The 54357-nt window shown below is 58.2% G+C and carries 58 protein-coding genes (2 of these 58 running past the window's edge); 25 read left to right on the top strand and 33 right to left on the bottom strand.

The window, feature by feature from the left end:
* A protein-coding gene (locus ACR0JB_RS19925) for a protein tyrosine phosphatase family protein (RefSeq protein ID WP_170362573.1) crosses the window boundary here: on the top strand, window positions 1-88 show its 3' end. The gene continues 344 nt to the left of window position 1, outside the view; the window shows 88 of its 432 coding nt (coding positions 345-432); its start codon lies beyond the left edge, outside the window; it ends in the stop codon at window positions 86-88.
* 1 nt (window position 89) lies between these two features.
* On the opposite strand, the gene ACR0JB_RS19920 is transcribed toward ACR0JB_RS19925, so the two are convergent.
* From ACR0JB_RS19920 to ACR0JB_RS19900, 5 genes are all read right to left on the bottom strand, one after another.
* Window positions 90-1196: a FliM/FliN family flagellar motor C-terminal domain-containing protein gene (locus ACR0JB_RS19920; RefSeq protein WP_170398801.1), complete on the bottom strand. Its 1107-nt coding sequence runs from the start codon at window positions 1194-1196 to the stop codon at window positions 90-92.
* A 77-nt stretch (window positions 1197-1273) separates the two neighbouring features.
* Window positions 1274-3952, bottom strand: a complete 2679-nt coding sequence (locus tag ACR0JB_RS19915) for an ATP-binding protein (RefSeq protein ID WP_480790224.1) — start codon at window positions 3950-3952, stop codon at window positions 1274-1276.
* Entirely contained in the window at window positions 3952-4254 is a 303-nt protein-coding gene (locus ACR0JB_RS19910; protein ID WP_480790223.1) for a hypothetical protein, read from the bottom strand. The genes ACR0JB_RS19915 and ACR0JB_RS19910 overlap by 1 nt, the downstream gene beginning before the upstream one ends.
* Window positions 4251-4631, bottom strand: a complete 381-nt coding sequence (locus ACR0JB_RS19905) for a response regulator transcription factor (RefSeq protein WP_170379195.1) — start codon at window positions 4629-4631, stop codon at window positions 4251-4253. The genes ACR0JB_RS19910 and ACR0JB_RS19905 overlap by 4 nt, the downstream gene beginning before the upstream one ends.
* Window positions 4632-4706: 75 nt before the next feature.
* Entirely contained in the window at window positions 4707-6002 is a 1296-nt protein-coding gene (locus ACR0JB_RS19900; protein ID WP_170379193.1) for a helix-turn-helix transcriptional regulator, read from the bottom strand.
* A 206-nt stretch (window positions 6003-6208) separates the two neighbouring features.
* On the opposite strand from ACR0JB_RS19900, the gene ACR0JB_RS19895 reads away from it, so the two are divergent.
* From ACR0JB_RS19895 to aat, 4 genes are all read left to right on the top strand, one after another.
* Window positions 6209-6745 carry a LuxR C-terminal-related transcriptional regulator gene (locus tag ACR0JB_RS19895; protein ID WP_170351335.1) on the top strand — a complete coding sequence of 179 codons (537 nt, stop codon included), beginning with the start codon at window positions 6209-6211 and terminating at the stop codon, window positions 6743-6745.
* Between the two features lie 151 nt (window positions 6746-6896).
* Entirely contained in the window at window positions 6897-7400 is a 504-nt protein-coding gene (accB, locus tag ACR0JB_RS19890; RefSeq protein WP_170398810.1) for an acetyl-CoA carboxylase biotin carboxyl carrier protein, read from the top strand.
* A 9-nt stretch (window positions 7401-7409) separates the two neighbouring features.
* A complete protein-coding gene (gene accC, locus ACR0JB_RS19885) occupies window positions 7410-8759 on the top strand; it encodes an acetyl-CoA carboxylase biotin carboxylase subunit (RefSeq protein ID WP_170351337.1) in 1350 nt (449 codons plus the stop codon).
* Window positions 8760-8807: 48 nt separating this feature from the next.
* A complete protein-coding gene (gene aat, locus ACR0JB_RS19880; protein WP_170398813.1) occupies window positions 8808-9440 on the top strand; it encodes a leucyl/phenylalanyl-tRNA--protein transferase in 633 nt (210 codons plus the stop codon).
* Here the strand turns inward: aat and ACR0JB_RS19875 are convergent.
* The 6 genes from ACR0JB_RS19875 to ACR0JB_RS19850 form a co-directional block, all read right to left on the bottom strand.
* Window positions 9395-9763, bottom strand: coding sequence for a DUF2155 domain-containing protein (locus ACR0JB_RS19875; protein WP_170398816.1), 369 nt, complete (start codon window positions 9761-9763; stop codon window positions 9395-9397). The genes aat and ACR0JB_RS19875 overlap by 46 nt on opposite strands.
* Complete coding sequence (mlaD, locus tag ACR0JB_RS19870; RefSeq protein ID WP_170351340.1) at window positions 9760-10212, bottom strand: outer membrane lipid asymmetry maintenance protein MlaD; 453 nt, start codon at window positions 10210-10212, stop codon at window positions 9760-9762. Before mlaD ends, ACR0JB_RS19875 begins: the two co-directional genes overlap by 4 nt.
* 12 nt (window positions 10213-10224) lie before the next feature.
* A complete protein-coding gene (locus ACR0JB_RS19865) occupies window positions 10225-10608 on the bottom strand; it encodes an NADH:ubiquinone oxidoreductase subunit NDUFA12 (RefSeq protein ID WP_170362565.1) in 384 nt (127 codons plus the stop codon).
* A 79-nt stretch (window positions 10609-10687) separates the two neighbouring features.
* A complete protein-coding gene (locus tag ACR0JB_RS19860; protein ID WP_170398819.1) occupies window positions 10688-11050 on the bottom strand; it encodes a RidA family protein in 363 nt (120 codons plus the stop codon).
* 62 nt (window positions 11051-11112) lie between these two features.
* Window positions 11113-12378, bottom strand: coding sequence for an ATP-dependent Clp protease ATP-binding subunit ClpX (gene clpX, locus ACR0JB_RS19855; RefSeq protein WP_170351343.1), 1266 nt, complete (start codon window positions 12376-12378; stop codon window positions 11113-11115).
* 134 nt (window positions 12379-12512) lie between these two features.
* Window positions 12513-13145, bottom strand: a complete 633-nt coding sequence (locus tag ACR0JB_RS19850; RefSeq protein ID WP_058282412.1) for an ATP-dependent Clp protease proteolytic subunit — start codon at window positions 13143-13145, stop codon at window positions 12513-12515.
* 310 nt (window positions 13146-13455) lie between these two features.
* Between ACR0JB_RS19850 and ACR0JB_RS19845 the strand changes: the two genes are divergently transcribed.
* Window positions 13456-13797 carry an ArsR/SmtB family transcription factor gene (locus ACR0JB_RS19845; protein ID WP_170351344.1) on the top strand — a complete coding sequence of 114 codons (342 nt, stop codon included), beginning with the start codon at window positions 13456-13458 and terminating at the stop codon, window positions 13795-13797.
* 12 nt (window positions 13798-13809) lie between these two features.
* Here ACR0JB_RS19845 and ACR0JB_RS19840 read toward each other — a convergent pair whose 3' ends face one another.
* Complete coding sequence (locus ACR0JB_RS19840) at window positions 13810-14862, bottom strand: zinc ABC transporter substrate-binding protein (protein ID WP_480790222.1); 1053 nt, start codon at window positions 14860-14862, stop codon at window positions 13810-13812.
* A gap of 95 nt (window positions 14863-14957) precedes the next feature.
* Between ACR0JB_RS19840 and ACR0JB_RS19835 the strand changes: the two genes are divergently transcribed.
* The 4 genes from ACR0JB_RS19835 to ACR0JB_RS19820 all read left to right on the top strand — a co-directional run bounded on the left by ACR0JB_RS19835 (window position 14958) and on the right by ACR0JB_RS19820 (window position 17190).
* Entirely contained in the window at window positions 14958-15437 is a 480-nt protein-coding gene (locus ACR0JB_RS19835) for a Fur family transcriptional regulator (protein ID WP_170362560.1), read from the top strand.
* Complete coding sequence (locus tag ACR0JB_RS19830; RefSeq protein WP_367648212.1) at window positions 15434-16183, top strand: ATP-binding cassette domain-containing protein; 750 nt, start codon at window positions 15434-15436, stop codon at window positions 16181-16183. Before ACR0JB_RS19835 ends, ACR0JB_RS19830 begins: the two co-directional genes overlap by 4 nt.
* Window positions 16183-16977, top strand: a complete 795-nt coding sequence (locus tag ACR0JB_RS19825) for a metal ABC transporter permease (protein WP_170398827.1) — start codon at window positions 16183-16185, stop codon at window positions 16975-16977. The genes ACR0JB_RS19830 and ACR0JB_RS19825 overlap by 1 nt, the downstream gene beginning before the upstream one ends.
* A gap of 75 nt (window positions 16978-17052) precedes the next feature.
* On the top strand, window positions 17053-17190 hold the full coding sequence (locus ACR0JB_RS19820; protein WP_082643663.1) for an entericidin A/B family lipoprotein: 138 nt from the start codon (window positions 17053-17055) through the stop codon (window positions 17188-17190).
* Between the two features lie 1110 nt (window positions 17191-18300).
* On the opposite strand, the gene ACR0JB_RS19815 is transcribed toward ACR0JB_RS19820, so the two are convergent.
* The 7 genes from ACR0JB_RS19815 to lepA form a co-directional block, all read right to left on the bottom strand.
* Complete coding sequence (locus tag ACR0JB_RS19815; protein WP_170351349.1) at window positions 18301-18750, bottom strand: hypothetical protein; 450 nt, start codon at window positions 18748-18750, stop codon at window positions 18301-18303.
* Between the two features lie 177 nt (window positions 18751-18927).
* Window positions 18928-19413: a hypothetical protein gene (locus ACR0JB_RS19810; protein ID WP_170398830.1), complete on the bottom strand. Its 486-nt coding sequence runs from the start codon at window positions 19411-19413 to the stop codon at window positions 18928-18930.
* A 131-nt stretch (window positions 19414-19544) separates the two neighbouring features.
* The gene (locus ACR0JB_RS19805; RefSeq protein ID WP_170351351.1) at window positions 19545-19724 is read right to left on the bottom strand and encodes a CTP synthetase; all 180 of its coding nucleotides are present in this window, start codon (window positions 19722-19724) and stop codon (window positions 19545-19547) included.
* Window positions 19725-19823: 99 nt separating this feature from the next.
* Window positions 19824-20144, bottom strand: a complete 321-nt coding sequence (locus ACR0JB_RS19800) for a hypothetical protein (protein ID WP_480790221.1) — start codon at window positions 20142-20144, stop codon at window positions 19824-19826.
* Between the two features lie 159 nt (window positions 20145-20303).
* Entirely contained in the window at window positions 20304-20546 is a 243-nt protein-coding gene (locus tag ACR0JB_RS19795) for a hypothetical protein (protein ID WP_480790220.1), read from the bottom strand.
* A gap of 252 nt (window positions 20547-20798) precedes the next feature.
* Window positions 20799-21581, bottom strand: coding sequence for a hypothetical protein (locus ACR0JB_RS19790; protein WP_480790219.1), 783 nt, complete (start codon window positions 21579-21581; stop codon window positions 20799-20801).
* 72 nt (window positions 21582-21653) lie between these two features.
* Window positions 21654-23453 (bottom strand): translation elongation factor 4, encoded by a 1800-nt coding sequence (gene lepA / locus ACR0JB_RS19785; protein ID WP_170578356.1) that lies wholly within the window; start codon window positions 23451-23453, stop codon window positions 21654-21656.
* A gap of 163 nt (window positions 23454-23616) precedes the next feature.
* Between lepA and ACR0JB_RS19780 the strand changes: the two genes are divergently transcribed.
* The 3 genes from ACR0JB_RS19780 to ACR0JB_RS19770 all read left to right on the top strand — a co-directional run bounded on the left by ACR0JB_RS19780 (window position 23617) and on the right by ACR0JB_RS19770 (window position 26033).
* Window positions 23617-24723, top strand: a complete 1107-nt coding sequence (locus ACR0JB_RS19780; RefSeq protein WP_170398840.1) for a Hint domain-containing protein — start codon at window positions 23617-23619, stop codon at window positions 24721-24723.
* On the top strand, window positions 24720-25025 hold the full coding sequence (locus ACR0JB_RS19775; protein WP_170351356.1) for a hypothetical protein: 306 nt from the start codon (window positions 24720-24722) through the stop codon (window positions 25023-25025). The genes ACR0JB_RS19780 and ACR0JB_RS19775 overlap by 4 nt, the downstream gene beginning before the upstream one ends.
* A gap of 66 nt (window positions 25026-25091) precedes the next feature.
* Window positions 25092-26033, top strand: coding sequence for a LysR family transcriptional regulator (locus ACR0JB_RS19770; protein WP_170398843.1), 942 nt, complete (start codon window positions 25092-25094; stop codon window positions 26031-26033).
* Here the strand turns inward: ACR0JB_RS19770 and ACR0JB_RS19765 are convergent.
* Entirely contained in the window at window positions 26030-26473 is a 444-nt protein-coding gene (locus tag ACR0JB_RS19765; RefSeq protein ID WP_170398974.1) for a low molecular weight protein-tyrosine-phosphatase, read from the bottom strand. The genes ACR0JB_RS19770 and ACR0JB_RS19765 overlap by 4 nt on opposite strands.
* A gap of 28 nt (window positions 26474-26501) precedes the next feature.
* On the opposite strand from ACR0JB_RS19765, the gene ACR0JB_RS19760 reads away from it, so the two are divergent.
* Both ACR0JB_RS19760 and ACR0JB_RS19755 read left to right on the top strand, forming a co-directional pair.
* On the top strand, window positions 26502-27197 hold the full coding sequence (locus tag ACR0JB_RS19760; RefSeq protein ID WP_170362591.1) for an NAD-dependent deacylase: 696 nt from the start codon (window positions 26502-26504) through the stop codon (window positions 27195-27197).
* 60 nt (window positions 27198-27257) lie between these two features.
* A complete protein-coding gene (locus tag ACR0JB_RS19755) occupies window positions 27258-27866 on the top strand; it encodes an HdeD family acid-resistance protein (protein ID WP_170351359.1) in 609 nt (202 codons plus the stop codon).
* Between the two features lie 87 nt (window positions 27867-27953).
* Here ACR0JB_RS19755 and ACR0JB_RS19750 read toward each other — a convergent pair whose 3' ends face one another.
* The 5 genes from ACR0JB_RS19750 to meaB all read right to left on the bottom strand — a co-directional run bounded on the left by ACR0JB_RS19750 (window position 27954) and on the right by meaB (window position 31902).
* The gene (locus tag ACR0JB_RS19750; RefSeq protein ID WP_170398845.1) at window positions 27954-28427 is read right to left on the bottom strand and encodes a copper chaperone PCu(A)C; all 474 of its coding nucleotides are present in this window, start codon (window positions 28425-28427) and stop codon (window positions 27954-27956) included.
* A 41-nt stretch (window positions 28428-28468) separates the two neighbouring features.
* The gene (locus ACR0JB_RS19745) at window positions 28469-28819 is read right to left on the bottom strand and encodes a hypothetical protein (protein WP_170398846.1); all 351 of its coding nucleotides are present in this window, start codon (window positions 28817-28819) and stop codon (window positions 28469-28471) included.
* Window positions 28820-29220: 401 nt separating this feature from the next.
* Window positions 29221-29508, bottom strand: a complete 288-nt coding sequence (rpmB, locus tag ACR0JB_RS19740; protein WP_170362546.1) for a 50S ribosomal protein L28 — start codon at window positions 29506-29508, stop codon at window positions 29221-29223.
* Window positions 29509-29654: 146 nt separating this feature from the next.
* Window positions 29655-30824 carry a Hint domain-containing protein gene (locus ACR0JB_RS19735; protein WP_480790218.1) on the bottom strand — a complete coding sequence of 390 codons (1170 nt, stop codon included), beginning with the start codon at window positions 30822-30824 and terminating at the stop codon, window positions 29655-29657.
* A gap of 100 nt (window positions 30825-30924) precedes the next feature.
* Entirely contained in the window at window positions 30925-31902 is a 978-nt protein-coding gene (gene meaB, locus ACR0JB_RS19730) for a methylmalonyl Co-A mutase-associated GTPase MeaB (protein ID WP_170507560.1), read from the bottom strand.
* 205 nt (window positions 31903-32107) lie between these two features.
* Here meaB and hrpB point away from each other — a divergent pair, with 205 nt between their 5' ends.
* The 3 genes from hrpB to ACR0JB_RS19715 all read left to right on the top strand — a co-directional run bounded on the left by hrpB (window position 32108) and on the right by ACR0JB_RS19715 (window position 36693).
* Window positions 32108-34549, top strand: coding sequence for an ATP-dependent helicase HrpB (hrpB, locus tag ACR0JB_RS19725; protein ID WP_480790217.1), 2442 nt, complete (start codon window positions 32108-32110; stop codon window positions 34547-34549).
* A gap of 112 nt (window positions 34550-34661) precedes the next feature.
* Entirely contained in the window at window positions 34662-35120 is a 459-nt protein-coding gene (locus tag ACR0JB_RS19720; protein ID WP_480790216.1) for an NUDIX hydrolase, read from the top strand.
* A 94-nt stretch (window positions 35121-35214) separates the two neighbouring features.
* Window positions 35215-36693 carry an inorganic phosphate transporter gene (locus ACR0JB_RS19715; protein ID WP_170351365.1) on the top strand — a complete coding sequence of 493 codons (1479 nt, stop codon included), beginning with the start codon at window positions 35215-35217 and terminating at the stop codon, window positions 36691-36693.
* Between the two features lie 6 nt (window positions 36694-36699).
* Here ACR0JB_RS19715 and ACR0JB_RS19710 read toward each other — a convergent pair whose 3' ends face one another.
* From ACR0JB_RS19710 to ACR0JB_RS19700, 3 genes are all read right to left on the bottom strand, one after another.
* Window positions 36700-37674, bottom strand: coding sequence for a 2-dehydropantoate 2-reductase (locus tag ACR0JB_RS19710; RefSeq protein WP_480790215.1), 975 nt, complete (start codon window positions 37672-37674; stop codon window positions 36700-36702).
* A 65-nt stretch (window positions 37675-37739) separates the two neighbouring features.
* Window positions 37740-38702: a pirin family protein gene (locus ACR0JB_RS19705; protein WP_170425433.1), complete on the bottom strand. Its 963-nt coding sequence runs from the start codon at window positions 38700-38702 to the stop codon at window positions 37740-37742.
* A gap of 125 nt (window positions 38703-38827) precedes the next feature.
* Window positions 38828-39670, bottom strand: coding sequence for a phytanoyl-CoA dioxygenase family protein (locus ACR0JB_RS19700; RefSeq protein ID WP_170398856.1), 843 nt, complete (start codon window positions 39668-39670; stop codon window positions 38828-38830).
* Window positions 39671-39856: 186 nt separating this feature from the next.
* Here ACR0JB_RS19700 and ACR0JB_RS19695 point away from each other — a divergent pair, with 186 nt between their 5' ends.
* Both ACR0JB_RS19695 and ACR0JB_RS19690 read left to right on the top strand, forming a co-directional pair.
* A complete protein-coding gene (locus ACR0JB_RS19695; RefSeq protein ID WP_170398858.1) occupies window positions 39857-40345 on the top strand; it encodes a peptidase associated/transthyretin-like domain-containing protein in 489 nt (162 codons plus the stop codon).
* A gap of 8 nt (window positions 40346-40353) precedes the next feature.
* On the top strand, window positions 40354-40950 hold the full coding sequence (locus tag ACR0JB_RS19690) for a ferric reductase-like transmembrane domain-containing protein (protein ID WP_480790236.1): 597 nt from the start codon (window positions 40354-40356) through the stop codon (window positions 40948-40950).
* Here ACR0JB_RS19690 and argF read toward each other — a convergent pair.
* Together argF and ACR0JB_RS19680 are read right to left on the bottom strand one after the other, a co-directional pair.
* Complete coding sequence (gene argF / locus ACR0JB_RS19685) at window positions 40947-41873, bottom strand: ornithine carbamoyltransferase (RefSeq protein ID WP_170398860.1); 927 nt, start codon at window positions 41871-41873, stop codon at window positions 40947-40949. The genes ACR0JB_RS19690 and argF overlap by 4 nt on opposite strands.
* A 75-nt stretch (window positions 41874-41948) precedes the next feature.
* Entirely contained in the window at window positions 41949-43136 is a 1188-nt protein-coding gene (locus ACR0JB_RS19680; protein ID WP_480790214.1) for an acetylornithine transaminase, read from the bottom strand.
* Between the two features lie 292 nt (window positions 43137-43428).
* Here ACR0JB_RS19680 and ACR0JB_RS19675 point away from each other — a divergent pair, with 292 nt between their 5' ends.
* A complete protein-coding gene (locus tag ACR0JB_RS19675; RefSeq protein ID WP_170398867.1) occupies window positions 43429-44310 on the top strand; it encodes a DMT family transporter in 882 nt (293 codons plus the stop codon).
* 42 nt (window positions 44311-44352) lie between these two features.
* On the opposite strand, the gene ACR0JB_RS19670 is transcribed toward ACR0JB_RS19675, so the two are convergent.
* Window positions 44353-45156 carry an ABC transporter permease gene (locus ACR0JB_RS19670; protein WP_480790235.1) on the bottom strand — a complete coding sequence of 268 codons (804 nt, stop codon included), beginning with the start codon at window positions 45154-45156 and terminating at the stop codon, window positions 44353-44355.
* 126 nt (window positions 45157-45282) lie between these two features.
* Between ACR0JB_RS19670 and ACR0JB_RS19665 the strand changes: the two genes are divergently transcribed.
* Together ACR0JB_RS19665 and ACR0JB_RS19660 are read left to right on the top strand one after the other, a co-directional pair.
* The gene (locus ACR0JB_RS19665) at window positions 45283-45858 is read left to right on the top strand and encodes a GcrA family cell cycle regulator (protein WP_170351487.1); all 576 of its coding nucleotides are present in this window, start codon (window positions 45283-45285) and stop codon (window positions 45856-45858) included.
* A 5-nt stretch (window positions 45859-45863) separates the two neighbouring features.
* Window positions 45864-46508, top strand: a complete 645-nt coding sequence (locus ACR0JB_RS19660) for an NUDIX hydrolase (RefSeq protein WP_217354400.1) — start codon at window positions 45864-45866, stop codon at window positions 46506-46508.
* 1 nt (window position 46509) lies between these two features.
* Here the strand turns inward: ACR0JB_RS19660 and ACR0JB_RS19655 are convergent, their stop codons facing one another.
* Together ACR0JB_RS19655 and ACR0JB_RS19650 are read right to left on the bottom strand one after the other, a co-directional pair.
* Complete coding sequence (locus tag ACR0JB_RS19655; RefSeq protein ID WP_480790213.1) at window positions 46510-47586, bottom strand: DUF2235 domain-containing protein; 1077 nt, start codon at window positions 47584-47586, stop codon at window positions 46510-46512.
* Window positions 47564-49855, bottom strand: coding sequence for a xanthine dehydrogenase family protein molybdopterin-binding subunit (locus ACR0JB_RS19650; RefSeq protein ID WP_170398874.1), 2292 nt, complete (start codon window positions 49853-49855; stop codon window positions 47564-47566). Before ACR0JB_RS19650 ends, ACR0JB_RS19655 begins: the two co-directional genes overlap by 23 nt.
* A gap of 141 nt (window positions 49856-49996) precedes the next feature.
* On the opposite strand from ACR0JB_RS19650, the gene ACR0JB_RS19645 reads away from it, so the two are divergent.
* Window positions 49997-53158, top strand: coding sequence for a valine--tRNA ligase (locus tag ACR0JB_RS19645; protein ID WP_170398877.1), 3162 nt, complete (start codon window positions 49997-49999; stop codon window positions 53156-53158).
* Between the two features lie 136 nt (window positions 53159-53294).
* A protein-coding gene (locus tag ACR0JB_RS19640) for a benzoate/H(+) symporter BenE family transporter (protein WP_170398880.1) crosses the window boundary here: on the top strand, window positions 53295-54357 show its 5' portion. 101 nt of this gene lie beyond the right edge of the window; 1063 of the gene's 1164 nt are visible here — the first part of the coding sequence; its start codon is at window positions 53295-53297; the stop codon falls past the right edge of the window.

Here is a 54357-nt window from a genome sequence, read left to right as displayed (position 1 = left end):
CGACATCCTGAACGCGACCACCAAAGCGGGTTACACGCTGGACAACCTGCGCCCGATCCTTGAGCAGATCCGCGGCGACACTGAGTAAACTAGCTAGAATTATTGGGATCAGTTGTGGGCGTCGACAACCCGGCCAGCTGCGAAATTTCGGCAACCATTTGATCTGAGTCGGCGAAATTCAGGTTCGTTTCCAAATCCTCCGGTGCGATTGAACCGAACGGGACAGGCATCTGCGACATCTCTGGTTGTGCGGGCATGTCCGGTTCCTGATGTGATGCCACAGGCGACCGGGCCTCCAGAAACTCCTCGGCTTCAGATTGGGTCAACGCCGTAAGCGGTGCGCATTCGTTCAGGCGCACGGCGCGCATCCCGCCACATTGCCCCAAGCGACCAACGGCAGCGCGCGCGCGGTCGATCGTCAAGACCTGCGCCCGATCCAGCCGTGATCCCGTCAACGGCAGCACATCCCCAACGGCAAGGTCAGACAGCGACGCCAGCGGCAAGGTCATTCGGCAGATCACCGCGTTTAACTCTGCCCGCAAAACACCCGAAGCCTGTTCAAGGTTTGGACCTGTGTCCTCTTGCCTGACCTCCCCCTCCTGCTCTGCCAGATGATCGGGCAGGAAGACAGAAATCTGGCCCTGCCGCAGGCCACCGCCCAGTTCCACGGTAAGGTCAAACACCCGATACGTATCTTCAACCATCGCCAGCGACAATGTGCGCAAATCTGCCAGCCGCGTCGAAAATTCATACCCCAACAAACTGGATTGATCCAAAGGCGCATCCACCAGTTCCACAGACCGTGCCAAGACCTGCTCGACCAACGGGGCAACCATCGCACCATCCGTGTGCGTGAAGGCACGTGGCGCAGGATCACCTGCCATTACCTCACCAATCGTTTGCACTTGAACGATGGCTGAAACTGCGCCCAGATCCATGCAGACAGCGGCAGAGATTCCATCGCTGTTCATAAACTGCAGCATCAACCAATCTTCCCCAACCGGCCCCGCCAGCATGTCCGGCGTACGGTTGGATTGTTTGGCCCCTATGACAACAAGCGGGAGTTGCAAATTGTCCCCGGCCGCGCGGGCAAAAGCCAGCCGCAGCGCCCGCAAGATCGAGCGTGGCTTATCGCCCTGCTCTTCCCGTCCCGCTGAAAGCTTGCGCGCCAATGCTGCGCTGACCGTTTGCGACATTCCCGAATCCGCTGTGTTTTTCCGCGTCTGACACCCTGTCTAAACCGGTGCTGGTTACGAATGTCTTTACAAGCACATCACTGCGCAGCCTGCCGATAGGCCAGTGGCAACCGAACACGGAAGGCCGCCCCGCCCTGACCGGGCAGATAGGTGATTTCACCGCCCAGGCGCTGCATAATCTCGCGGCAGATCGCCAAACCCAATCCGGCACCCCCCGCCTTGTCGACGCCAACACGGGCGAATTTTTCGAACACCATCGAGCGCGCCTCGGGCGGGATGCCACTGCCGTTATCCGCAAAATCAATCACAACTTGCCCACCAACATCATGGGCCGAGATTGTCAGTTCGGGCTCGTCGGCATCGCAATATTTCTGAGCATTGGAAATCAAATTGATGAACACCTGCCCCAGCCGATCCAGATCGGTTAACAGCGGGATACGCTCGGACGCTTTCGCGCGTTTGACGGTCAGTGTTTGCCCGGTTCCGGCCAATGCACTGGACACCGCCCGATCCAGAACCGAGCGAAGCGTATCCCCGCCCACGTTCAGGCTGACCTGTCCGCTTTCCAGTACGCTAAGATCAAGTAGGTCATCCAACAATCGCGTCAGGCGCAAAGCTTCGTCATGAATGATCGCGGCATAGCGCGTCTGTTCTTCGGGGCTCAGCCCGTCGGTGTCACGCATGATCTCGGAAAACGCGCGGATCGAGGTCATGGGTGTGCGCAACTCATGGCTGACCTGGCTAAGGAAACTATCCTTCTGTTCCGAGATTTGCGTGAGCTTGGTGTTTGCCTCGCGCAATTGCCGCGCGGTGCGGGACAGCTCGGCGGATTTGACCTCCAGTTGGCTGGAATATTCCAGCAACTGAGCGGATTCGTCGGCCACCGCCAACAGGTCTTCGACCGAAACGGATGATCCCCCGACGATCTGGCCAATCATCGCATGCGCTGTGGCCGCACCGACAGAGCCGCTGAGTTCCCGTTCCAGACGTTCCAGAAAGGCGGGCGTGGGTTCCGGCAGGCTAGAGCGACCACCCTGCTGTTCTGCCTCGGCGTGAAAGAAGTCTTGCGCCGGGCCCGCCCCCAATATCCGCTGGGTCATGATCATCAAGTCTTCGCTCTGAGCCACCGATCCCGTCCAGCCGCGCGGCGCGACCGAATGGTCGAAAACGTTAACGAATTGCGCCCCTTGCAGGCGTTCCAACGGGCTGGGAACGCTTAGCAAAGATGCAACACAGAACGCCACCGTATTCAGGGACAGTGACCACATTACGGTGTGTACCATCGGGTCCATACCATCGATCCCAAACAGGGCCTGCGGGCGCAGCCAACCCCACCCGAAGGGCCCGTTTTGAACGACCGTTTCGGGTATCAACGCCCCACTCATCCCCGGCAACAGCAGTGTGTATATCCAAAGCAGGAAACCTACCGTCAGTCCCACCAGCGCGCCGGTCCGCGTAGCACCGCGCCAGAACAGACCGCCGACTAGTGCGGGCAGGATTTGAGAAATCCCGGCAAAGGCCACCAATCCGATTGACGCCAAAGCCGCGCCGCCACCGGACAGGCGGTAGTAAAAGAAACCCAGCGCCATGATGACAGCGATCGACACCCGACGCGCCATCAGAACGACATTCCGAACGTCCCCCGAAACCGAGCCGGACCCTTCCTGTGTGCTCAGCCAGATTGGCATGACCAAATGGTTTGACACCATGGTCGACAACGCCATTGCGGTAACGATGACCATCGATGTGGCCGAAGAGAAGCCGCCGATAAAGGACAACATCGCCAACCAATCATTGCCCTGAGACAAGGGTACAGTCAGGACAAACAGATCGGGATTTGACCCTTCGGGCATCAGATCCAGACCAACGACCGCGATCGGCACCACAAAAAGGCTCATCAACAGCAGATACAGCGGAAAGGCCCAGGCAGCGGTCCTCAGGTGCCCTTCATCCGCGTTTTCAACTACCATCACCTGAAACATACGCGGCAGGCAGATAAAAGCCGCAGCGGAGAGGAAAATAAACGTGGTCCAGCGCCCCGCATCCACATTCCACTGACCGATCTCAGAGGCGTCGATCCGGTCCATCATCGGCCCCACGCCCCCCGCAACGCCCCAGACCACAAAGGCGCCAACCGCCAAAAGCGCGAACAGCTTGACCACGGATTCCAATGCGATGGCCGTCACTACTCCGTGGTGCCGTTCATTGGCGTCCAGGTTCCGGGTCCCAAACAGGATCGCAAAGATGGCCAACCCTGCAGCAACCCAGAAAACACTGGCACCTTCGCGATACAGCCCCGAGGGGTCAGCCTCGGCAAAGATAGAAAACGACAGGGTAATGGATTGCAGTTGCAACGCGATGTAGGGGGTTCCGCCTAGCACAGCCAGAATGGTCACACAGATCGCCAGCGTATTGGATTTGCCATAGCGTGAAGAAATCAGGTCAGCGATCGAGGTCACTCGCTGACTGCGCCCGACCCGCACCAGTTTGCGCAGTCCCCACCACCAGCCGACCATCACCAGCGTTGGCCCCAGGTAAATGGTTACAAACTCTAACCCCGACCGCGCGGCGTTGCCCACGGCGCCATAAAACGTCCAGGCCGTACAATAGATCGACAGCGACAGTGTGTAGATCAGCGGAGATCGCAACCAAGCCCCACGCCCAGCCGCCGCCATCCGATCCGCGGCAAAAGCAACCCCGAACAGCAGAACAACATAGGCAAGGCAGACCAGAATAAGGACGTTCAGCGTTGCCATCAATCCGTCTCGGGCTCGGAATCGTCCGGAATGGCCATACGCCGGGCAGCAAAGCCAAACACTAGGCTGGCAATAATCAGGCCCGCCCAGCAGGCAAAGATGTAAAAAATCGCTGAGGACAGAGGCACCCCTTCCGGCGCGCCCGGCTCATCTGGCCACAGCAACGGAATGGCCAGCAGCGCCGCCCCTAAAAACGGCAACAGGCGCGCGGCGTCTGACAGCCTGCGTCGGCGATAACTCTGTCGCTCAAGAAACAGCGAAGGCCGAACCCCCGAGGGCGGCCGGTCTTCGCCAGTGCTCATGACTGTGTCGCCTGCGCATGCAGGTCGCGCACTGCCGTCAGCATCTCGGTATTGGAAAACGGCTTGGTCATGAAGCGGCTGACACCGGCGTTTTCGGCCATTTCGCGATCTCGGGACTGGCCGCGGGCTGTCAGCATCAAAACCGGAAGGCCCTGCATATCCTCAAGCTCACGCAAGTCGCGTAGAATCTCCATCCCACTTTTGCCCGGCAACATCACGTCCAGAATGACCAGATCCGGGCTTGCCCCCTGAATGACCTGCAACGCGTCCGCACCTTCGGCATGGGTTTCCACCTGCCAACCCTCACGCGTCAGTAGAAACCGAATGGCCTCGGCGATGTTGGGCTCATCCTCAATTAACAGAACCTTACGGCTCATTATCTGTCCTCCCCGTGACGGGCTACAAACTGGCAGACCCGTCTCCGACAGCTTACGCGCAGTGTCAGGAAACTGTCAAAAACCTTCGCTCAGAATTGACGGTTCGCGCCGCGACTTGCAGTCGCTGTGCGGGCAGACCCTGCAACTGGGCCCGACCCGGGCCACGGCCTGTTCGTCATGCGCCACGTCTTCGACCGAGCGTACCAGCATCACCGAGCGATAAACTGGCCCCTCGTCGTACCCGGAAACGGATTGCGGCCAGGCATAGGCATAACAGTCGAAGACAGCGGCCGTCCGACCAAGTTGTACAATGCGTTGCCGAATGGGCACCAAGGGCCGGTTCAGGGCCTGAAACAACGGCCACAGGGGGCAGGCTTCGCCAAAACGCGGCATAGCAAAGCCGGGGACGGATTTGTTGAACAGAATGCTGCCGGATGCGTCACACACCACCAGACCCGTCGGGCGGCCCAGATACCCGTCCGGCAGGGCCGCCAACCGACGCAGCACCGTCGCTAGATCCACCGAAAACCGGGACGCCAATTGCAGTGGGTTCAACGCAGATTCTGCCAAAGCCGCTTGCACATCCTCTAGCGGCATGGCCCGGGCATCTGCAGCATAGATGTCAAGAAAGTCTCGTGTCAGGGATTTGGCTGTCGCCGAATCCAGATCGCTCAGATCAATTTCAGCGCCGGGCCCACCCTGTTCGATCTGCGGGAAATGATGCCCGTTGGCGTCGAAAAACGCCTCGACATCCTCCAGCGGAACGCCCCGATGATCCCCGGCGGAATCGCTTTCATCAAGGTAAGCCACAAGCGATTTCGAGCTATCCGCCAAGCGTTCCGCATCCTGATGCAGGTTGCTGTGGAACCGGTCCCGCCATTCGGGTTCGATTTCCTGCGTGTCTGCCAGAATAGCCGCGGTTGAACGAATCGCAGCAGCGGTTGACAGGACCTCGTGCATGGACGCCGCCAGATGGGGATCATGGGTCAACCTGTCGGATAACGTTTCGACTGTGCGCTCCAACGACACCACACGCCGGTGCATCTGGGCCAGTACACCCGCCCATCCAGGGAACCGGCCCGCGAATTCTTCTAAACCGTCCAGTTCAGCCTGTTGACCAACGGCATCAGCCGCCGCCTCGCGTAGCGCGGCAATCAATGTGGCTTCGATCCCCTGTGTCAGCACCGAAGGTTCCACCGCCAGCACCGTCGCTATATTGACCAGCAACTTGCCACCGATCCGGCGGCGGTTGTGTTCGATAAGATTAAGGTAAGATGCCGATATCCCGACCCGCCGCGCCAGCTCAGCCTGGCGCATCCCGGCGATCTGACGCCTTTCCCGAATGCGACTGCCTGTCAGCGTATCGCGCATACCGTTACCCCTATCTTACACGGACTTAATTAGCCATTTCCCAACGATGTTTTCAAAACTTGTTTTTCTTTTCTATTAGTTATGCACAAATTTTCATAGCCACTTTACAAATTTAACACATCTGCACGACGCATCGTTCGCCAGCCGTGATCAGAATCTGCGTACTGCCCCTTCTCATTTCACCCAATTCCCGGCACGATAGCTGGATGAGCGATCCCGCCTTTGAATATGCGCCAATCGGGTTAGTCGAATTGGAAAACCGGATTATTCGGCGCTGCAACCTGCAGTTCGCCCGCACCTTTGGCGGCGAGGTTGCGGATTATCGGAACATGCCTCTGTTGCATCTGTACCCCTCGGTCGCCGATTGGGAGCGCATAGGTGCACGCAGCCTGCAGGTGATGCGCGACACCGGGTATTACACGGATGAGCGGGTCATGCGGAGGCGCAACAGCGATCTGTTCTGGTGCCGTGCCCGCGGGCGCTCGTTAACACCGGACGATCCGTTCCGACATGGCATCTGGAGCTTTTCCGATATCTCGGAAGAACGCCCCCTGGTCGAACTGACTGTTCGCGAGCGTGAGGTTGCCATCATGTCTTGCCGTGGCCTGTCCGCAAAGGAAATCGGGGTTGAATTGGGCCTTAGTTATCGGACGATCGAAGCCTATCGCGCACGCCTGCTTGAGAAATTCGGGGCACGCAAACTACCCGAATTGGTGGCGAAACTTTCAGGAATGCCACTGTAGCCCCTTTCCCCCCGGGAAAACTTGGGTAAAACCCTTATCTGTCAGGCCGAGACTGCGCTTTTCATGGCCGGACGCTTGGCTTATAACGCTGCGTAATTAGACCAAAGCCCGCAGGAACAGACGGGCCAAAGGGGAACCGTCGAGGACACTCATGACAGACACCAAACACGAAGCGGATGTGGCATTCATCAAGGCACTGGCCGAATTGCTGCGCGAAAACGATCTGACCGAATTGCAGGTCAAACGCGAATATGGCGAGGAAGACAGCCTGAACGTGCGCGTCAGCCGCATGAACCAGGTCGCCGCTGCTCCGGTTCAGGTTGCCGTTCCTGCCGCAGCCCCGGCCGCGCCCGTTGCTGCCCCTGCCGCCGCGCCTGCAGCAAACGAAGCCCCCGCCGCACAGGAAGATCCGGCCAGCCACCCCGGCGCTGTAACCTCGCCCATGGTCGGCACCGTGTATATGCAAGCTGAACCGGGCGCACCTGCGTTCATTTCGGTCGGCGCGTCGGTATCCGAAGGCGACACGCTGCTGATCGTCGAAGCGATGAAAACCATGAACCATATCCACGCGCCCAAAGCAGGCACCATCAAGCGTATTCTGGTTGGTGATGGTGACGCTGTGGAATTTGGCACCCCTCTGGTCATCGTTGAGTAAGGCGGGCCCATGTTCGATAAAATCCTGATTGCCAACCGAGGCGAGATCGCCCTGCGCGTCATCCGCGCCGCGCGCGAGATGGGGATTAAAACGGTTGCCGTGCATTCAACCGCCGACAGCGACGCGATGCATGTACGCATGGCGGACGAATCGGTATGTATCGGTCCTCCGCCCAGCCCGCAGAGCTATCTTTCGATGCCCGCGATCATCTCGGCCTGTGAAATCACCGGCGCTCAGGCGATCCACCCCGGTTACGGCTTCCTGTCCGAGAATGCCGAGTTCGTGCAGATCGTCGAAGATCACGGCATCACCTTTATTGGCCCCACCGCGGAACATATCCGCATCATGGGCGACAAGATCACCGCCAAAGACACGATGAAACAACTGGGTGTGCCCTGCGTTCCCGGTTCGGATGGTGGTGTGCCTGACCTGGCAACCGCTAAAAAGATCGGCGAAGATTTCGGCTATCCCGTTATCATCAAAGCCACCGCAGGTGGCGGTGGGCGCGGCATGAAGGTCGCGATGAACGCCGATGAGATGGAAAGCGCATTCATGACCGCACGGGCCGAGGGCAAAGCCGCCTTTGGCAATGACGAGGTCTATATTGAGAAATACCTGACCACGCCGCGCCACATCGAAATTCAGGTGTTTGGCGACGGCAAAGGCAAAGCGGTTCATCTGGGCGAACGCGACTGTTCGCTGCAGCGTCGCCACCAGAAGGTGTTTGAAGAGGCCCCTGGCCCCTGCATCACGCCAGAGGAACGCGCCAAGATCGGCAAGGTCTGTGCCGACGCCGTGGCCAAAATCAACTATATCGGCGCGGGTACCATCGAGTTCCTGTACGAAAACGGTGAGTTCTATTTCATCGAGATGAACACCCGTCTTCAGGTCGAACACCCGGTAACCGAAGGGATCTTTGGCGTCGACCTGGTGCGGGAACAGATTCTCGTGGCTGCCGGTGAAGACATGTCGTTCGGTCAGGACGATCTGGAAATCAATGGCCACGCCATCGAAGTTCGGATCAATGCTGAAAAACTGCCCAACTTCTCACCCTGCCCGGGCAAGATCACGGCCTATCATGCGCCCGGCGGATTGGGCGTGCGGATGGATTCAGCGCTTTATGATGGTTACTCAATCCCGCCCTATTACGACTCACTGATTGCCAAACTGATCGTACAGGGCCGCGACCGGGCCGAGGCGCTGGCGCGTCTGGAACGCGCATTGGGCGAACTGATCGTGGACGGCATTGATACCACTGTGCCGCTGTTTCACGACCTCCTACAGGAACCCGATATTCACAGCGGCACCTACAACATCCACTGGTTGGAACGCTGGCTTGCTGAGAATATGCCTGACTAACCTACTGGGGGCGAAGGGCTGCAATCCTTCGCCCTTCGAGCACTCCGCATGAGCCTTTCCCCGGAACTCTTACTACACGGCTATTCCATCGGTATTTTTCCGATGGCTGAAAACCGCGACGCACCAGAATTGTTCTGGGTTGATCCCAAGTTCCGCGGAGTCTTTCCCTTGGATGGATTCCACGTCTCGCGCAGTCTGACACGCCGCATCCGAAATTGCGGGTTCTCTGTCACCATAGATCAGGATTTTACCGGGGTGGTCGACGGCTGCGCAGATCGCGCCGACACCTGGATCAATACCGAACTTCGCGAACTGTACATACAAGTTCATCAGTCAGGCTATGCGCATTCTCTGGAAGTTTGGGAAAAGGATCAATTGGTTGGCGGTGTTTACGGCGTTACATTGGGGGCTGCATTCTTTGGGGAAAGCATGTTTTCACGCCGAACAGATGCGTCAAAAATCGCGCTGGCCTATCTGGTGGACCGACTGCGCCAAACCGGGTTTCGGCTGTTTGATACGCAGTTTCTGACAACTCATCTGGCGTCCTTGGGTGCAATCGAAATTCCGCGCTCGCAATACCGTCAGGAATTGGACGAGGCATTGAACGCCAACGCAGATTTTATCACGCCTTTGGTTCAGTCGCCCGAGGGTGTAATACAGCGGATCACCCAGACGTCATAGCGTGCATGATCCAGCGCGTTCAGGGCTGGAGACGTTGCAATCATCCAGCCGTCAAACAATTGATCCGACTTACCTTTTTCCCAGATCGTCAGATAGGCGAACGCATCACCTGTCGGGTTTTCGACAGGATAGCGGCAATCCCCCAATGCAACATCCAGACCGAATACCTCTCCGGTCTGACCGTTTTGCATTTCGACATCGACGGTTTGGCCGCTGACTTTGTCCAGGCCCCGCAGGATTGCTCCGGGGGCGGATTGAACCTTTTCCTGAGCTGATGCGCCAGAGGCGACCAGCAGCGCAGTGATCACGGCGAAACGCCTCATTCGCCGCTATCCCCGGCCACGAATTTGACCAGTAGTGAGATCAGGCTCACCGCGCCTTGGGTATCTTCGACCTGATCGCCCGGCTCGAAATAGAAAGGCGAACCACCGGGCATCACCTCAACGAAATTGCCGCCCAGCAGCCCTTCGGAAGAGATCACGATGGCGCTGTCATCAGGCACCAGAATACCGTCCCGGATAGTGAATGTCGTGTCCGCACGATAGGTGTCTGCGTTTAGGGTAACACCGGTTACCGTGCCGATCTTGACCCCGGCCAGACGTACATCCGTGCCGACACCGACACCTTCCAGCGACCGGAAGGAAGCCCCCAGTTGATACCCTTCACCGCCTTGCGACAGACCGGTGGATTGGCTTGCATAGACGCCAAAGGCAACGGCACAGGCCAAAACGGCCCCGCCGACAAGAACTTCGGTCACATTGTAAGTAGACATTGCTCGCCTCGTTTATTCCGGGCTCCAGGCCTCGTAATCTTTGCGCTCGATCGGATCTTGCCGACGCAGAGATCCCGCGGGTGCATAAGCCAGTGCGGTACCCGTCAGGTTTTCTTGATGGGGCTTTTCCCAGGATTTGTGCTGTAACGGTTTGTCGGTTGGCGGCTCGTCCCAGGTACGGTGCAGCCAACCGTGCCAATCCGGATCGATCCGGCTTGCCTCGGCTTCGCCGTTGAAAATCACCCAGCGCTTACTGTCATCGGCGTTTTGGTAGAACACGTTGCCTTCGTTGTCCTCACCGACCTTGACGCCCTTGCGCGCGGTATAAATCTGCGTGTTCAGAGTGGCCCCGTTCCACCAGGTTACGGCCCGCAATAGCGTGTTCAGGATTCCCATCGGCTGCCTCCGGCATTTCTGTCCCCGCAGATATGGACCAAAGGCACGCCAAGGTCCAGTGTCACAAAGGCTGCACTCACTATTCCGGCAAATAAGCCGTTACTTCGATTTCGATCCGGAATTTCGGATCAATCAAACCGCATTCGATCATGGATGTGGCCGGAGGGTTTTCTCCGAAATACTCTCGCAAAATCGGCCAGCAGGGTTCAAATTCGGCACGGTCCGGCAGCATGTATGTTACGCGAACAACATCAGCAAAGCTGGCCCCAGCCTCGCTCAGGGCTTTTTCGATTGTCACCAGTGCTGCACGACATTGTTGGGACACATCATCGCCCTGCCCGACCGTCCCAGCCACATGAACCCAGCCACCGGCTACCACCGCACGGCAGTAGCCTATTTTGGCTTCGAATTCTCCGCCCGAGGAGATACGTTTGATCGTCATGATGCCTCCAAAAGAAAACGGCGCGGTCCATGCCGCGCCGTGTTTGCTAATTCGTTTTGAACTTAACCGGCCGAGGCCGATTCCGCCGCGTCCGCGTAGATAATCAGCGGCTGCTTATCGGACGACACAGCCTCTTCGTTGACCACAACCTCGGTCACGTTTTTCATGCCGGGCAGTTCGAACATCGTATCCAGCAGGATGTCCTCGAGGATCGAGCGCAGCCCGCGCGCGCCAGTCTTACGTTCGATGGCTTTCTTGGCAATCGCCTTCAGCGCGTCGTCGGTAAACGCCAGCTCGGCATCTTCCAGTTCGAACAGGCGCTGATATTGTTTGACCAGAGCGTTCTTGGGCTTGGTCAGAATGGTAACCAGCGCGTCCTCATCCAGATCTTCCAGCGTTGCCAAAACCGGCAGACGACCGACAAATTCCGGGATCAGACCGAATTTCAGCAGATCTTCCGGCTCCAGATCTTTGAAAATTTCGCCCACACCGCGTTCATCATTGTCACGTACGTCAGCACCAAAGCCCATGGCCGAGCCCTTGCCACGTTGCGCGATGATCTTGTCCAGACCCGCAAACGCACCACCGCAAATGAACAGGATATTCGTCGTGTCCACCTGCAGGAATTCCTGCTGCGGATGTTTACGACCACCTTGCGGCGGAACACTGGCCACGGTGCCTTCCATCAGTTTCAGCAGCGCCTGCTGAACGCCTTCGCCCGACACATCGCGCGTGATCGAGGGGTTTTCGGACTTGCGTGTGATCTTGTCGACTTCATCGATATATACGATGCCGCGCTGCGCGCGTTCGACATTGTATTCGCTGGCTTGCAGCAGTTTGAGAATGATATTCTCGACATCCTCACCGACGTAACCGGCTTCGGTCAGCGTGGTGGCATCTGCCATGGTGAACGGTACGTCCAGAATCCGAGCCAATGTCTGTGCCAGCAAGGTTTTACCGCAACCGGTTGGGCCGATCAGAAGGATGTTGGATTTCGCCAACTCAATATCGCCACCCGCCTTTTGGGCGTGGTTCAGACGCTTGTAGTGGTTGTGAACCGCAACCGACAGAACCCGTTTGGCCGTCGCCTGACCGATCACATAGTCGTCCAGAACCTCGCAGATATCTTTCGGTGTCGGAACCCCGTCCGAGGACTTCAGACCGCTGGCCTTGGTTTCCTCGCGGATGATGTCCATGCACAGTTCGACGCATTCATCGCAGATAAACACGGTCGGTCCGGCAATCAGCTTGCGCACCTCATGCTGGCTCTTGCCGCAGAAGCTACAGTAGAGCGTGTTCTTGCCGTCACCGCCTGAATTCGTCGCCATGTTCTACCTTTCGGGCTTCGTCCCTGCGGCCCATCCTGAACCGCGCTTGCCACCTGTTGGTGCAGCTTAGGCCAGCACCGAGACGGCTACAATCTCAAAATGCGCCCCCGCACCACCGGCCCGGGGGCTTAAACTCAGGCCTCGTCGCCGTCCATTTTGGCGCGGTTTTCAACAATTTCGTCGATGTGACCCCAATCTTTCGCCTCTTCCGGGCTCATGAAATTGTCACGATCAAGTGCTTTTTCAACTGCCTTTTTGGTCTGGCCCGTATGACGCACGTATATGTCATAAAGGCGATCCTTCAGTTTCTGTGTCTCGGCTGCGTGAATCATGATGTCGCTGGCCTGACCCTGATACCCGCCGCTGGGTTGGTGGACCATGATGCGGCTGTTGGGCAGCGAGAACCGCATGCCTTTTTCACCCCCAGCCAGCAAAACCGACCCCATCGAGGCCGCCTGACCGATTACCAATGTCGAACATTTCGGCTTGATATACTGCATTGTATCGTAAATCGACAAACCCGAGGTCACCACTCCACCTGGCGAGTTGATGTAGATCGAGATCTCTTTGCTGGGGTTTTCCGCCTCAAGATGCAGCAGCTGCGCCACGACAAGATGGCTCATCCCGTCATGGATCGGGCCGTTGATGAAGATGATCCGCTCTTTCAATAGGCGCGAGAAAATATCGTAGGCCCGTTCGCCCCGGCTGGTCTGTTCGACCACCATTGGGACGAGCGTATTCATATAGGTATCAACTGGATCGAACATTCTGAACCTGCCTGCTTTGCTATGGATCGGGACATTACCCGAAGAAACGTTACCCAAGTCTTAGTGTCGCCATCGGGGGGCTGCAAGGGGGACCGGATACTTCACCCCCTATCGCCGTGTTTTAAGGCCCAATCCCGCTGTCGCCAAAGTTATCGCGGTGATGTCCATCAAATCTCATCGCTGTCACATCACATCATTTTGATCCGTGCATATGGAAATACATGATCAAAATATGTAACCAAACATAACGCGTATCGGATCCGCTCAAAACAACATCCACCCCGCTTACGCGTAGAAAAGGAAACAAACGATGGCCCTTCCCCAGCTTTCGCAAAATATGCCTCCCGAGTCGTTTGACAAGATGGTTAACAACGCGACGCGCGCGTCGAATTTCCTGAAAGCCATCAGCCATGAGGGTCGCCTGATGATCCTGTGCCACCTGGTGTCTGGCGAAAAATCCGTGACCGAATTGGAAGAATTGTTATCGGCGCGTCAGGCTGCCGTGTCCCAGCAATTGTCGCGCCTGCGCCTTGAGGGGCTGGTGACGCCCCGCCGCGAGGGCAAGGCGATCTATTACCGTCTGGCGGATGACCGCCCGCGCCGCATGCTGGAACTTGTCTACGACATGTTCTGTGGCGAGGAAAAAGGCTGAACCTTCAGCCTTTTACGATCCGTTGGCACAGGCCTGATAACCGTCGACCAATGCGCGCAGCAAATCCGTATATTGATCTGCGCCAGGGTTAAGGGCCACGCCGATCGGATCCAGATGATAGATTGCGGCGCCCGTTCCCTCAATCGCAGTTTTCACCAAACGAGTGTCGTATTGCGGTTCCGCAAAGGCGCAGACGATCTGATCTTCGGTGACTTTTTCCTGCAGGGCGGCCAGACGCGCGGGTCCCGGCGCCGAGGCGTCGCCCAAGCTGACGGATCCAGAGGTTTCCAAGCCAAAGCGCTTTTCGAAATACTGATAGGCATCATGGAATGTGATGAAGCTGCGTGCCTGCATACCGCTTAAGTCAGCAGCTATTTCATCTTGCAAGCCAGCCAGTTCGGCATCGGCGGCCTGTGCATTGTCTCGATACTGTTGCGCGTTTTCCGGATCAGCGGTCGCCAGAGATTCCGCGATTACCTGAATCCAAACCCGCGCATTTTCAGGGTCCAACCAGGCATGCGGATCAATTCCGTCATGGTCATGACCGTGATCGTCGTGGCCTGCGTGCCCTTCTTCGTGGTCGTCGTGGCCTTCATGTTTGTCTTCGGCATGATCGTCATGACCATCATGATCGTCGTGGTCGTCATGATCAGAATGGTCGTCATGCTTGGCGTGGTCATCGTGATCATCATGATGATCCTCTTCATGACCCTCTTCGGTAACATCGCGAAAATCGTACAGAACTGTTCCATCAGTATCCAGCAAAGTCACAAGCTGCGCATCCTCGGACAATGCACTCAGTGGCTTGACCATCCAGGGAGTCAGTTCTTCGCCGACCCAGAACACCACATCCGCCGATTGCAATGCACGCGCCTGAGAAGGCCGCATCGCGTTACTGTGCGGTGAAGCACCCGGCGGGATGATCAGATCTGGCGATCCTACCCTATCCATGACGCGTGCCACCAAGGAATGAACCGGAGCAATATCAGTGGCGACCTTTGGGGCTTCGGCTGCAGCTTGACCTGCCAAACCGGCACCAATTACAAAGAGGGAAAAACGGATCATACGCACTCCAAGATGATATGTTATCACATACTTCGAGCGCTTGATAAGCTTGGTGTTATAACATATCAAGCAGAAAATACCCGGAGCGCATCACCATGAGCACAGTTGGCTTCAGACAACACGACCACACGCATTGCGTTCACACAGCCCTGGCTCAGGCCGACGCAAAGTGCAAAGCGCAGCGCCTGCAATTCACACCGGTCAGGCGCCGCGTACTTGAGATTCTGCTGGAAAAACATCGGGCAATGGGTGCCTACGACATCCTCAGCGTCCTGTCCGCCGAGGGGATGGGTTCGCAACCGCCCGTGGCTTATCGCGCACTGGATTTTCTGGTGCAGAACGGGTTTGTCCACCGGATCGAACAACTGAACGCCTATACCGCCTGCGCCCACCCGACCCATGACCATATTCCGGCCTTCCTGATCTGCCGATCCTGCAAAGCTGTAGCCGAAACTGAAACCGAGTTGACGCAGGGGCGTTTGGGCGCTGCGGCCAGCACCTCGGGGTTTCGGATCGAGCGGGTTGTGGTCGAAGCCGAAGGTCTGTGCCCCGAATGCATTGGGGATCAACCGTGACAAAAACGCTGATCTCTCTGAAGGACGTGTCCATTCGCGTGGATGGCCGAACCATTCTTGAACATGTGAACGCCTCGGTTTCCGAAGGCGAGATCGTCACGATTGTCGGACCAAACGGATCGGGTAAATCGACCCTTCTGCGCGCGATGATTGGTGCGGTCTCTCCTGCCCAAGGCACAGTGCAACGCGCGTCAGGCCTGCGAATCGGTTATGTGCCCCAGAAACTGGCGCTTGATGCGGCCCTGCCGATGACAGTCCAGCGGTTTCTAGGTCTTCCCAAGCGCATCTCGGCCCGCGACGCCGTCAATGCATTAGACATTGCCGGGGTCCCCGACCTTCGCAGCAGACAGATGACGAAACTGTCCGGCGGCCAGTTTCAACGCGTTCTTCTGGCGCGTGCTTTGCTGGAAAATCCGCAACTGCTGCTATTGGACGAGGCGACACAAGGGCTTGATCAACCCGGTGCGGCTGCGTTCTACCAACGGATTGAGCAGGTTCGCCGCGATTTGGGCTGCGCGGTCGTGATGGTCAGCCACGACCTGCATGTGGTCATGGCGGCCTCGGACCGAGTGCTGTGTCTGAACGGACATATATGCTGTGAAGGTTCGCCCAACACTGTCGCTGACGCACCTGAATACCGGGCATTGTTCGGCAGCGGCACCAAGGGGACCATGGCTTTGTATCAACATAAGCACAGCCATTCCCACCATCACGATCACCATCACGCACAGGACAATACCAACTGATGCTGGACGATTTTATGGTACGCGCCGCCCTTGCAGGGGTTGGCGTTGCAATTGCGGCGGCCCCTCTGGGTTGTTTCGTGGTTTGGCGTCGCATGGCTTATCTGGGCGAGGCGACTGCGCATGCCTCGGTTTTGGGGGTTGCGCTGGCGCTTGCGTTTTCGCTGCCCTTCCTGCCAGCTATTGTCGCTGCCGCTTTGGCCATGGGTCTGACCGTGACGCTGCTGCGTGGTAAGGGTTTTGCCATGGACACGTTGCTGGGCGTCATCGCGCATACTGCGCTGGCAGCCGGATTGGTCACCGTAGCCTTGTTGGCGGATGTCCGACTGGATCTGAACGCCTTTTTGTTCGGCGACATCCTAGCCGTTACCAAAACCGATTTGACGACAATCTGGGTTGGCGGCACATTGATCCTTGCCCTAATGATCTGGAGGTGGTCGGCCTTGTTGGTGGCCACGCTCAACCCGGACCTGGCCTACGCCTCAGATATCGACCCAAAGCGCGAAGAAATGTGGCTGACCGTTGCCATGGCTCTGGTCGTGGCCGTTGCAATCAAGGTGGTTGGCGTTCTTTTGATCGCAGCCTTGCTGGTAATCCCTGCAGCGGGTGCGCGGTCTTTGGTCAGAACACCCGAAGCCATGGCGTTCTACGCCGCGATCATAGGCTCTGTGGCCGCATTGGGCGGGCTGTGGGGCGCGTATCTGGCCGACACGCCAGCCGGGCCCAGCATCGTTTGTGCGGCGGCTTTGATCTTTGTTGCAACCGCGCTGTTTGGTCCGTTGATCCGCAAGGAATAATACGGGACCCAAAGCTCTGGTTCCGTTCGGGAAAAACTGCTACGCAACACATAACTGACACAAATGGAGACACCGATGACCCGTGCAATTCTGATTGGCCTGGCCCTGTTCACCCTCACCGCTTGTGAAACCGCAAAGGGCGCAGGCAAAGACATCGAGAAAGCAGGCGACGCGATTCAAGGCGCGGCCACGGACGTGCAGGAAAACCTTTAAACCACTCCATTTATTGCTGGGTCGAGGCAGGAACCGCAACATATAGTTGATACCGGCCACGATCCACAGTAAACTGCGGATCACAGGTGCATAGACGCGGTATTGCATTTCTGACAACACGACGGGGTTCTTGTGTACACACAAGAACCCCGTTCCCTTTTTTTAAGGGGATAGAGTGGCAGTCTGTTTCAAGCCAATGTCCGGCAAAAGGAAAAGGCGTCAGGTGCGCAGACGCGGTCCATGCATGCATCCTTGCGGATACTCCTGACGCCTTGCCGGGTCGACACGTCCGAGGAACGTCCCGAGCCAGTTGCCCCGGCCCCCTAAAGGGCCAAAGCCGCTGCGTCGTACCTGCTGGCACCACACAGCACGCGCCGACCTTCTGAGAGGGTAATCGCCTGATCCAAATTCGAAACCTAGATCAGCCATTTGCCCACCGGTAAATCATTGCAACGAAAAACAAATCCTAAAATCCGCTCTCATCGCTCTGACCCCCTGGCCTTTGCGCCCCGCTCAGGTTCCGAAGAACCGTTGCAGTAATCAGACTGTTACATTCGGACTTGTCTCGAACAAGAAAATAGCACTGCAGCATGAAAATTAGACGGGGATAAGATGTTGATATGTGCCGGGAAGCTTATGTGGATAACTCTGGAAACTTCAAAGTGCCACTGGCTTGGCGGTGGAAAAATAAAATCATCCGACAATAACGCAATTTTGCAGTCTTTCTGCGAGTGCAAAGGCTATTAATCGGTCAAATTGGTAAAAACCGTGAGATTCTCCAATCCCCAGAGGCAAGTTTCCAAGAATCGATCCCACTTTTCGCAGCGGACATAATGTGAGTTTTGGGTCGAGCGCCATTGCCCACTTTCTGCAATACCGCGCTGAAGGATCGCGAAGCCCGGCTGGCCTGTACCGAGGAACGCCGCTTTTGGGCATAGACCAATCCGAGCCCTGTCGCAGGTGGCACCATCACCGCCCGACCCGCCCCCTCACCGAGGGGATCATAGTTCCGCTTTTTGAGAAGCGCTCCGACCCGATCAGGATTACCTATTACGTGCTGCAACAAACCGCAGCCAGTACCCCCTACAGACCGATCGGACCGGAAACGCTTCAGTTCACCTGACGTTCCAGAACGGTGCTGTAAGTCGTTCCGTTACGCAGGCTACGGAAATCCGCATAGATCTTTCCATCTTCGTACCGGGCGTCGATCAACGCGTTTGCGCCGATGATCATGGGCGAGGTTTCGATGATCCCGATACTTCCCGAACCGTCCAGGCTGATGGTGCCAGTGGCCTCATTTTCGTTCCACTCGGCATCGCCTTCACGACGCCATTTGCTGGGACCCCAGAACACGTTGTCTTCCTGAATCTGGACATCCAGCATCCATTCAGCCTGATTGAACCTGGGCTCATCGCCGCGTTGATAATGGCTTGGTGAAACGGTTGTGTACGAGCCCAACCAAGTACCGCGCAGATCCGGCGCGGTATCAGCCAGCGCGGCCGTACCAAGGGTGAGGGTCGTGGCCAGAGCGGCTGCTCCGGCAGTCATGTATCTGGTCATTGGCTCTCTCCTTCTGTCGGGCCGATGCTGGCCTGCTCAACAGATTGGAAGGGCGCGATCCAGTTACAACTTACCTGAGGGAAACTTCATGAATGGTTCATGGACCCCTTAGACATCCACAGCGAACGGGGGCACGTCAAACCCCGCGCCCCTGTCGCAAGCCTTTGTGAAGATTGATTATTCGATTGTGATACTACCTGTGATCGTATTCACGAACTTCTTGGTGTCAGGATCAGTCAGCGACGAAAAACTCCCGCTTCCGGTGGCGCTGGCCCAACTGCCCGAACCGCCCGAGACGGTCCAGTCACCCGTCAAAGCCCCATCCGCACCAAGGCCCGTGGCCGTCCAGGTCATCACCGCCTTATCGCCCGAGGTGGTATCGAACACACAATTCCCGGTGCCCGAGACCACAGCTCCGTTGACCAGCAGCGCACCGAAGCACGAACCCGTTGCCCCCTCCAGCGGGTGCCCGGCGGTGACTTCGAAACTGTTATAGTCGGTCTGCGTTTTGACCACGGCGTTCCCGTCCGAGATGCCATAGACCTGGTTCGCGTTCGTCCCCATGCCCTTGGCTGCGGCGTCATAGGTCTCGGCCTGAGCCAAACCTGCGGACAAGCCTAGGGTCAGAACTGTGGCTGCGGTTGTCGTTAAGAATTTGTGCATAATAACCTCTCATTTCTGAGGGTCATGCGTTGCAGGCACCCGAAGAATAAAGCCGCCCAAACGCGGTCCCCCGCGGACACAATAACAGATTGAGATGTGTGCGTCTAAAGCGGGGACCTATGCACCACGGATCAGCTTTCGAGCTTGCGGGCCACCAGATACGAAACCGGGAACGCCGCCACAAACCCCACGACAGCTGCGACCAGAATATGCGTCGCCGACGTGTAACCCATTGCCAAAACCGCAATTACTGCGGACCCGGCAAAGGTGGAACCAAGAAAGATGTGAAGGATCAGCATCAGGGTCAGCATAGGGTGCCTCGTTTTTCCAGTCTGTTTGCGCGCACCTTAAAACCAAGCTTGAGGGTGATCCTTGATCTGGGTCAGAATAAGTGGAAGTTCGAGGCGCGATCAGGCCCATGCCAAGGCCGTGCCGACCAGGACAAGGCCAATCCCGGCGACTTCGCGACCAGAGAAGTTTTCGCCGAACAGGAAGTAAGAGGCGATGGCGATCAGGATGACCTCGGCCCCCAGAATGCCGGTATAGATGATGCCCAACCGTTCCTCGCGCAGCGCGGCAAGCTCCAGCGTCGCCCCGGCCAGCAGGGTTGCGACGATCAGCAGGCCAAGCCCCACACCGGGGAGTTTCCACCAGAACTTCATCGCGATCATGGCCACGGAATAGAGACCCGCCGACCCGAGGGCGATAAGGGGGATCAAGGATGTGGACATCTGCACCTCCTGCCGAGGGTTCCGTTGGGTCAAGTGTAGCAGGAGGGTGCGGTTGGGGCTGTGAGGTGGGTCACAGTGGGGTGATGGGTGTGCCGCCCCCTTCACGGGCGATGCCCGATCGCACCGCCCGCTTTGTCAAACCAGATCGGTAATGTGGCGCTAGTTCAGTCCGAGCAGGTCCTTGGCCTGAGCCAGTGTCGTGACCGACGCGTCATGGTCTCCCGCATCATGTTGCGCAGCGCCTTCGTTGCGCCATGCCTCGACCTGTGCGATCTGTTCGGCGGACAAGTCGGGACCCGCGGCCAGAGCGGCATCAATGGCGGCAATGTCGGTGGGGCATTGGAAGGCAAAGGCGGGCGCGGCGAGCAGGCAGAAGGCAGCGGCCAGAGTCAGATGTTTCATCGATTATTCCTCCCGTTTTTTTGGGTGTGGTGAGAATACCATGAAACCGGTCAAGTTCGGTGAGCGTCAGCGCCCAACGCGGCGGATCGGCGAGGGATGGCTGACGGCGAGACAGTTTCGCTTTCGAACGTGTGGAGCCTCGGGAGCAAACGCGCTGCAACGGTTGATTACAGAGCTGAGGGCCGCGACCGAACCGAGGAGCGGTTCGGCGCGGCCCGGCGGTGCCGCCGGGCGGGAGGATTGAAAACTAGGTTATTGCTCGTCCACGTTTTGCAATGATCCACGCTGCTCGCGTTGTTTAGTATCGACAATCTTAAACCTCGGATTTGGAACACGCATCAAATCACCATTTTCGTCCAGGAAGATTGCGGCGTTGTAGGCATTCAGAACAGGGTGCACCAATTCCTTACTTCCATCTGGATTACTCAATTCAACCAATACATCTTTAGCGAAGTACTCACACCGCGAGTAGCCAAGCCATGATCCAATCGCAAAGACTATGGCGATAGACGAATGTTGAACAAAACCTGCGAAGTCTTCCTTAAAGAAGGTCCGCGCGAACCTGCGCCTTTTCTTGAAAATCCTCACCAGTCGCCTCAGATGCGGTATTGGTGCCTTTCCGCCAGCCGTAGGTCCGTACAGAAAATACTGAAAATAGAATAACGCTAAGAAAACAATAAGGAACTTAAAGTTATCCACTCCACGCGAACCATTAAACAGAGCATCGTAAAGCAATAGAGAAAATAGAACTATTATTACAAAAAGACTTCTTTCCCTTAACGAAACGGACCAAAAATTCCCCACTCTGTTGACTTCTGCGGCGGCAAAACGTTCAAAAACGCGAGCCATTCCCCACGAAAAAGAAAACGGGATAACGGCTTCGGAGAGCATTTGAGTAACCGAAGATGCAGAGACAAAAATTGCGCTCTCAAAGCCTAGATAATAGAAGTATCCCAATGAGTAGAATAAAGAAAACCACAAAAAGAATGGCAAAACTGCAAGTATTAAATCCTTGATTCTAAAGTTTGGTTTCATCTGCCTCACAGAAATACTGGCTTCATATACTGCAACAACTGCTGATATTCTCCGGCAAAAACATGGACAGCCTTAACTGTCCATCTTCAACGCAGAAATAAACGCCTCCTGAGGTATATCCACTTTCCCGAACTGACGCATCTTTTTCTTACCCGCCTTCTGCTTGTCCAGCAGTTTGCGTTTCCGCGTGGCGTCGCCGCCGTAGCATTTCGCGGTCACGTCCTTGCGCAGCGCTGAGAGGGTCTCGCGGGCAATGACTTTGCCTCCGATGGCGGCCTGGATCGGTATTTTGAACATGTGGCGCGGGATCAGGTCTTTGAGCTTTTCGCACATCGCCCTGCCCCGCATCTCGGCCCGGTCGCGGTGAACCATGGTCGACAGCGCGTCGACCGGCTCGTCATTCACCAGCACCGACATCTTGACCAGATTGTCCTCGGTGTAGCCGGTCATCTGGTAGTCGAACGAAGCATACCCCTTGGTCACCGATTTCAGGCGGTCGTAGAAGTCAAAGACGACCTCGTTCAGCGGCAGGTCATAGACGACCATTGCGCGGCTGCCCGCATAGGTCAGGTCCAGCTGGATGCCGCGGCGGTCCTGGCAAAGTTTCAGCACGTCGCCGAGGTATTCGTCGGGCACCAGAATGGTCGCCTTGATGCGCGGCTCCTCGATATGGTCGACCTTGGACGGGTCGGGCATGTCGGCGGGGTTGTGCAGCTCGATCATCTCGCCGTCTTTCATGTAGACGTGATAGATCACCGACGGCGCGGTGGTGATGAGCTCGATATCATATTCGCGTTCGATGCGGTCGCGGATAACCTCAAGGTGCAGAAGGCCGAGGAAGCCACAGCGGAAGCCAAAGCCCAGCGCGGCCGAGGTTTCCATTTCGAACGAGAACGAGGCGTCGTTCAGCGCCAGCTTGTCGATCGCATCACGCAGGTCTTCGAATTCGGAACTGTCGACGGGGAAGAGGCCACAGAACACCACCGGCTGCGCGGGTTTGAAGCCGTCCAGCGCGATTTCAGTACCGTTGCGGTCATTGGTGATGGTGTCGCCGACGCGGGTGTCGCGAACCTGTTTGATCGAAGCGGTGAGAAAGCCGATCTCGCCGGGGCCGAGCGAGTCCACCATCTCCATCTCGGGGCGGAAGACGCCGACGCGGTCGACATGGTGCAGGGTGCCGTTCGACATGAACTTGACCCGCATCCCCTTTTTCAGCGTACCGTCCATGATGCGGACCAGAACGATGACACCGAGATAGGCGTCGTACCAGGAATCCACCAGCATCGCCTTGAGCGGCGCGTCCAGATTGCCCTGCGGTGCGGGCAGTTGCTGCACGATGGCTTCCAGCGTCTCATGGATGCCCTGCCCCGTCTTGGCGCTGACCTGAATGGCGTCGGTCGCGTCGATGCCGATGACGTCTTCGATCTGTTCGGCCACGCGGTCACAATCGGACGCGGGCAGATCGATCTTGTTCAGCACCGGCACGATCTCATGATCGGCGTCGATGGCTTGATAGACGTTCGCCAGCGTCTGCGCCTCGACCCCTTGGGTCGAGTCCACAACCAGTAGCGAGCCCTCGACCGCGCGCATGGACCGGCTGACCTCATAGGCGAAGTCCACGTGGCCGGGGGTGTCGATCAGGTTCAGCACGTATTGCTCGCCATTGTCGGCAGTATAGTCGATGCGGACCGTGTTGGCCTTGATGGTGATGCCACGCTCGCGTTCGATATCCATGCTGTCGAGCAGCTGTTCCTTCATGTCGCGATCCTTGACCGTTCCGGTCTCTTGGATGAGCCGGTCAGCAAGAGTGGATTTGCCATGGTCGATATGCGCGACGATGGAGAAATTGCGGATATGAGCGAGGTCTGTCATGGGTTGGGATATGTCCGGAGATTTGGGTCTCGTCAAGCCGTGAAGCGTTGCAGCATAGGCGCGCAGTGGGTCTTTCTACTTAAATGCATTTACCCAATATTTGCGAACGGATAGGATTATGCCGTTGATTGGCCCGAACACTAACAAGAAAGCAGTTTAAACGTTGGCCGACTATTCGATTTTCGTTCTTGGTGAAAGCCAACTGTCGATCACGGTGCCTCAGGGGTTGGACGGCATCACTCAGGGCACGGGCATACATTTGATCGGGCAGACGATCACGATTGACTCTCGCGCGGCGACCGAGGTCTTCATCACCGACGCGGGAAGCGACACCAATTTTGCCGACAACGATGGAAATCAGCGTTTGGATGGCGACCAGACAATAGACGGCACGCTATTCACCGACGGCACGCGAGTTGAGGCTGAGTACGGCATCACCTTAACAGATGGAGTGAACACTTGGCAGGCGGTTGCGTTCAACGTAACCAACTCTTCTCCGGCATACGCAACCGTTGAGGGGATTGCCTTTATCGGAGGGCCCGGTCAGTTTCCCCCCGCTGGCGTGCCCTTGACCGTTGTCAGCACGCAGGAAGGCCCGAGCTTTGATGAAAGCGAATATGTTACACCGATCTGCTATGATGCTGGAACTTTAATTGAAACGGAACAGGGTCACCTGCCAATCGAAGCATTGAAGCCGGGTGACAGGGTTTGGACACAGGATGATGGGTTTGTTTCGGTGCAATGGACGGGTGTCCAGGATGTCATTGCTGCAGGCCGCTTCAAACTAGTGAAAATTCCCGTTGGCGTTCTATCCAACTTTGCCCCGCTCAAAGTCTCCCAGCAACATAGGATATTGATTTCACATCCATTGGCCGAGTTGTTGTTCGCAGAGAATGAAGTTTTTGTCCCCGCCATAAGCCTTGTGGATGCCGGTATCGCATATCTGGCTACAGATCGAACGGCCCGCTTTCATCACTTTTTACTGGAACGGCATAACGTCGTCCGGGCGAACGGCGCAGCCTCCGAAAGTCTGCTGGCCGCATGTTTGGCGGATCAGCCAAACCCAGACAGGCTATTTTTTCCCGAACTCACGGGGCGTGTTATGGAAACAACAGACACGGCAAGACTGGCCTTAAAACGCCGTGAGGCCGCATTTTTGCTCCAATCGCTGTTGTCCATTGATCCGCAAACCCGATTGATTCATACTCCGCCGCAGACCGAGAGAGGCGTCAGATCACTCCGGGCAGGCAAAAACGAGGCAAGAGCATGAAAAAGTTCCTCCTAATCGCACTATGTGCCACATCTCTGACGGCGATAGCACCGGTCGAAGCTGCGCAGATCAAACGGGCGTGTCTGGCGTCTGATCGTACAGCCGCGACACGGGATCGATGCAACTGCATTCAACGCGTGGCCAATCAGGCATTGACCCGCAGCGATCAGAAAACCGTCGCGAAGTGGTTCACCGACCCCCACCAGGCGCAAGAGTTGAAGATGTCGCAAACTGCACGCGATGATGCGCTGTGGGATCGGTATCAGAACTTTGGCCAGATGGCACAGGCGATCTGCAGCTAAGGCATTCTGAATCCTTGACCTGATCCGTCCTGCGCCCCAGAAAAGGCGCAGCGAAAGGTGTATCTAATGGTAATGAAAGGGCTGACCCTGCGTGGGCTCGAAGTGTTCGAAGCCTTGGCGCGGACGGGATCGGTGGCGCAGGCGGCCGAGATCACGGGGCTCAGCCAGCCTTCAGTGTCACAGCAATTGCGCAATCTGGAAAACGCTCTTGGCACCGAATTGGTGGATCACGCGCGACGCCCGATGCGGCTGACACAGGCCGGTCACAGCTTTCTGGCACGGACCGAGTCAGTTCTGGCCGAGCTGCAAATAGCACAAAGTGAGTTGACCGTTATGGACCTGGGGCACCTCACCACTTTGTCCATCGGGCTGATCGACGACTTTGACAATGACCTGACGCCTCGATTGGCAACCCTATTGGCCGACAGCCTGACACGGTCGAATTTCAAGCTCATTACCCTGCCCAGCCTGGATCTGTTCGCCGAGTTGGAAGCGCAACGCCTGCACCTGATGGTCTCGGCCCATTCCGGCGAAGTGCTTGAAGGTGTGGTCGAATATCCCTTGGTCCGCGACCCATTTATTCTGGTGACCCCCAAAGGGGTCGACAATGCCACGCAGGACCTGCCCTTTCTGCGCTATGCCCGTGAACAGCTGATCAGCCGCCAGATCGAGTCGCATCTGGCGCGGCAGCAACAGAAATATGAGGAACGGTTCGAGATCGGTTCGCATCTTGCTTTAATGGCCATGGTCGCACGCGGGTTGGGTTGGGCGATCACAACGCCGCTGGGCTATATGCGGGCGGCGCGTTTCCACGACGCGCTGGCGGTCCATCCCGTTCCATTCGGAGAGTTTTCGCGGACAATTTCCCTGTTCACGCGCACCGATTGGTCCGATCAGGTTCCACAAGAGGTCGCGGGCATGATGCGTCGCCTTATGCGCAATCAGATCGTCGACCCGGCGTTGGTGCAACTGCCATGGCTGACGGACAAACTGAAAGTAATGGGCTAGGCCCGCAGATGCGCTTGAAGCCCTTCAACGGCAGCTTCAATTAGGTCCAGCGCCCCGTCGAAATCACGGGTGTAATACGGATCGGGTACATGATCGGCACCCGTTTCGGGTGCGAAATCGGTGAGCAACTGTACAGGGGTAGTGCTCCCAGCGGGGCGCAACGCCTCGATATTTGCAATGTTTTCGGCGTCCATACCGATGATCAAATCGAACCGTTCGAAATCCTCGGCTACAAACAGCCGGGCTCGCAGGTCGCTAAGGTCAATTTCGCGGGCCTGTGCCGCTGCCTGCATCGGCCCATAAGGCGGATTACCAATATGCCAACCCGAGGTTCCGGCGCTATCGGTGGTGTGATGCGGCGCGCGGGCGCGAAACACGCCTTCGGCAGCAGGAGAACGGCAGATATTGCCGAGACAGACAAAGAGGATACGGTGGGTCATGGGCCAAGATGTAACGCGAAGGGCAATCATGGAAAAGATCGTCATACTGACAGGGGCCGGTATTTCTGCCGAAAGCGGGTTGGGCACCTTCCGCGATGAAGGCGGGTTATGGGCACAACACCGGATTGAGGACGTCGCCACTCCCGAAGGTTTCGCCCGCGATCCCGCTCTGGTTCACCGGTTCTACAACGCCCGGCGCGTGCAGGCCGCCAAGGCCAAACCTAACGCTGCGCATGCCGCGCTGGCACGGCTGCAAATGGACTTTCCCGGCGAGGTGGTGATCGTCACTCAGAACGTCGACAGCCTGCACGAATCTGGCGGCGCCGAGCATGTGATCCACATGCATGGCACGTTGGCCGGAGCGTTTTGCCCGGCATGCAGCCACCGCTGGGCATCACCACCCGAGATGGCCGTGGGCGAACCCTGCCCTGCCTGCGGTGCCGCCACCGCGCGACCGGATGTGGTCTGGTTTGGCGAGATGCCCTATCACATGGACGCAATCTACGACCATCTGGCCGAAGCGACCCTGTTTGCTGCCATCGGCACCTCGGGTCAGGTCTATCCAGCCGCCGCCTTCGTTCATGAAGCCTTGCAATCCGGCGCCCGCACGGTCGAACTGAACCTCGAACCTTCAACCGGAGCCTCCAGTTTTGATGAGGTCATTCTCGGCCCCGCAACGGAAACAGTCCCATCTTGGGTAGATGGCTTGCTCAGCCCCAGATGACAGCAGACACCGGCAGAATTTTCCGTTTATAGTGAAGGCCTAACCAGCTGGGAGAGCATCATGTCAGACCCTCAATCCCCGCACGAGGAAATCCTCGAGGATGGCACTTTGGACGGCCGCGACGCTTTGGGCGATCAACTCGCGGGACTGTGGTGGACGTTCCTGTTGCGCGGCATCTTCGCTGGGGCACTGGGCATCGCTGCGCTGTTCTGGCCGACAGGCAGCATTTCACTGCTGTTGCGTCTGGTCGGTCTGCTTCTGATCGTGGATGGCGGCCTGACCTTGCTGGGCTTTGGTCGGCGTGGATTGATAGGGGGCGTAGGGGTCGGGGCCCTGTTGATCGGTCTGGTACTTCTCCTGTGGCCCGAAGGCGTGGCGCGGCTGACCTTCTTCTTGTTGGGAGCGTGGGCCCTGATCATCGGCGTTGGCTCGCTGATGGCATGGCGGCAAATGTCGGATCAACACCCCGATGCGCCCTCAGTGCGCAATTCCGGGGTCATAGCGCTGCTGATCGGGTTGGTGCTGATCTTCTGGCCCGGCAGCGGAATGGTGGCGCTGGGATGGGCCATTGCCTTCGGGGCCCTGGCCTTCTCGGCGGTGATGTTCTGGCTGACCGCCCGGTTCAAACGCGCCCATGACCGGGTCGCCATGCGCGTGGTCAATCGCTAACCACCTCCGGAAACGGCAACAGGCCGGGCAAAGCCCGACCTGACGCATGGATGAGGGCCGCAGCGCGGCCTGAAGACAGGCGTAGCCTCAGTTCGAATGTGTCCCGTGGCCGCCGGCGTCCTGACGTTCCAGATCAACCGGCACCTCGATCTCGATCTCTCCGGCCTTCTCAAAAATCAGCGTCACCGGTACGGTCGCGCCTTGCTCGAATGGGGCAGTCAGCCCCATGAACATCACATGGTCGCCACCGCGCTTCAGCATGTGGGTTTCACCGGCTGGAATGACAAAACCTTCTTCGACGTGCATCATCTTAGCTACGCCGTTGTCATCAATCTTGTGGGTATGCAGCTCAACACGTGCAGACGCATCAGATTCCACGCCAATCAACCGGTCGTCAGCCTCGCCCGTGTTTTTGATCATCATAAAGGCAGCACCGGCCTTGGCTGCTTTGCCTGCGGAGCGCGCATAGGCGTCATCAACGGCAATTGTATCCTGTGCAAAAGCAGATGTTGCCAGCGTTGCAGTGACCAGAGTGGTCAGAAGTTTGGATTTGAGGGACATCGCGCCTCTCCTTGTATAAGTGTCTGAAAGAAAATGTGTCTTCAGATCACAACCGGAGGCGCGCGCGCCGGTCTGAAGGGAACCGGCAGGGCAACCAGATTACCCGCCTTGCGCAAAGGCGCGGGCTGAACCTGTTCTGGCGCAACGGGCATGGCGGCTGCCGGGACAACGACCGCCCCCAAAAGGGTCAGCGCGTATTCAGGGCAGAAATGAGGGGGCTGAGTCGGCTGGCCTTCGGCGTCCATATAGACCACCACCGGGCCTGTACCAGTGCAAAACACCATCTGCCCCACCGCCCTGTCCATACCGCGCGATGCAGCCACCCCCTGCCCTGTCAGAATGACAAGCAGCGAAAGCGCCAAAGGTAGAAATCTGTTCAGAACGGTTTTCATCCTGCGCCTGATATAGGCCGGACTCAAAGCGGGCTTCAAGCGCAATTGAATACGCCTGAAACCCGCAACCACTAGGTTCGTGTCAGCTGTCCACGCCAGGACGTTTGACGGACCCTTTGGTCAGGCTCGTATGCAACCTGTTCACCTGTCGTTGCATCCGAAAGCATGTCCCAAACGTCTTGCCAAAAAAGGCAGCCAACAGGGAGAGGAAATCAGACAATTTAAAAGACATGGGGGTAAACTCCGCCAGATGAATATGACTAAACATAAAACAGTCCTGGCGCAGGGTATGTGAACAATATCACCGTGGCTGAAATTTAATTCCAGTTCAGGAGCAGGCCACGCAAGAAAAAACCCTGCACCTTGCGGTACAGGGTTGAATTCTTTGAAGGGAAAAGGGTTTACGCCGTGGCTTGTGCCTTGGCAATTTCCTTTTTCACTTTCAGCGCGTTTGCCGACAGTTCGTCATCTTTGGCTTTGGCCAGGAACGCATCCAGACCACCACGGTGGTCGACCGAGCGCAGTGCAGCCGCCGAGATGCGCAGCTTGACGCCACGGCCCAGGGTTTCGGACTGCAGGGTAACGTCGTTCAGGTTCGGCAGAAAACGACGACGAGTTCTGTTTTTGGCGTGGCTGACATTGTTGCCAGTCATCGGGCCTTTTCCGGTCAGTTCGCAACGGCGCGACATGGTTTCTTCCTTTGTTTCTGGAGGCCGGGCATGATGCCAGCGGCCAAATCACAAGGGGCGCAACCCGAAGTCGCGCCCGAAAACTGGTTGGATGCGTGTAGTGGGAATCGCCAGAAGGGTCAAGACAGATCGCGCGAAATCTTTGCTCAGGCATCACCGGGCGGTTGGATACACGCCTGCAAAAGCGGTTTTTTGTTCTTGCGATGGCGTTCCAACAGATGCGACTGCTGCCGTCCGCGCGGAATATAGCGGGCGGGCCGCGGTGTCAGTTTCTTTTCGATCAGCTCAGGAAATATCTCAAAAATCTCGCGGCGGGCCTCAGAACTCAGAGTTTTCAGCGCCTCGGGCCCTGTAAACAGGCTTTCTGTCGGCGCGCCTTCGGCAAAGATGACCTGATGTTGATCGAAAAGCAGATGGTAGTACTCAACCGATGTGACGTCTTCGTCCACGAAAATACCGGGCAAGGCTGTTAGCTTGATAGCGGGAATCAGCACTTCGCGTTCGTCGAACATGCGTTGGGCAATGGGGGACTGGACCAGCATCCGATGCTGTCGCGAAACCAATAAGTCCCGACTTGGAAAACCGCCGCCCAGCGCCCCTGCCAGAATTCGAATGGGATAAAGCTTGGGATTCCTCTTCAATCCGTCCAGATCAAAGCGTCGCCTCCCGATCCAGCGAATCTGTTGCAACCCCTTACCCAGTGCCTCGATCATGTCACCGGTGCAGAGATCTTGGATAGGCACCGGGCCGGATTGTGCCAAAATCTCAGTGTCGCGTGTGAAGCACGGAACCCCTGTTCCATTCTCGAATGCCTGATAAGAGACGGACGGCCCAGAAGGTAAATTCGATGGCAGGATAAAAGTGCCGCTTGAGACCGAGTAGGAAACCCCTTCGGCAACGGTGAAAGTTCCAAATGTATCATCGGTGACGACCGTACCGACGGGCAGGTTCAAGCTGTCCGTTCCGCCGCCGCCGCGCACGTCGCCCGTTACGTTTGTGCTGTTAATGCTCAGGGTGTCGTTGCCCTGCCCTAACCGAACATCACCGACGGTAGATCCCTGAAGGTTGACCGTATCGTCATCAATTCCGGCATTAACTTGCCCGACCACGGTGCTGCCAGTGATGACGATATCGTCGTTTCCGCGATTGCCCCGCACGGAACCGGATATCGTACTATTGGTAACGGTGACGTCGTCATCGCCCTGTCTGGCGCGAATATTGTCAATTGGTCCGGGTACCGTCGTCCCGTTTAAAGACCCGGTATTGTCAGTGACTTCAATATCGTCGTCGTTATTCGTCCCGTTGATATCGGGCATGTTCGACGGTTCCTGTCGCCTAGGCCAATCGCACAACTCAAAATTGCATTCGCGTCAATCTTACACGACAAATGATGAACGCGCCACTCTGCCCGGCCGGTTAGTCTGCCGCCAATTCAGTCAGCATTTGTTTGGCCGCGATCGATGGGCTAAGGGCACCTTCACCTACCTGAGTGCTGAAACGATCCATCATCGCACGCGCCTGTGGCGTTTCGAGCCGGGCCAACAGGGCATGCCGGACCTCTTGATCGAACCAATATCGCGCTTGATTGGTTCGATTGACCTCCCAATGGCCAGCTTCACGCCGCCAATCGGTCAGCGATTGCATTTCGGACCACGCGTCTTCCAAGCCGTGTTCTTCCACCGCCGACACTGTCATAGCCTTGGGAAAGGTCTCGGGGTCCTGCGGGCGCTTTCGCAACAGGCGCAGCGCTCCGGCATAGTCGGCGCAGGTGCGGATGGCAGTAGGCTTCAGATCTCCGTCTGCCTTGTTAATCAGAATCATGTCGGCCATTTCCATGATGCCGCGCTTGACGCCTTGCAATTCGTCTCCGCCCGCTGGGGCCAGCAGCAACAGGAACAGGTCGGACATTTCGGACACAACGGTTTCCGACTGGCCCACACCCACGGTTTCGATCAGCACCACATCGAATGCGGCAGCCTCGCACAGGGCAATCGCCTCGCGCGTACGTCGGGCCACACCACCCAGATGCGACTGGCTGGGGGATGGGCGGATAAAGGCGTTTCTCTCGCGGCTCAGACGTTCCATCCGGGTTTTGTCGCCCAGAATCGAGCCTCCGGAGCGGGACGAGCTAGGGTCAACCGCCAGCACCGCCACCCGCAGCCCCTGGGCGATCAGCATCATGCCAAAGCTTTCGATAAAGGTGGATTTGCCAACCCCTGGCGTCCCCGACAGGCCGATACGCAGCGATTGCCGTTTGGATTTAGCCAGATGTGCCAGCAATTCGGTCGCCTGCGCCCGGTGATCCTCACGGCCGCTTTCGACCAGAGTGATGGCGCGGGCAAGTGCGCGCCGCTCACCGTTCAAAATTCTGTCGCTCAGGCTGTCTATGTCCATTTCATCCTCGATATTTTGCGGCACGACTACTTGCCGTCCCGACAAACCGTTTGTCCAGACTGGACCTCTGCGGAAATACGCCGCACACCAATTATTCGCACCCATGTGTTGCCGTTCCTCCGCTGTTAGCGGTCGTGCCACCCTGGTGTGCGCCGCGCACAGGGCGGAACTGGACCTTATCGTGCCGTTGGCGGATAAAGCCCGCATGACACGCCTACCCATTGAAGACGCCATCCCAGACCTGCTTGCGGCCCTCAAGAGTTCCGGCCGCGCTGTGCTTCAGGCCCCTCCGGGGGCGGGTAAGACGACACGCGTGCCCCTGGCGATACTCGAGGCGGGCTTGTGCGACGGCAAGATCGTGATGTTGGAGCCGCGCAGATTGGCCGCGCGCGCTGCTGCCGAAAGGATGGCCGACACTTTGGGCCAACGCGCGGGTGAGACCGTAGGTTATCGGGTGCGGGGCGAAGCCAAGGTTTCAAAATCAACCCGGATCGAGGTCGTGACTGAAGGTATCCTGACACGGATGCTGCAATCCGACCCTGACCTGCCCGGTGTAAGTGCGGTGATCTTTGACGAATTCCACGAACGGTCCTTGAATGCCGATCTGGGGCTGGCGCTGTGCTTGGAAGTCACCGGCGCTCTGCGGGATGACCTGATGCTACTGGCCATGTCGGCAACGTTGGATGCCGAGCCGGTTGGACGGTTGATGGGCGCGCCGATGGTCACCTCCGAAGGGCGCAGTTTTCCGGTCGAAACACACTGGCTGGACCGCCCCTTGGGGGCGCAGGCACGGCGGCTGGACGCTCTGGTCGATCTGGTTGTTCAGGCTGAAAGGGACACGCGCAAAACCGGCGGCGGGGTGTTGGTTTTTTTGCCAGGTGAGGGTGAAATTCGCCGGGCCGAGGCCGCCTTGTCCGCGCGCTTGCCGGAGAACTGCGTGCTGCGCCCCCTATTCGGGGCCATGCCTTTTGCCGCCCAGCGCGCTGCGATTGCGCCAATGGATCAAGGGCGCAAAGTGGTGTTGGCCACGTCGATTGCCGAAACCTCACTGACCATTCCCGACATTCGGGTCGTGGTTGATATGGGGCAAGCGCGACGGGCGCGGTTCGATCCCGGTTCGGGCATGTCCCGTTTGGTAACCGAGCGTGTAACCCGCGCCGAAGCCACCCAGCGCGCCGGTCGCGCAGGCCGCGTGGCCGAGGGCAAGTGCTATCGGTTGTGGTCCAAGGGTGAAGAAGGTGCGTTGTCTGCTTATCCTCCGGCCGAGATCGAGGCCGCGGACCTGACAGGTTTGGCATTGGAACTGGCGCTGTGGGGTGCCGAACCGGGCGATCTGGCCTTTCTGACACCGCCGCCCGAAGGCACGATGGCCGAGTCAAAGGCTCTGTTGACGATGCTGGGGGCGCTGGATGCCAAGGGGCGGATTACGGACCACGGGCGCGCCCTGGGTGCCCTGCCCCTTCATCCGCGTCTGGGTCATATGTTGGTGTCTGCCGGTTCCGGTGCCGCCACTTTGGCCGCATTGATGGCCGAACGCGATCCGCTAAAGGGCGCGCCGTCAGACCTTTTGCTGCGGCTAGAGGCGCTGCGCGACATCCGCGCGTTTCAACGCAACCGCGTCTGGCAAGTGAATGCGGGCGCAGTGGATCGGATCAAAGCCGAAACCAAACGTCTGCGTACCAAGGGCCAGGCCAGTGATCTGAGCCCCGCCGCCATGGCCGCGTTGGCCTATCCCGACCGCATCGGACAGCGCCGCAAGGGTGACGTTCCCCGCTATGTTCTATCAGGCGGCAAAGGTGTGGTGCTGGACAGCGGCGATACGCTGGCCGCGGCACCTTATCTGGTGGTCACGGACACCGACGGTAATCCGCGCGAAGCACGGGTGCGCATGGCCGCCCAGATCAGCGAAGGCGAAATCCGCGATCTGTTTGCCGGGCAAATCAGCTGGGTCGACAGCTGCGCCTGGTCAAAACGCGACCGCCGGGTGGTGGCGCGCAAACAGGAAAGGTTCGGCGCGATAACGCTGAGCGACCGTCTGTGGAAGGACGTGCCGGACGATGCCGTGGCGCAGGCCATGCTGGATGGCGTGCGCGATCTTGGATTGCGTCTGGACGGGGCGGCGGCGCGGTTGGCGGCGCGCGTTGAATTGGTGCGGGCCGAAGGGGCTGATCTACCTGACTTTACCATCGAAGGGCTGACAGAGTCGCTTGAGGACTGGCTGCTGCCCATGCTCTCGGGCGTACGCAACGCCGAAGAGTGGAAGCGGTTTGACCTGCTGCCCGCTCTGCGCGCCCGGCTAGACTGGACCCAGACGCAAGAACTGGATCGCCGCGCTCCCGGATCGTTCGAAACACCGCTGGGCCGAAAGGTGCCGATTGATTATGGCGGCGCGGTGCCTGAGATTTCCGTGCGCCTGCAAGAGTTGTTTGGCGTCACGCAGCATCCGGTTGTGGGGGGCGAGGCGTTGAAAATTTCCCTGCTTTCTCCTGCGCAACGACCGATCCAGATCACCCGTGATCTACCGGGATTCTGGGCGGGCTCTTACGCCGATGTTCGCAAGGATATGCGCGCGCAATACCCCAAGCATCCCTGGCCCGAAGACCCGACACAGGCCGACCCAACCCTGCGCGCCAAACGGCGGAAATAACCACGACCCCGACATTTGTGATAGAGTTGGTTCAGGCAATTGTTTGTACCAGCCTTATTTCACTGTTATGTGCCGACGTTTCAGGCAAGAAAAGCACAGGATCGATCGACCAATGACGAAATGGCTGCGAAAAATCTGGGACGAGGTCGCCCGACCAATTTTCCTGCGCCCGCAACGGGTGCAGTTTGCAGCCCTTTGCACCCGTGAAACCCCAAGCGGACCAGAGGTTCTATTGATCACAAGTCGCGACACCGGACGCTGGATCATTCCCAAAGGTTGGCCGGTTGATGGCATGGACGGTGCCGAAACTGCACTGCAGGAGGCGTGGGAGGAAGCAGGCGTGCGGGCGCCGAACCCCTCCAAGGAACCGATCGGGCACTATACTTACGATAAAATCCTGAACGATGGCACGGCCTATCCCGTTCTGACCAGTGTCTATCGGGTTGATGTTCAGGATCTGGAAGATGACTTTCCCGAAGCTGGCAAACGCGAGCGGGTCTGGGTTTCGCCCTCAACTGCGGCTGATCGTGTTAACGAGCCGGAATTGAGCGATTTGCTGCTGCAAGTGTGATAGTTTCGCAAAAAATTGATAACATAACTGTTGTCCCGAGGGGGGAAACCGTCTAGCCGCGTGCCGAAATGCACTGGCTGCTTGAAAAAAGATCATGTCGAATTTGACCTCGAAATCCCGCTGGCAGGCTCTGGACAGCGACCTTCACCGTATCTCGCGCGTTGAGAATGCCAACGCCCATGTGGCGCGCCCGCTGTTGGCCCCTGGTATTTCACTGGCCTTTATTGCGCTGGCCGGGTTGTCGGCGGCGATAGTGTTCGGGCTGGCGGATGGCGGCCTGATCGTCGCTGCGGCAGCCGCCTTTGGGGCCTATATGGCGATCAATATCGGTGCCAATGACGTGGCCAACAACATGGGGCCCGCGGTTGGTGCCAACGCACTGACCATGGGTGGTGCTATCGTCATCGCCGCCATTGCCGAAAGCGCCGGTGCCCTGTTGGCAGGCGGAGATGTCGTTTCGACCATCTCTAAGGGGATCATCGATCCGGCCTCGGTTCAAACCAGCAATGTATTCATCTGGGCAATGATGGCTGCGCTGATTTCGTCGGCCTTATGGGTTAACCTGGCCACATGGGTCGGGGCACCGGTGTCAACGACGCACTCGGTTGTCGGCGGCGTGATGGGGGCCGGCATCGCCGCAGCGGGCCTGAGCGCCGTCAACTGGAGCACAATGAGCGCGATTGCCGCAAGCTGGGTAATCTCGCCAGTATTGGGTGGCTTGATCGCGGCTGGGTTTCTGGCACTGATCAAAGCCAAGATTCAATATCAGGACGATAAAATAGCGGCAGCACGGCGCTGGCTTCCAATCCTTGTGGCCGTAATGGCTGCGGCGTTTGCCACCTATCTGGCCGTTAAGGGTCTTAAGCGGATCGTTAAGATTGAGCTTGAGGTGGCGCTGCTGATCGGCCTTGCAACGGGGTTCCTGGTCTGGTCGGTCACGGTGCCCTGGGTACGGCACAAATCCGAGGGGATGGAAAACCGCACCAAATCACTGAAAACTCTGTTTGGCCTGCCGCTGGTCATCTCGGCCACATTCCTCAGCTTTGCGCATGGCGCCAATGATGTGGCCAACGCGGTCGGCCCCCTGGCCGCTATCGTACACGCAGCGGAATTCGGCGACTTTGCCGCAAAAGTTGCGATCCCCAACTGGGTCATGGTGATCGGAGCCTTTGGAATTTCGTTCGGCCTGTTTCTATTCGGGCCCAAATTGATCCGCATGGTCGGTAGTCAGATCACCAAACTGAACCCAATGCGGGCCTTCTGCGTGGCGCTGTCCGCAGCCATTACCGTTATCGTGGCTAGCTGGCTTGGCCTGCCGGTCAGCTCAACTCATATTGCTGTAGGCGGTGTTTTTGGGGTTGGTTTCTATCGCGAATGGCATTCAGATCGCCGGTGGAAACACTCCAACCGCCAGCGTCCGGTCGAACAGCGGCTGGCCCGGGAAGAGCATCAGCGCCGCAAGCTGGTGCGGCGTTCACATTTCATGACCATCGTGGCGGCCTGGGTGATCACGGTCCCCGCAGCCGCGGCGATGTCAGCGACAATATTTCTAATCCTGACGGCCTTCGCCTAATCCAGCCTAAGACGCAATTTGATCCACAGAAATCCCGGTTTCAGGCGCGTCCTCGATCAAATCTCGTATCTTGGCGCAGATCGGGGTTTCGACGCCGAATTGCGCGCCCAGGCGAATGATCTCACCCTGAAGACTGTCGATTTCAGTCGGGCGACCTGCCATCAGATCATAGGCCATCGAGGTGCGCGCGCTGGGGTCAATGGTCAGCATTCGCGCGGCGATCCTGGAAAAGATCGGCGTTGGCAGGCGCAGGATATGCGGCGTCATCCATGCAGGCAGCGGAGTAGTCGAAGCGACCGGATGGTTCGCGGCGTTCAACACCATCAGAGCCTCGGCCATCTGATCGGCCATCAGGCGTCGCCAGTTCCGGTCCAGCAGTTGATCTTTCAACGTCATCCCCGACAGCGCATTCAGCGCGTTGTTGAGGTTGATTACCAGCTTACCCCATTGGACCGCTTCGATGTCATCGCTTTCCACAACCGGCATGTCAGCACTACTCAGCCTCTGACCCAGCGCACCGGGACCGCTTTGGATGACGATCTCACCAGAGGTGGCGCGATGAAAGCTGGCCGGTTCAGTCGGCACTACATTGAACGGCACCATTCCGGCGCGCACGTCATGCTCTGACAGAACCATGCGCAAAGTACGGGCGTTTTCCATACCGTTTTGCCACGATACCACCGGAATTGAGATGGGCGTGTATTCCGCGATCTGCGCAGCCATTTCCGCTGTGGCACCTGATTTAACGGTCACGATGACGACTTGGGCACCGGCCAGGCAGGTTGCATCTTCGGTCAGGGTCAAATCTTGCGCGGCCACATGCCGGGTCAGGCCCGAAAAATCCGAAATCGTCAGTCCTTGTTCTTGGATCGGATCTAATATGCGTGGACGGCCCAAAAGGGCAACGTCATGCCCTGAATGCGCCAACAATGCCCCGCAATAGCATCCGATACTGCCTGCACCCGCGATCACGATTTTCATGGCATCCCTCCCGGCGCAAAGGATCGCCGGGAACGAGGGCACGGACAAGTCCCCCTGACGTCTGGTCAGCGTGCGCGCCTTGGCCGTGTCCGTTCCAGTTCATCCGAGATCGGTATGAACTCTTGATCATCACCCAGCGGCAGGTGGAACGCACCTTTCGCCCAATCGGCGGTTTTCCATTCACGCGTGGCCGCCTCGATCTTTTCCTTCGAGGATGACACGAAATTCCACCAGATATAGCGCTCTTGGTTCAATGTCGCCCCGCCCAGCAGCATTAACCGCGCGCCTTGCGGTCCGGCCTTGACTGAAAGGGGATCGCCGGGGCGGAACACCATCATACGGCCCTGTGTGAACGTATCGCCTGCAATCTCGACGGAACCTTGGGTGACATAAACACCCCGGTCTTCATGGTCATCCGGCAAAGGAAACGACGCGCCGGGATCAAGTCGCACGTCCAGATAGAAGGTCTCGGACAGCATCGTAACCGGGCTGGTTTCACCATAAGCTGACCCCAGGATTAAACGGGCGCTGACACCTTGGTCCTGAAAATGTGGCAGCGCACCTTGCTTGTGATGCTCGAAATCCGGGGCCATATCCTCATGCGCTTCGGGCAATGCAATCCAGGTCTGGATGCCGAACAGGCGGTGTTTCTTGTCGCGTGTCTTCTGACTGGTCCTTTCGGAATGAGTCACCCCGCGCCCGGCAACCATCCAGTTGACCTCGCCGGGGTAAATCATTTGATGCGTGCCAAGACTGTCGCGATGCTCGAACTCTCCTTGATAGAGATACGTCACCGTCCCAAGACCGATATGCGGGTGTGGTCGGACGTCGATGCCGTCACCAGTCAGGAATTCGGCTGGACCTACTTGGTCAAAAAAGATGAATGGCCCTACCAGCTGCCGTTTACTCGAGGGCAGCGCCCTACGTACTTCGAACCCGCCCAGATCACGAGCTCGCGGAATGATCAATGTGTCCAGCGCCGTGTTGTGTGACAGAGATTCGGGGCTTTGGGTCGGATTCCAACTCATTGCTGCGCTCCTGCGATCAGGTAGTTGCGTTCACCATCGCAGAATACACGGTATTTTCAGCTTGAGTATTCGCCATTTCGCACAGATTAAGTGCAATTTCGATGTTATGTTATTTCATCCATTGCTCAAAGTGCCTCTCTTGGCCAAAGCCGGGGGAAAAACGGCCCGTCGATGCGGTCGCCTTCGCTGTAACCGGCGGCCTCGAACTGCGCACGTTCATCTTTCGCCCAATCTCCGCGATATCGGATGATCCCGTCCGGCGCTGTCATCCGCAGGCTAAACCGACGCACTGTTTCCGTCGGCGTGACCGAGGACAGACCACCATGCAGTGTTCGCATATCGAAATAGATGCAATCCCCTAATTCCATATCCCACTGCAACAAGTCATAGGCACCGGGATCGACGTTGATATCCGGGGGCTGGTGATACGTTCGGCCTGCGACCTCAGTGGCCCCAAGACTGGGATGACCATCCGCAAACCGAACCCGCATGAACAGCTTGTCCCACAGATGCGAGCCTTTGACGAAGGCAATGCCGTTCTCTTTAGTCACCGGTTCAAGAGGCAGCCAAAGGACGCACATAGTGCCTTCGAAATCGAAATAGGACAGGTCCTGATGAAAGGGTGGGCGCGAGGTCGATCCGGCCTCACGCAGGAACCAGTTATCCATCACAAGGTTGATCGACGGGGCATCCAATAAACCCGCAGCCAGTGGGGCGCACGGCGAGTGATGCACGAAATCCCTAAATTGCGGAATCTTGTTCCACGCCCAGAAATCCTCGAAATAAGCAGGGGCGTCTGGGTCCTTGGTGTGACGAGTGAAATTGTCGGTTGGGTTGGCAAGGTCCGCACTGATACCTTCGCGCAACAAGTCCAACCAATGTTCCGAGAATTTCGAGCGCAGCACAACGGCACCGTCCCGCTTGAAGGCCGCAATTTCGTCGGGCGAAACCGATTGTGTCTTGTCCATTTTTCAGCCTTTCACATCGATATACCGACGATGGCACCGCAACCCGCACAGGGTCAAAGAAATTCGCCGGGGCTTGGGGTGATCACAGAGTGGTGAAGATCGCCTCGGAATTGATCTGAACCGTGCTATCTTTGCGCTGTGGCGCGCTCAGGTTGCTATGGATGTTACCTTGCAGGAGGTCCCGACATGACGAATTCACACTTGTCTCGCAGATCCGTAATGGCGCTGGGCGGGGCTGTTCTGGTCACTGGCGGTTCGGGCTTGCTGATGCCCGCACGCGCCGCCGGGCTGGCCCCGACACGGTCCATGCGCGGTGGGTCGAACAACTACCGCCCCGGCGCACCCATCGTCGAGCGGATCGGCGGCGGTGGGTTCTGGATGACCGGCACTGTGCGGCGGGCTGGGGACGGTGCCCCTCTGCCCGGCCAACGTATCCAAATCTGGGCTCACACAACCGAAGGGCATGAGCGGGATCCGCAAAGCCATGGTGCTACACTGACCGACGCCAATGGTGAGTTCCGGTTGGAGATGCCGCAGATCGTGCCCGCCTTTGGCCAGCCGCACGGGCATCTGGCCTATGACAGCGGCGAGTTTGAGACGGTATTCCTGCGTCCGATCATGGCAAGTTCAAAAGACCAGACCCTTGCCGCGCATTTCGTCCTGCAACCCGCCTGATTTACGTGATCCGCAGCCTTTTGATCTGGGCGGCGGTGATCGCCGCCATAGCTGTGCCGCTGATTGCGGCGGCGCATAGCCCCTTATTGGCGTGGCGCGATCCAGTCTACATCGTGGCCGGGTTTGCCGGAGTGCTGAGTATGGGGCTGTTGTTGCTGCAACCCTTGCTGGCCGGGCGCGACTTGCCTGTATTACTGCCTTTGGCCAGCCGGCGCTGGCATCGACGGGTTGGCATCACTCTGATCATCGCCCTTGTGGTGCATGTGGGCGGCTTGTGGATCACCAGCCCCCCGGATGTTGTGGATGCGTTGCTGCTCGTCTCACCTACCCCGTTTTCAGCCTGGGGCGTCGTTGCGATGTGGGCCGCCTTTGCTGCCGCCTGTCTGGGCATCTTTCGGCAGCGTCTGGCCCTGCGGTACCGTATCTGGAGGCTGGGTCACACAGGGTTAGCAGCCATAACCATTGTCGGCAGTGTCGTGCATGCGATGCTGATTGAAGGGACGATGGAGATCATGACCAAAACCGCCCTCTGCGTTCTGGTTCTGTTGGCGAGCGTCCGAACGCTCGCCAGATTGCGTGTGTGGGATATCCGGCCGCGCAGTTAAACGCCCAGACACCAGCGCATGACCGCCTTTTGGGCATGCAGACGGTTTTCAGCTTCGTCAAAGATTACCGAGTTCGGTCCGTCCATGACCTCGGATGTCGCCTCTTCCTCGCGGTGCGCAGGCAGGCAATGCATGAACAGCGCATCCGGCTTGGCATGAGACATCAACTCGGTATTCACCTGATAGGGGCGCAGCAGGTTGTGACGACGCTCTTTGGCCGATTGGGAATCGTGCATCGAGACCCAAGTATCGGCCACTATAAGATCGGCATCTTCCACCGCTTTGTAAGGGTCACGCTCGACCACGATTTTCGAACCCTTCTGACGAGCGAACCCCATGAATTCTTCCTCGGGGTCGAACTGAGCGGGACCGGTGAAGGTCAGATCGAATCCGAACTGGCCCGCCGCATGCAGGAACGAGGCGCAGACGTTGTTGCCGTCTCCGGTCCAGACCACTTTTTTTCCTTTGATCGGCCCGCGATGTTCTTCAAAAGTCAGCACGTCAGCCATGATCTGGCAGGGATGCGTACGGTCGGTCAGGCCGTTGATCACCGGCACGTCGGAATATTCAGCCATCTCGGTCAGGATGGTTTCATCGAACGTCCGGATCATGATCATGTCGACATAACGCGACAGGACACGGGCCGTGTCGGCAATGGTTTCGCCGTGGCCCAGTTGCATGTCCTTACCCGACAACACCATGGTCTGCCCGCCCATCTGCCGTACGCCCACATCGAAGGACACGCGCGTTCGGGTCGAGGGTTTCTCAAAGATCAGTGCGACCATGCGATCCTTGAGCGGCTGATCATTATCCTGCGCGGCTTTGGGGCGACCCAGACGGGCCTGTTTCATTTCGCCGGCCTGATCGATCATCGTCCGCAGATCGCCTGCATCGGTTTTGTGGATATCGAGGAAATGGTTCATATCGTTTCGCTTTTGGCTGTCGGTCGCCGGGGGCGCTGCCCCCGGCCCCCCGGAGTATTTAGAAAAAGATGAGGATTACGCGGATTCGAGGCTGGCTTCGACTTGTGCGGCAGCCTTGTCGAGGCGGATCATGGCCTGAGCAATGTCATCCTCGGTCAGCGTCAGGGGCGGCAACAGGCGGATGACATTGTCGGCGGCGGGAACGGTGATGACCTCATTGTCATAGCCCGCGTTAACCACATCGGTATTGGTCGCCTTGCATTTCAAGCCCAGCATCAGGCCCGTACCGCGCACCTCTTCGAACACGTCGGGGTGATCGGCGATCAGGCCTTCGAGCTTCTGGCGCAGCATCCCCGCCTTGCGGTTCACGCCTTCAAGGAAAGCAGGCGTTGCCACCTGATCGATTACCGCGCAACCCACGGCGCAGCCCAGAGGGTTACCCCCATAAGTCGAGCCATGGGTACCCACGGTCATACCGCTGGCCGCGTCTTCGGTGGCCAGCACCGCGCCTAAGGGGAAGCCGCCGCCGATGCCTTTGGCAACCATCATAATATCGGGGGTAATACCTGCCCATTCGTGGGCAAACAGCTTGCCGGTGCGGCCAACGCCGCATTGCACCTCATCCAAAATCAACAACAGGCCGTTGTCGTCGCAGATCTGGCGCAGGGCCTTGAGTTCCGCGTCGGGCACCGGACGAATGCCACCCTCACCCTGAATCGGTTCGATCAGGATCGCGGCGGTCTTGTCCGTGATCGCATTGGTCACGCCGTCAAGATCGCCGAATGTGACATGCACGAACCCGGGCAACAGCGGGCCAAAGCCCTTGGTCATCTTTTCAGATCCGGCCGCCGCGATACCAGCCGATGACCGGCCATGGAACGAGCCGTCGAAGGTAATGATCTCGACCCGTTCGGGTTGCCCCTTGTCATAGAAATACTTGCGGCCCATTTTCACGGCCAGCTCACAGGATTCCGTGCCCGAGTTTGTGAAGAAAACCGTATCGGCGAAGGTATGTTCAACCAACTTATCCGCCAACGCTTGCTGCTGCGGGATGTTGTACAGGTTCGAGACATGCCACAGCACGTGCGCCTGTTCAGTCAGCGCATTGACCAGCGCCGGATGCGCGTGGCCCAGAGCGTTCACCGCAATCCCGGCACCAAGGTCAAGGAAACGTCGGCCATCCGCCTCGGTCAGCCAGGCGCCTTCGCCCTTTACGAAAGTCAGGGGCGCGCGATTATAGGTCGGCAGAACGGACGGGATCATCGGATCATCCTTTTCGTTAGGTTAAGCCCCGTGAGTGATACACGAAGGCCGGATTCGTCAACAGATTTGGTGGGATTTGCGCGGATTTACAGCGCGCAATGGATCAAACAGGCCGGTTACGCAGTAATGCGTCGGCGTCGGAGTCGCAGGATATGTGCGTGTTTGATCATGCGGGGCCGTATAGCCGGGTGTTTGGCCTCTGAAAACCCCGAATTTCCAAAATCAGAAATTTCACTTTGAAACTCAGCTTTTATCGCTTGCCATTTAGGGCGCAGTGACGCACCGCTGGGTCATGACACCCGCGCGCCAGAACCCTGCCCTTGCGGCTTTGCTGATCGTCACCGCCAGCGCTTTTCTGGCCGCCACCACACTTCTGGCCAAAGCGTTGGGGACGAATACCTTAGGCCCGGCGTTGCATCCGATGCAGATCAGCCACGGGCGGTTCCTGTTCGCGTTTCTGGTGATCGTCAGCGCGGTGGGCGTGTTGCGCCCACGGTTAAGCCGCCCGCATTGGGGGTTGCATATTGGGCGGACGAGCTTTGGCTGGGTGGGGATTACGCTGATGTTCGCCTCGGTCGCGTTCATCCCGATCTCGGATGCCACTGCGATTTCCTTTTTGAACCCCGTCTTTGGCATGGTCCTGGCCATCCCGCTGTTGAAAGAGGGCGTTGGGCCGTGGCGCTGGCTGGCCGCTGCTGTTGCTCTGACCGGTGCATTGATCCTGCTGCGTCCGACACCGGCCAGCTTCCAACCTGCGGCGTTGCTTGCCCTGACGGCGGCGGCTGTGATCGGGATGGAGCTGATCTTTATCAAAAAGCTTTCGGGCCGTGAAATTCCCATCCAGATTCTGTTGATCAACAACGCGATGGGGCTGACCATCGCCTCGGTCGCGGTCAGCTTTGTGTTCCAGATGCCAACGCCCGAACAATGGATCGCGCTGGTGGCAATCGGGGTGCTGATGGCCTGTGCCCAAGCCTGTTTCGTCAACGGGATGGCGCGCGCGGATGCATCCTTTGTGGCGCCAATCAGCTATGCCACACTGATCTTTGCCGCCCTCTATGACTTTGCGGTGTTTGGCGTTATCCCGGATGTGGTTAGCCAAATCGGTTCTGCAATCATTCTGACGGGCGGACTAATCCTTGTCTGGCGCGAGGCACGCGTCAGAACCGCCTAGCTAGGCGTTTTTTTGGGATTGCGGGATCCAAAACCTGCACCGTCATGCTTTCAGCCTGTATCCCTTTCGCAGCATCTGCCAGGTAATGGCGCAGACAATCAACGTTGCGCCACTGCAAACCGCGAAACCCAGTGCGGGTGAGCTGTCAGACACCCCGATCATGCCATTTCGCAACCCATCAATCAGGTAGAATACCGGGTTCACGTGGCTGAGGCGGTTGAGAACAGGTGGCAATGCCTCGACCGAATAGAATGTACCCGACAGGAAGGCCAGCGGCGTGACGATGAAATTGGTAATCGCCGCCATTTGATCGAACTTGTTGGCAAATATTCCCGCAAACAGGCCCAACGCCCCCATGAAAGCACCGCCGAGAACAACAAACAGCAGCGCAATCAACGGGTTCCGCGGCACCAGCCCCAGCACCAGCGCCAGCGCAACGGCAACCACACAGGCGATCAGAACACCACGCACGATGCCTCCCGCCAGATAGCCCAATAGAATTTCCAACGGAGACAGTGGTGGCATCAACGTATCAACAATGTTGCCCTGTACCTTGGCAATCACCATCGAAGACGAGGTGTTGGCAAAAGCATTCTGAATCACGGTCATCATCATGATACCCGGCGCCAGAAATGTCAGGAACGGCACCCCCATCACGTCGGGTCGGCTGGGGCCAATAGCGATGTTGAAGATCAGCAGAAACAGGCCTGCGGTCACCAGCGGCGCCAACAGGGTCTGGGTCCAGACCGCCAGAAAACGCAATGTTTCGCGCTGAGCCAACGTATAAAGACCCATCCAGTTGACCGCCCCGAAACGGTGTTCGTTCTGCTCAAAGGGCATCTGCATCATCTGACCTCAACCTGATTCGAAGACTGCTTGTAACTCGGGGCGCAGTGATTAGAATAGGGGGCTGAGACGATTTCCCAAGGCGGCCCGAATCCGGGGCCGCTTTCCGCTTTTGAAAGGCAAATGATGTCCTGGACTGACGAGCGTGTAGAGCTACTGAAGAAAATGTGGGGCGAAGGCCAGTCGGCCAGCCAGATCGCCAAGGAATTGGGTGGGGTGACCCGCAATGCCGTGATCGGCAAGGTGCACCGACTGGGCCTGTCGAACCGTGCCACCGGCGCATCCCCGGCCAAGGCCGAGCCCAAGGAAAAACCGGCCCCCGCGCCCAAGGCCGAGGCCAAGCCGAAACCGGCCCCCAAAACCGAACCGGCCCGCCCGGCCCCCGCGCCTGCGGCCGAGGCCAAGCCTGCCGTACCCGCCCGCCGTCAGATCATCCCGGCCGGTCAGCCATTGCCGCCGCAACCCTCGGCCAATGAAATCAGCCCCGAGGCACTGGCCAAGGTCAATGAGATTGAGAAGAAGGCCAAGAAACTGACGTTGATGGAACTGACTGAGAAGACCTGCAAATGGCCCGTCGGCGACCCCGCAACCGAGGATTTCTGGTTCTGCGGCCTGCCCGTTGAGGCCGGCAAACCCTATTGCGAGGCGCATGTGGGCGTGGCATTTCAGCCGATGAGCTCGCGCCGCGACCGTCGGCGGTAAGGAAGATGCGCCAGGATCCGACTGCACTGGAGGATGCCTGGCTGAAACGGGCAAAACGCTTGTTGGCGCTGGCCGAAACCGGCCAGCATTTCACCAAAGACCCATTTGATCGCGAACGCTATGACGAGATCGCAGCCATGGCCCGCGCCATGCTGGCCGATTTGGGCCGGGTGCCCCTATCGCGGATCGAGGGGCTGATCTCGGATCATGCTGGTGGTTATGCCACGCCCAGCATCGACATTCGCGGCGCTGTAATCCGTGATGGCCACATTCTGCTGGTCCGCGAACGACTGGACGGGCTGTGGGCCATGCCGGGTGGTTTTGCGGACATTGGCAGCTCTCCAGCGGAAAATATGGAACGTGAAGTCTGGGAAGAGGCTGGGCTGCAGGTCCGTGCCAGACACCTCTATGCTCTGCGCCACAAGGCACGGCATCCCTACCCGCCGGATTCGCGAGATTTTTATAAACTTTTCTTCCTGTGCGATGAGGATGGCACGGACGCCCCGCAGCCGGGTGCCGAGACCAGCGACGCGGCCTTCTTTCCCCCGGACAAAATACCTGCACTATCTTTGGCACGAAATATTCACGCGGATGTCACAGCAGCGTTCCGCGCCCATTCAACAGACCAATCCCAAACTCTATTCGATTGACCTATTGCGCCGGGTGCGAGGACGAATCCGGCATCGGTACCCAACCCGGCAGTTCATCGGGGGCGACCGAGACATGCAGTTGCTCGGACTGGTCCATCCCGACTTTGCGATGCTTGCGCAGCAGGAAAACCTTGCCCCACCCCCGCCAGGTCCCGACCGAAGTTGCAGTAGTTGAAGTTGGGAACCGGTCGCGCCAACCTTCGGGCAGCGGCAATCCATGCTGCTCGGCCTTGTCCAGCATCCAGATCAGGGAAATATTGCTGAGGGGACGCGCCTCTTCAAACCCGTTCAATTGCCCGCCCACGTCGCCATGTGTGCCACGGAACCAGACCTGTTCAACGTGGCCCTTAAACTCGGGCGTACATTTCCACAGTACCGGCTCGTACACCTCGCGCGTCTCGTCCAGCGCCATAGCGTGATAGCCATGCCGGGTGGCGGGGCCAAGTTCATGGTTGTGAAACGCGTGCTTATCTTCGGCCCAGCGCCACAGCAGCGGAAGACGCAGGCCCAACGCCTTGACGGTGTCCCAGACACCGATCATTTCAATTGCGAGCTCGTTATGACAGAATTTTTGGCGGAACTCACAGGCTGCCTCGCCGCTAGACGTACATTCATAGTGGCGATAGGCCTGCTTGATGTTGCGCTCGGTCGCGTGTTCGGCCTTGAGCAGACCGATCATGTCGATCACGCCCGCAAGGCTGCGCACGCCGTAAGCGCCGCGCGAATAGCCGATGAAAAATATCTTATCACCAGGTTTGTAGCGTGACGCCAGATAGCCATAGGCCCGCCGGATTTGCCGGTTGATGCCGCGCCCCATCATCACGTCCAGAGAGGTTTTCCAGCTTTCCCACTGCACACCGGATTCGTAAAAGACCGAGACCTTGCCGCCCATCTCGCGGCACAGATGGTAGGTCTGACCCGCATGAGTTTCAAACCCCGGCTCCAACGTCGACATGGTGCCGTCAAGGATAATGACATGACTAATAGGTTCACGGTGCAGCGCCTCGGCCGAATGTTCGGACCGCAAAGGCCGTCCGAGCCATCCAAGTATCTTTTTACTTAGCCGTGACAGAACCATGCGTCAGCAATTCCCAAACTCTTAGGGGTGTGAATGGCATATCCGCCTGCCGTACCCCATGTTCCCAAAGCGCGTCCTGCACCGCGTTCGCCACAGCGGCCAGCGCGCCCACGGTGCCGGCCTCTCCGCATCCTTTCATACCCATTGGGTTCGAAGTTGACGGAACCGGTGCCGAGGTAAACTTTATCATGGGTATCTCAGACGCACGGGGCAAGGCGTAGTCCATCAACGAAGCCGTGAGCAGTTGCCCCTGCGCATCATGCTCAACACGCTCGGACAGGGCTTGACCAATGCCCTGCGCCACGCCGCCATGTACCTGCCCCTCGGCCAACATCGGATTGATAAGATTGCCGAAATCGTCAACTACGGTGTAGCGGTCGACCCATGTTTCACCGGTGAAACAATCAATAACGATTTCGGCAACATGTGCGCCATTCGGATAACTGCGTGCGTCCAGCGTAATGTGCGCCTCATGTTGCAGAAGATCGGTTCGGCCATCGGCGCGGGCCATCTCGGCCGCTTCGATCAATGTAGGCGTCAGGTTCGACCCTGGCGCGCGGAATGTTTCGTGATCAAAATTCACGTCAGCCTCCTCGACGCCCATCTTATCGGCCAGATAAGGCGCGAATGCGACGATCATGACGTCGATTGTGGCCAGGGTGGCCGTGTTTTGGACTGTAACGGACCGCGATCCTCCTGTCCCTCCTCCGGCAGGTAACTGATCGCTGTCCCCCTGGATGACATTGATCTGATCCAACGGAACTCCGATCTGATCCGACAAAAACTGGGTATAGGCCGTCTCATGGCCCTGGCCGTTTGATTGCGTCCCCACATAGAGGTTCACGGTGCCATCTTCGCAGAATGCGATCTTTGCGTTCTCGGAAGGGTCGCCCAAAATACTTTCGATATAGTAACAGATGCCCTGCCCCCGGATCAGGCCGCGTTCGGCATCAGCCGCCTTACGGGCAGCAAAACCTAATGTCTGTTCACTCGCGCGGCTCAGGACCATGTCGAAATTGCCGACGTCATAGACCTCACCAGTCGTCGTTTTGTAAGGAAAAGCTTCAGGCCGGATGAAGTTTTTGCGCCTCAACTCCCACGGATCGACGCCCAATTCACGCGCGGCGCGGTCCATAGCCCGTTCAAGCACATAGATAGCCTCAGGCCGACCAGCGCCGCGATAAGCGTCCACCTGCGTTGTGTTGGTAAAGAACCCTTCGACCCGCAGATAAGAGGTCTGCACATCATAGGCCCCCATCAGAACTTTGCTGAACAGATTTGTCTGGATTGCCTGACCGAAATGGCTGTTATAGGCCCCAAGATTGACCTTGCTATGCACGCGGTAAGCGGTAATTCGGTGGTCTTCATCAAAAGCCAGCTCAGCCAGCGAAGTCAGGTCGCGCCCATGGTGATCAGACAGCATCGCCTCAGATCGGTCCGACATCCAGTGAACGGGTTGGCCCAGTTTCATCGCGGCGACGGCGACACAGAAATACTCGGGATACGGCATCACCTTCATGCCAAACCCACCGCCCACGTCGGGCGTGGTGACCCTAATGAATTCAGGTTCCAGCTTCAGCTTCTGCGCCAATTGCCCGCGCATCGCCCAGACGCCCTGCCCGCTATAGGCAAAGTGCAGCCGCCCGTCGGACCAAGCAGCCTGACAGCCGCGCGGCTCAATCGATGTAACGATCACCCGGTTATCCGCAACGTTCAGTTGCACTCTGTACGCGGCGTCCTGAAAGGCCGCCTCGGTCGCTGCCTCATCCCCCATGCCCCAGTCAAAGGCACGGTTGTCAGGAGCTTCGATGTGCAGCGGTTCGCCCCCCATCTCCAGGTCAAGTTTGGCGGGCAGATCCTCGGTTTCCATCCAGATCAACTCGGCCGCATCACGGGCCTGATTCTGCGTTTCGGCGATGACCACCGCGACCGGCTCACCGACAAAACGCACGCGGTCCTTGGCCAGCATGTGGCGATCCGGCGCCGCCGCTTTCGAGCCGTCCCGGTTCGACACAAGCGCCGCGTTTAAAACCGTGTCGATCCCGGCCTCAGTCAGGTCGTCCAGCGCCATGACCAGCCGCACGCCATTCGCCTCACGCGCGGCATCCAGATCCAGCGCGGTGATCCGCCCATGCGCAACCTGGCTGCGAAAAAACGCCGCAAACAGGGCGTCGCCGGGCACAGCATCGTCGATGTACTGCCCCTTCCCGGTTAGAAACCGCTGATCCTCGGTCCGTTTGACCGGCTGACTTTTTCCGAACTTGTCCATTGGATGCTCCTGCCTCGGCCTGTAGGGGCGACTTTAGGCTGCACCGGTTCGTTGTCCAGAGTACCCGCAGACCCTTCCCCTTCCCCTGCGCATTCGTTATTGCAGGCGCTGACCCAAGATTGATGACGCAGGACGCACCCCATGGCGATGGAAAAGACATTCAACGCGGCCGAGGCTGAGGCCCGCATTTACGAGACCTGGGAACAGGCCGGAGCCTTCAAGGCAGGCGCAAACAAATCGCGCGACGAAAGCTTTACCATCATGATCCCGCCGCCCAACGTGACGGGCGCGCTGCACGTGGGCCACGCCTTCAACAACACGCTGCAGGACATTCTGATCCGCTGGCACCGAATGCGTGGCTTCGACACGCTGTGGCAGCCGGGTCAGGACCACGCCGGTATTGCCACCCAGATGCAGGTGGAAAAGATGCTGGCTGCGACCCAACAGCCCGGACGGCGTGAGTTGGGCCGTGAGAAGTTCCTTGAGAAAGTCTGGGAATGGAAAGGCGAATACGGCGGCACGATCATTGAGCAGTTGAAGCGTCTCGGCTCATCCTGCGACTGGTCGCGCAATGCGTTCACCATGGCCGGTGCGGCGGGTGATCCACGCACGGGGCACGAAAATTCTGCGAATTTTCATGACGCGGTGATCAAGGTCTTCGTCGATATGTACGAAAAGGGCCTGATCTATCGCGGCAAACGACTGGTCAACTGGGATCCGCATTTCGAAACGGCGATCTCGGACCTTGAAGTCGAGAATATCGAGGTCGCGGGTCATATGTGGCACTTCAAATACCCGCTGGCTGGTGGCGAGACCTATACCTACGTCGAGAAGGATGAGGACGGGAATATCGTCTTTGAGGAAAAGCGCGACTACATCTCAATCGCCACAACGCGCCCTGAGACCATGCTGGGGGACGGCGCGGTTGCGGTTCACCCGTCGGATGAGCGTTACGCGCCAATCGTTGGGAAACTCTGCGAAATCCCGGTTGGTCCGAAAGAACATCGCCGTCAGATCCCGATCATCACCGACGACTACCCTGATCCTGATTTCGGCTCGGGCGCGGTGAAGATCACCGGTGCGCATGACTTCAACGACAACATGGTTGCCAAGCGCGGCGGCATTCCGATGTACCGTCTGATGGACACCAAAGGCGCGATGCGGGCCGATGGCGCCCCTTACGCAGACGAAGCAGGGAAAGCGCAGGAATACGCGCGTGGGCGTAAATTTACCGAGAACGAAATCGACGCAATCAACCTTGTCCCTGATCACCTGCGTGGCCTCGACCGGTTCGAGGCGCGCGCGAAAGTGGTCGAAGAAATCACCGCCGATGGACTGGCCGTCATGTGCCGCGCCGATGACGCACGTCTGGGTTCGACCGCGCTGAAGCCCGAGCATGAAGGTGCCGACAAACTGGTCCCGCTGGTCGAAAGCAAACCAATCATGCAGCCCTTCGGCGACCGCTCGAAAGTTGTCATCGAGCCGATGTTCACCGACCAGTGGTTCGTCGACGCCGAAAAGGTTGTCGGCCCCGCGCTGGACGCGGTCAAAGACGGCACGGTCAAAATCATCCCCGAGTCAGGCGAGAAGACTTATTACCACTGGTTGGAAAACATCGAGCCTTGGTGCATCTCGCGTCAGCTGTGGTGGGGGCACCAGATTCCGGTTTGGTATGGGATCGACCTGTCCGCAGAGGGGTTCAAAGACGACGAGAACGACGGCGATCTTGATCTGGTCGAGTTGGGCCGTTTGCTGAACGAAGGCGGTATGCTGCACCGTGGCAATGTCATGGAATGCGCGGCGAGCCTTGAGGCCGTCACGGAAAAGTTCCTCGACGACAATGCCAACATCCCCAGCCCGTTGAGCCACGCGACCGTTATCGAAGTCGAAGACAAACAGGAAGCGATCCATCAGTTCGCTGAAAGCCTTGCTCAATACGCTGTCGACCAAGACCCGACCAAGCTTGTCTATCCGGTGTGGCGCGACCCCGACGTCCTCGACACCTGGTTCTCTTCCGGCCTATGGCCCATCGGCACCCTGGGCTGGCCCGAGCAGACCGAGGAACTGGAGCGCTACTTCCCCACGGATGTGCTGATCACCGGCTTCGATATCTTGTTCTTCTGGGTCGCCCGGATGATGATGATGCAGCTGGCTGTAGTCGATCAGATCCCGTTCCACACCGTCTACCTGCACCAGCTCGTCCGCGACGAGAAGGGCAAGAAGATGTCCAAAACCACCGGCAACGTCATCGACCCGTTGGAGATCGTCGACGAATTCGGCGCCGATGCGCTGCGCTTTACCAACGCCTCAATGGCGGCGATTGGCGGCGTGCTGAAACTTTCGCGCGAACGCATCACCGGCTATCGCAATTTCGGCACCAAACTGTGGAACGCCGTCCGCTTTGCCGAGATGAACGAGGTCTTCACCGACGCCGTGCCGCAACTGGACGTAGCCGACTTGAAACCCAAAGCCGCCGTCAACCGCTGGATCATCGGCGAAACTGCCCGTGTGCGGGCCGAGGTCGACGCGGCGCTCGAAAGCTACCGCTTCAACGACGCGGCCAATGGGCTCTATGCCTTTGTCTGGGGCAAGGTCTGCGACTGGTATGTGGAACTCTCTAAGCCTTTGTTGCAAGGCGATGACGCCGAGGCGCAAGCCGAAACCCGCGCCACAATGCGCTGGGTTCTGGATCAGTGCATGGTCCTGCTGCACCCGATTATGCCTTTCATCACCGAAGAACTGTGGGGCCTAACCGGCAACCGCACCAAGATGGTCGTCCACGCCGACTGGCCGACTTACGCCGCCGCCGACCTGATCGACGCCGATGCGGATCGTGAGATGAACTGGGTAATTTCGGTGATTGAAAATACTCGCTCGGCCCGTGCGCAGATGCGGGTTCCCGCAGGGCTCTATGTGCCGATGTTGGTGACCGAGATCGACGCCCACGGACAGGCAGCGTGGGACCGCAACGAGGCGCTGATCAAGCGTCTCGCACGGATCGACAGCCTGACCAAGGTCGACGACCTACCCAAAGGAACGATTTCCATTGCCGCACCGGGCGCCACTTTCGGCCTGCCACTGGCGGATATCATCGACATCGGTGCTGAAAAGGAACGGCTGGAAAAAGCCAAGGGTAAATTGGCTAAAGAACTGGGCGGTCTGCGTGGACGTCTGAACAACCCGAAATTCGTGGCCTCGGCCCCGGAGGAGGTTGTTGCCGAAGCCAAAGCCAATCTCGCCGCCCGCGAAGAGGAAGAAGAAAAGCTGAACGAGGCGCTGGCCCGCCTGGCCGAAATCGCCTAATCTTCATCTTTTCAAAAATACTCAAATCCCAAACCCCGCCGCGTATGCCACGGTGGGGTTTACTTTTGCACACACGGCCCTTGCCCCCACTCGCAAGCCCTTGCTAGCAAAGGCGGATATAACCCCGAGGACTCAGATGGCACGCGCATTCCCCCCGATCCAAACCATCTCAACCGGGCTGGTGGTCGCCATTGTCGGGTTCTTCAGCTCTTTCCCTATCGTGTTGCAGGGACTGGCGTCCATGGGGGCCTCGGCGCAGGACTCCGCTTCGGGCCTGATGATGGCGGCCATTGCCATGGGAGTGACGGCCATCGGTCTCAGCTTGTGGTATCGGCAACCCATCAGCGTTGCGTGGTCCACTCCGGGCGTTGCGCTGTTGGCCGTGTCCGCGATGCCTGTAGCAGGGTTTTCTGACGCGGTCGGCGCGTTCCTGTGTGCAGGCGCGCTAACCGTGCTTGCAGGACTCTGGCGACCTTTGGGACGGCTGGCGTCGGCCATCCCGACAACGCTGGCCCAAGCAATGCTGGGCGGCGTTCTGCTGCCCCTGTGCATCTTGCCTTTCAAGGCCGCGGTCGAGCTGCCGTGGCAAGCTTTGCCGGTAATCCTGACTTGGTTCATCGCCGGGCGGATCAACCGGTTGTTTGCGGTTCCGGCGGCGGTCGTCACAGCGGCGATTGTTGTGGTTCTGAACGCGGGCGACACGTCGGTCACCCCAACCCATCTGGTGGCCGCACCGGTTTGGACAATCCCGAGTTTCTCACTGGCCTCGGCCATCGGTATTGGATTGCCCCTGTTTATCGTCACCATGGCCACACAGAACATCCCCGGCATCGCGGTGATGCGCAGCTTTGGCTACACCCCCGCCCCAGGCAGGTTGTTCTCTTCGGTCGGTTTGGCCAGCATCCTGTCGGCCCCGTTCGGGGCGCCGGCCACCTGCCTTGCAGCGATCACCGCCGCCATGTGTTCCAACGAAGACAGCCACCCAAACCCGGCCCAACGGTATTGGTCGGCGGTGATGGCAGGCGTATTCTATTGCCTGTTTGGTGTATTCGCGGTGGCCATCACCGGGTTTGCCGTACATGCTGATCCGCTGCTGATGGGCACCCTGACAGGGATTGCGTTGATCGGAGTGCTTGCCAACGCCACCCACGCAGCGCTTGATGTTCCAGCGGAGAGGGAAGCCGCTATTTTGACATTTG

Source organism: Ruegeria sp. BI7 (assembly GCF_056537925.1).
The sequence above is the reverse complement of the archived record's forward strand: the minus strand, read 5'-3'. Positions and strand labels throughout refer to the sequence as shown.

Bases quoted from the DNA above. Each gene is read 5' to 3' on its own strand.
- ACR0JB_RS19920 (WP_170398801.1), bottom strand. From the start codon at position 1,196: ATGTCGCAAACGGTCAGCGCAGCATTGGCGCGCAAGCTTTCAGCGGGA.
- ACR0JB_RS19915 (WP_480790224.1), bottom strand. From the start codon at position 3,952: ATGGCAACGCTGAACGTCCTTATTCTGGTCTGCCTTGCCTATGTTGTT.
- ACR0JB_RS19910 (WP_480790223.1), bottom strand. From the start codon at position 4,254: ATGAGCACTGGCGAAGACCGGCCGCCCTCGGGGGTTCGGCCTTCGCTG.
- ACR0JB_RS19905 (WP_170379195.1), bottom strand. From the start codon at position 4,631: ATGAGCCGTAAGGTTCTGTTAATTGAGGATGAGCCCAACATCGCCGAG.
- ACR0JB_RS19900 (WP_170379193.1), bottom strand. From the start codon at position 6,002: ATGCGCGATACGCTGACAGGCAGTCGCATTCGGGAAAGGCGTCAGATC.
- ACR0JB_RS19895 (WP_170351335.1), top strand. From the start codon at position 6,209: ATGAGCGATCCCGCCTTTGAATATGCGCCAATCGGGTTAGTCGAATTG.
- accB (WP_170398810.1), top strand. From the start codon at position 6,897: ATGACAGACACCAAACACGAAGCGGATGTGGCATTCATCAAGGCACTG.
- accC (WP_170351337.1), top strand. From the start codon at position 7,410: ATGTTCGATAAAATCCTGATTGCCAACCGAGGCGAGATCGCCCTGCGC.
- aat (WP_170398813.1), top strand. From the start codon at position 8,808: ATGAGCCTTTCCCCGGAACTCTTACTACACGGCTATTCCATCGGTATT.
- ACR0JB_RS19875 (WP_170398816.1), bottom strand. From the start codon at position 9,763: ATGAGGCGTTTCGCCGTGATCACTGCGCTGCTGGTCGCCTCTGGCGCA.
- mlaD (WP_170351340.1), bottom strand. From the start codon at position 10,212: ATGTCTACTTACAATGTGACCGAAGTTCTTGTCGGCGGGGCCGTTTTG.
- ACR0JB_RS19865 (WP_170362565.1), bottom strand. From the start codon at position 10,608: ATGGGAATCCTGAACACGCTATTGCGGGCCGTAACCTGGTGGAACGGG.
- ACR0JB_RS19860 (WP_170398819.1), bottom strand. From the start codon at position 11,050: ATGACGATCAAACGTATCTCCTCGGGCGGAGAATTCGAAGCCAAAATA.
- clpX (WP_170351343.1), bottom strand. From the start codon at position 12,378: ATGGCGACGAATTCAGGCGGTGACGGCAAGAACACGCTCTACTGTAGC.
- ACR0JB_RS19850 (WP_058282412.1), bottom strand. From the start codon at position 13,145: ATGTTCGATCCAGTTGATACCTATATGAATACGCTCGTCCCAATGGTG.
- ACR0JB_RS19845 (WP_170351344.1), top strand. From the start codon at position 13,456: ATGGCCCTTCCCCAGCTTTCGCAAAATATGCCTCCCGAGTCGTTTGAC.
- ACR0JB_RS19840 (WP_480790222.1), bottom strand. From the start codon at position 14,862: ATGATCCGTTTTTCCCTCTTTGTAATTGGTGCCGGTTTGGCAGGTCAA.
- ACR0JB_RS19835 (WP_170362560.1), top strand. From the start codon at position 14,958: ATGAGCACAGTTGGCTTCAGACAACACGACCACACGCATTGCGTTCAC.
- ACR0JB_RS19825 (WP_170398827.1), top strand. From the start codon at position 16,183: ATGCTGGACGATTTTATGGTACGCGCCGCCCTTGCAGGGGTTGGCGTT.
- ACR0JB_RS19820 (WP_082643663.1), top strand. From the start codon at position 17,053: ATGACCCGTGCAATTCTGATTGGCCTGGCCCTGTTCACCCTCACCGCT.
- ACR0JB_RS19815 (WP_170351349.1), bottom strand. From the start codon at position 18,750: ATGACCAGATACATGACTGCCGGAGCAGCCGCTCTGGCCACGACCCTC.
- ACR0JB_RS19810 (WP_170398830.1), bottom strand. From the start codon at position 19,413: ATGCACAAATTCTTAACGACAACCGCAGCCACAGTTCTGACCCTAGGC.
- ACR0JB_RS19805 (WP_170351351.1), bottom strand. From the start codon at position 19,724: ATGCTGACCCTGATGCTGATCCTTCACATCTTTCTTGGTTCCACCTTT.
- ACR0JB_RS19800 (WP_480790221.1), bottom strand. From the start codon at position 20,144: ATGTCCACATCCTTGATCCCCCTTATCGCCCTCGGGTCGGCGGGTCTC.
- ACR0JB_RS19795 (WP_480790220.1), bottom strand. From the start codon at position 20,546: ATGAAACATCTGACTCTGGCCGCTGCCTTCTGCCTGCTCGCCGCGCCC.
- ACR0JB_RS19790 (WP_480790219.1), bottom strand. From the start codon at position 21,581: ATGAAACCAAACTTTAGAATCAAGGATTTAATACTTGCAGTTTTGCCA.
- lepA (WP_170578356.1), bottom strand. From the start codon at position 23,453: ATGACAGACCTCGCTCATATCCGCAATTTCTCCATCGTCGCGCATATC.
- ACR0JB_RS19775 (WP_170351356.1), top strand. From the start codon at position 24,720: ATGAAAAAGTTCCTCCTAATCGCACTATGTGCCACATCTCTGACGGCG.
- ACR0JB_RS19770 (WP_170398843.1), top strand. From the start codon at position 25,092: ATGGTAATGAAAGGGCTGACCCTGCGTGGGCTCGAAGTGTTCGAAGCC.
- ACR0JB_RS19765 (WP_170398974.1), bottom strand. From the start codon at position 26,473: ATGACCCACCGTATCCTCTTTGTCTGTCTCGGCAATATCTGCCGTTCT.
- ACR0JB_RS19760 (WP_170362591.1), top strand. From the start codon at position 26,502: ATGGAAAAGATCGTCATACTGACAGGGGCCGGTATTTCTGCCGAAAGC.
- ACR0JB_RS19755 (WP_170351359.1), top strand. From the start codon at position 27,258: ATGTCAGACCCTCAATCCCCGCACGAGGAAATCCTCGAGGATGGCACT.
- ACR0JB_RS19750 (WP_170398845.1), bottom strand. From the start codon at position 28,427: ATGTCCCTCAAATCCAAACTTCTGACCACTCTGGTCACTGCAACGCTG.
- ACR0JB_RS19745 (WP_170398846.1), bottom strand. From the start codon at position 28,819: ATGAAAACCGTTCTGAACAGATTTCTACCTTTGGCGCTTTCGCTGCTT.
- rpmB (WP_170362546.1), bottom strand. From the start codon at position 29,508: ATGTCGCGCCGTTGCGAACTGACCGGAAAAGGCCCGATGACTGGCAAC.
- ACR0JB_RS19735 (WP_480790218.1), bottom strand. From the start codon at position 30,824: ATGCCCGATATCAACGGGACGAATAACGACGACGATATTGAAGTCACT.
- meaB (WP_170507560.1), bottom strand. From the start codon at position 31,902: ATGGACATAGACAGCCTGAGCGACAGAATTTTGAACGGTGAGCGGCGC.
- hrpB (WP_480790217.1), top strand. From the start codon at position 32,108: ATGACACGCCTACCCATTGAAGACGCCATCCCAGACCTGCTTGCGGCC.
- ACR0JB_RS19720 (WP_480790216.1), top strand. From the start codon at position 34,662: ATGACGAAATGGCTGCGAAAAATCTGGGACGAGGTCGCCCGACCAATT.
- ACR0JB_RS19715 (WP_170351365.1), top strand. From the start codon at position 35,215: ATGTCGAATTTGACCTCGAAATCCCGCTGGCAGGCTCTGGACAGCGAC.
- ACR0JB_RS19710 (WP_480790215.1), bottom strand. From the start codon at position 37,674: ATGAAAATCGTGATCGCGGGTGCAGGCAGTATCGGATGCTATTGCGGG.
- ACR0JB_RS19705 (WP_170425433.1), bottom strand. From the start codon at position 38,702: ATGAGTTGGAATCCGACCCAAAGCCCCGAATCTCTGTCACACAACACG.
- ACR0JB_RS19700 (WP_170398856.1), bottom strand. From the start codon at position 39,670: ATGGACAAGACACAATCGGTTTCGCCCGACGAAATTGCGGCCTTCAAG.
- ACR0JB_RS19695 (WP_170398858.1), top strand. From the start codon at position 39,857: ATGACGAATTCACACTTGTCTCGCAGATCCGTAATGGCGCTGGGCGGG.
- argF (WP_170398860.1), bottom strand. From the start codon at position 41,873: ATGAACCATTTCCTCGATATCCACAAAACCGATGCAGGCGATCTGCGG.
- ACR0JB_RS19680 (WP_480790214.1), bottom strand. From the start codon at position 43,136: ATGATCCCGTCCGTTCTGCCGACCTATAATCGCGCGCCCCTGACTTTC.
- ACR0JB_RS19675 (WP_170398867.1), top strand. From the start codon at position 43,429: ATGACACCCGCGCGCCAGAACCCTGCCCTTGCGGCTTTGCTGATCGTC.
- ACR0JB_RS19670 (WP_480790235.1), bottom strand. From the start codon at position 45,156: ATGCAGATGCCCTTTGAGCAGAACGAACACCGTTTCGGGGCGGTCAAC.
- ACR0JB_RS19665 (WP_170351487.1), top strand. From the start codon at position 45,283: ATGTCCTGGACTGACGAGCGTGTAGAGCTACTGAAGAAAATGTGGGGC.
- ACR0JB_RS19660 (WP_217354400.1), top strand. From the start codon at position 45,864: ATGCGCCAGGATCCGACTGCACTGGAGGATGCCTGGCTGAAACGGGCA.
- ACR0JB_RS19655 (WP_480790213.1), bottom strand. From the start codon at position 47,586: ATGGTTCTGTCACGGCTAAGTAAAAAGATACTTGGATGGCTCGGACGG.
- ACR0JB_RS19650 (WP_170398874.1), bottom strand. From the start codon at position 49,855: ATGGACAAGTTCGGAAAAAGTCAGCCGGTCAAACGGACCGAGGATCAG.
- ACR0JB_RS19645 (WP_170398877.1), top strand. From the start codon at position 49,997: ATGGCGATGGAAAAGACATTCAACGCGGCCGAGGCTGAGGCCCGCATT.